Below are 57,671 nucleotides of genomic sequence, written 5' to 3'. Positions count from 1 at the left end.
TATCGATCTGAAAAAGATAGTAGGATGAATACGTTGACTGACTTTGCCTTATGAAGTAATCCATCATGGCAATGAGTGATGAGCCTTGCCGCTCCAGGTAAGAAGGCAGTAACGCCAGGAAATGGTAATCGGAAACAGGTCCAAAAAAATATTCAAAGCACCGCTGCGAATGCTGTTGGTAAAACTTCAAATTTGCTACGGCATGCCGGCTTGCCAAAGCGCCCGTGGTGCCGCTGCTGGTAAAGGTAATTTCAGGTTGCCACGTTCCCGTTTGCAGGGCATGGCTCTTGAAAAAAGAGACCGGCATAAACGGAATGTCGTTCAACGAGCTGACCTTGTATATATCAATTGAAAAGTTCTGGATGAACGAGCGGTACACAGGGTTGTTAACGGCTTGAAAACGAAACACCTCCATAGCAATATCTACAAAGGTTTGATCGTTTACGGTGTATAATGTAGATTCAAAACTTTTAAAAGTATCCAAGCGTTACGTAACTTAACCGGGTTCAAAAATACAGAATGAAAATTACAAAGGGTCTATTGCTGTTTGGTGTTTTAATATTGGGAGTTAGCGCATGCTTTAGCCCGCCGGAATATCCCAATCAACCGAACATTAACCTGGCAGGTCTTGACTTCTATGCTGAACAGGATGCATTGGATTCGCTGGTGCTTTCCATCGACTTCCGCGATGGCGATGGCGACCTGGGGCTTGCTTCTGATGAAATCTCCTACCCGTATCATCCACGCAATTTCTTTTTGATGAACAACGGGCAGCTTATTCCGGTGCCAACCACATCTCCTTATACGAACATTCCTCCCATTATATACCTGAACGAAAATCAGCAAGGTAAACTGGTTACCAATCGCGCGCTGGATGATCCAACCTATGCCGCCAAGATGCCGCCCTATGTTTATCCCTATACCTGTAACACCTATATTTTTGACACGGTTTATGTAGAAAAGGGAGATGAAGCTATCTTTGACAAAACCTATAACATTACCGATACACTGCGCAGCTCAAATCCACAGAACAAAGACTTGTATGCAATCAAAGAAATTTTCTATTCGCAGAAGAATCCAAACTACGATAACATTACCGTAGACTTCATTCTCAGCGATGGGAAGGAACTGGATTGGGAAACGATAACCGGCACACAATGCGGTCCTTCATTTGATGGACGATTTCCGCGCTTATCCAGTAAGACCGGACCGTTGGAAGGAACGCTTCGTTACAGTATGAAATCAGAAGGTATAGCGATTGTGCTCAACTCGCAGTCCTTCAAACTTCGTGTTCAGATCAAAGATCGCGCACTCAACCTCAGCAATATTATCGAAACAGATTATGTAACGCTGGAAGGCATAAAAAGAAAAGGGTGAAGTTACTTTCACCCTTTTTTATTTTATAGTACTGAGATAATATAATCTATCAGCGTCCGTAAAGCGAAGGGAATCTGTCAGGATCGGCTTCGCTCATCATGGCATATACCGTTTCAAATACGTCTTCCGGATTTGGCTTGGTAAAGTAATCACCATCGGAAGCATACGCAGGGCGATGTTCTTTCGCAGTAATGGTAATGGCTTTTGAATCCAGGTATTTATAGGCGTCCTGTTCTTCGAGTACCTGCTGCATCATGAATGACGTAGCTCCTCCGGGAACATCTTCATCTGCAAAAATGAGTCGGTTAGTTTTCTTTACAGACTCAACAATTCTATGGTGAACATCGAAAGGCAATAAGGTTTGCGCATCAATCACTTCACAGTAGATTCCAACCTGCTCAAGGTCTTCTGCAGCTTCCATCACTACGCGGCACATCGATCCGTAGGTAACAATGGTAACATCAGAACCTTCTTTCAGCACTTCGGGTACACCGAGCGGAACATTGAATTCGCCAATGTTATCGGGTATGCGTTCCTTCAGTCTGTAACCATTCAAGCACTCCACAATGATGGCAGGATCATCCGACTTCAACATGGTATTGTAGAAGCCTGCAGCCTGGGTCATGTTACGTGGTGTAATGATATATATACCGCGAAGGCTTTGCAGCATCATGCCCATTTGTGAACCCGCATGCCACACACCTTCCAGACGATGGCCACGCGTGCGAACGACCAATGGAGCTTTCTGTCCACCTTTCGTTCTATACTGTAAACAAGCCAGGTCATCCGATAATGTAGGCAGTGCATAAATGAGGTAATCGAGGTATTGCATTTCTGCAATCGGACGCAAGCCTCGCAACGCAGCACCTATACCCTGACCAATGATGGTACACTCACGAATGCCGGTATCGGTTACACGAAGTTCTCCATGTTTTGCCTGTAAACCTGCAAAACCCTGGTTCACGTCACCGATCTTGCCTACATCTTCACCGAAGGCGAGTACCAGCGGATTGCGTGTGAGCGCTGCATCAAAGCACGCCTGCAATACTTCACGACCATCTACGATGGGCGAGTTATCACTATACTGCGCAGGCACTACTTCTGCTTTCAATGCAGCTTCTGCCGAACCACTGTATAGGTGTGAACTATAGCGATTAAAGTTATCTTCATCAGCAGCACGCAACCATTCAATCAATTCCTGCCTGGGTGCATGGTCTTCCTCACGCAAATACCGAAGCGCCTTCTTCGCAGCCTTCATGGTATCAAGGCGCGTAGCGTTGATCGCTGTATTCAACTCCGTGCGAAGCTTGTTGAGTTCTTCGCCATGTTGGCTTATAGCTTCTGCGCGTTCCAATATATCGGTTACAATGGATTGATCTTTCTTTACATCTTCCATGAACGCTTTCCAGGCGCGATCTTTCGCCTGCTTGGCCGATTGCTTTGCTTCTTTTTCAATCGCATCTATTTCTTCCGGCAGCACCATCACTTCGTTGATGATCCACTCCCGCATCTTGCGAATGCAATCATGCTCCACTTCCCACGCCAGACGTTCTTTTGATTTATAGCGCTCGTGCGAACCAGACGTTGAGTGACCTTGCGGTTGCGTGAGTTCCTCCACATGCAACAGCACTGGCACATGTTCTTCACGGCATATCTTCTCTGCCCTTTGATAGGCTTCCGTCAGTTCCTGGTAGTCCCATCCTTTGGCTGTAATGATCTCAAAACCTTTTTCATGCTTCGTGCGCTGTAGCCCGGCAAGTGCTTTTGATATACTTCCTTTTGTTGTGTGATACTCGGCTGGCACCGATATACCGTAGCCGTCATCCCAGATTGATGTGAGCATGGGCACCTGCAGCACTCCGGCAGCGTTGATTGCTTCGAAGAACATTCCTTCAGATGTCGAAGCATTACCAATTGTACCGAAGGCAATTTCATTCCCGTTGATTGAGAAGTTCGTATACTCTTTCAACGCAGGATTATTCCGGTATAGCTTCGATGCATAGGCTAGTCCCAACAAGCGTGGCATCTGTCCTGCCGTAGGAGAAATATCAGCACTGCTGTTCTTGATCTCGCTTAGGTTTTTGAATTTTCCATCCGCATCAAGCGTGCGTGTTCCAAAGTGGCCTGTCATCAGGCGGCCCGCGGTAGATGGATCTGCATCAAGATCAGTATGCGCATACAGCTGTGCGAAGAATTGCTGCACGGTAAGTTCACCAATGGCAAACATAAAGGTCTGATCGCGGTAATATCCGGAACGGAAGTCACCGTTGCGAAATACTTTTGCCATAGCGATCTGCGCTACTTCTTTACCATCGCCGAAGATTCCGAACTTGGCTTTGCCCATGAACACTTCCTTGCGACCGATGATGCTCGCTTCCCTGCTTTCTACAGCCAGGCGATAATCTGAAAGTATATCTTTCACTTTTGCCTGCGAGAACTTTGTCTTTGCTTCTTTTATTGCGCTCAAAATTTCGGGATTTGATGATACCTGTTGGATTCAAAAATAGGGAATAGTTTTACCTTTCAAAAGCACCAACGTTTGCATAAAAGGATTTAGTCAGGATGCTTTACAAATTTTATTTCGGAATTTTTCATTCACCGGAATTTTACGCGAATCATCCCTTCGTTTGCAGGCATTTATTTCGAATAAAAATGATCTTTCACACTCTCCTTTTTCATACTCAGTGCCACTGTATATTTGCAACCGCTCATTAACAATCTATTTAATAAAGTCTTATGATTATTGGTGTTCCAAAAGAAATCAAGAATAATGAAAATCGTGTAGCACTGACACCTGCAGGAACGCAGGAGCTCGTAAAGCGTGGCCACACTGTGTATGTGCAAAAGACCGCTGGCGTAGGAAGTGGCTTTCACGATGAGGATTATCAAAAGGCAGGTGCAACGTTGATCAACGATGCTGCTGAAATCTTCAGTAAAGCCGAGATGATCATGAAAGTAAAAGAACCTATTGAACAGGAATACAAGCTCATTAAAAAAGATCAGCTTGTTTTTACATACTTCCACTTTGCTTCGTATGAGCCGCTCACAAAAGCGATGATTGCAAGCGGTGCTACTTGCCTGGCGTATGAAACCGTGGAGCGTAATGATGGAAGTCTTCCGTTACTGATACCCATGTCTGAAGTGGCTGGAAGAATGTCTATCCAGGAAGGTGCTAAATATTTAGAGAAACCATTGAAGGGTCGCGGTATATTGCTGGGCGGTGTTCCGGGTGTAAAGCCTGCTAAAGTATTGGTGCTCGGTGGTGGTGTAGTAGGTACCAATGCAGCCAAGATAGCGGCTGGCATGGGTGCCGATGTTACGATTCTTGATCTTAACCTTACTCGCCTCCGCTACCTCGATGACGTGATGCCAAAGAATGTTCACACAATGGTATCTAACGAATACACGATCCGTGAGCTCATTAAAGATTCAGACCTGATCATCGGTGGTGTACTGGTGCCTGGTGCAAAAGCTCCAAAGCTCATTACCCGCGATATGCTGAAGTCTATGCGCCCGGGTACTGTATTGGTGGATGTAGCCGTAGATCAGGGAGGATGTATCGAAACATGTCAGCCTACTACACACGAAGACCCTACTTTTATTATCGATGATGTAGTGCACTATTGCGTAGCGAATATGCCGGGAGCTGTTCCTTATACCTCTACTCTTGCGCTTACCAATGCTACTTTACCGTATGCTATTCGCCTGGCCAGCCAGGGATGGAAGAAAGCATGTCACGAGAGCCTTGAGTTGCGCAACGGCCTGAACGTAATTAATGGCGATGTAGTGTATAAAGCGGTAGCCGATGCTTTCAGCCTGCCTTATACCGATGTAAAGAAATACCTGTAATCAAATACTGGTTATATCCGAAAGCCGCGGGGTACCCATACTCGCGGCTTTTGTCTTTACAACAGGTAACAGCCTGAATATAACTGAATGAAGCAACAAACCTCTTTTGGAGTATCGCGTTACTTATTCTATTTTTAGCGCCAAATAATCCGGAACATACACGGCATGGAAATATTCGTCCACGCGGAAACCTGGCTCGCCTTGTTAACGCTTACGTTTTTTGAAGTTGTACTAGGTATTGATAACATCATCTTTATTTCCATTGTTGCCAATCGCCTGCCCGTAGAGATACGAGCCCGCACCCGCAACCTGGGGCTTATCCTGGCACTGATCGTACGCATCATCCTGCTGCTCGGTATAACCTGGGTTATATCTTTTAAACAACCTTTATTCTTCCTGTCTGATATCATCGGTCACAAGCTGGTAAGTCTCTTTAGTGATCATGACCATCCCTTCAGCGGTCGCGACCTGATATTGATGTTTGGTGGCTTGTTCCTGATTGCCAAAAGTACACGTGAAATCAACCATGAAATGGAAGGCGAAGATGAACTGGAGCAGGAATCAAAAGGTAAAGCGAATGTTACCGGTATTATTATACAGATCATTCTCCTCGACATCATCTTCTCGTTCGACTCTATACTCACTGCGGTGGGATTGACAAACCATGTTTTGATCATGATCGCTGCAGTTATAATCTCGATCGGTATTATGATGATCTTCTCGGGGGCTATCAGCGATTTCATCAATCGTCACCCCTCTATGGAAGTATTGGCCCTCGGGTTCCTCATTCTCATTGGCTTTATGCTCTTCCTCGAAGGATTGGAGTATGCTATACCCAAAGGATATATATACTTTGCCGTGGTATTCTCACTGCTGATTGAAATGGTAAATATCCGGGTGCGCAACAAGCGAAAGAAAGCTAAAGAAGAATTTCATGAATAATGACGAGCAACTTCGTTATCCGACTGGAAGATTTACAGCCAGGGATTCTTATGCACCGGAAGAGGTGAAAGCCAACATCAGCCGCATCGAAGCGGTGCCCGCGAAGATCGAGGCGCTGGTGAGTACACTTACGCCTCAACAGCTCGCAACACCTTATCGCCCCGGAGGCTGGACCGCACTACAGGTAATACACCATATACCAGACAGCCACATGAACGCCTACATCCGCGTAAAGTGGTCGCTGACGGAAGACACTCCCACGATAAAAGCGTATGATGAAACCACATGGGCACTAACTCCGGAGACGCGTGCTGATCCTTCGATCTCTATAGCGCTATTAAAGGCGCTTCACATCAAGTGGGTAACTTTATTGAAAGGCCTTACCAAGGAGGATCTGGAGAAGAAATTCTTTCACCCTGACTCGAAGAAATACATTCGCCTCGATCAGGCCATTGCCAGTTATGCCTGGCATGGAGAACATCACTTGGGGCATCTGAAAATCGTAGCCGGTCAACTATAATATTTTGACGAGTTATAAGCCGCCATTCTTCCTTTTCAATGCGCACCTGGAAACTATATATCCGGCATTGCTGAGAAGAGTGCCGTTGCAACCCTATCACCGCGAGCGTATTGCCACACCCGATCATGATTTCCTCGATCTTGACTGGCTCAGGCAGGGCTCATCACAACTGGTCATTATATCGCACGGACTGGAGGGAAATTCGCACCGTGGTTATATCAAGGGAATGGCTAAAATGTGTATTGCCAATGGTTATGATGTGCTGGCCTGGAATTTCAGAGGGTGCAGCGGAGAGATGAATCATCAGTTACGTTTCTATCACAGTGGTGCTACAGATGATCTGGACTGTGTTGTGCGTCACGCGATCGGCAAAGGGTATCAGCACATCACGTTAATCGGTTTCAGTCTCGGGGGCAATCTCACACTTAAATACCTCGGGGAGCAAAAGCCTCTGTCTGTTATACAAAAAGCTGTAGCCTTTTCGGTACCGCTTAATCTATATACCAGTTGCCGGAAAATATCGCTCTCTTCCAATCGCCTGTATACGGAAAGATTTCTGAAAAGCCTCAAGAAAAAAATCATCACCAAAGCAGCTTCACGAAAAGAGCTTGACATTACGAACATTCAGAACATTACTTCGCTCATCGATTTTGATAATCGCTACACAGCACCACTACATGGTTTTGGGAGCGCTATAGATTACTATACACAATGCAGCTCGCTGCAGTTTTTACCAGCCATCACTGTATCTACCCTTATCATCAATGCACAGAACGATCCGTTCCTCAGCGAAGATTGTTACCCGGTAAAATTACTGGAAGGCCATCCGTATGTACGTTTCGAAAATCCTTTATATGGTGGTCATGTGGGTTTCGCTCAATTCCATAAAAATGGATTATATTGGAGTGAAGAGCGCGCAATGCATTTTATAAACGATTAACTTGCACTGCAGTAAATCTCTTTGGAAGCCCGACAAAAAACACTGCTTTACTACTCTGTATGATTGAACACTACAGCATTACCGCTACACCTGAAAAGATACGCGAAAGGTTCGCTGTGGATGTTCCGGAGTTTTTCAAGCCTCGGTACAATGCTTGTCCTACGCAATTGCTACCGGTAATAACCAATTCTGCACCTGAGGGCGTCTCAACTTTTTATTGGGGCACATCACCGGAGTGGTCGAAGAACAAATCGCTTAGCGAGAAGATCATCAATACACAAGTAGAGTTCATTCACGATAAACCTGCTATAAAAAAGATATTGATGAAAAGCCGGTGTATAGTTCCTGCCGATGGCTTCTATGCATGGAAGCGGGCCGGCAAGAAGACACGTATACCCTACCGTTGTATCTGTACTGACCAGGAGCTATTTTCTTTCGCAGGATTGTGGGAGGAATATGAAGATACAGAGGGCAATGAATTTCATACCTTCACCATTATCACTACACCAGCTACTCCGTTGGTGGCTTCTATTCAGGAACGGATGCCGGTAATTCTTTCGCCTAAACAAGAGAGTATATGGTTAGCAAAAGACAGCACGGAGACTGACCTCATGGAGATTTTGAAAGCATACAGTGCCGATCGCATGAGCCACTATCCCGTGTCGCCTCGCATTAGCGATGTCATGGTAGATGTACCTTCGCTTATACGCCCTGCACCTGCTTCCGATCAGTTCGGAAATTTGACGTTGTTTGACTGAGCCGTTATCAGTTACAGGTTAATCGTTAACTGACGCTTCTAACAGTTAACTGTTAACGAAAAATCAGAATCCATCATCCTTCTTTTCCTCCTCTACCGGATCTTCTTTCGGAGTATCGTCTTTCTTCTTGGACTTCTTTTCCTTTTTCTTACGAGATTTCTCTTCAGTTGGAGCCGTAGCATTGGTTTCGATCTCGTCAGCCGGTTTCTTTTTCTTTTTCAGGAATGAAAACAGACCTTTCTTTTCAGGCTGCTGCTCTTGCTGCGCTGCCGGCTTCTGCTGCTCATCTTCATCTACATAGTCGAAGTCATCTTCCTTAGGCGCAGGTATAGTTTGCGTTGCCGTTGAATCTGCCGGCTCCTCTTTTTTCTTCTTTTTGAATATATTCTTAAAGAAACCAAAGAATCCTTTCTTTGCCTTCTTTGCTTCTTCTGCTTTCTGTGCTTCCTGGCCAAGCTTCGCCAGTCGAACATCCGGCAATACCAGGTAATCGCGCAGATACCACATGTAGTTATCCTGCTCTACATTGAAAGTAATTTCCGTTACAATATAACGTGGTGTTTTTGGAACATATTTGCCGGAGGCAGGATCGTATATAAGGCTGTCAGGATAATCGTATTTCAGCATCCGAACCTCTTTATCCTTCGAAATCATGTAGACACTGTCTTCAGCAGCAGTTGTAGTGTCGCGCTCCACATCTTCGATGTAAATGCTGTCGATCACAGAGCGTGCAGCCAGATCAAGTTCAGCACCTGGCACAACGCCATCCTCTCCATCCATGCCAAAATCTGGTTTCAGGGAATCGGGCACAGCAACGTACACCGGTTTCATCGGCACCGTCTGCATGCTTCGTATCTTCTTCCGGTAAGAGGTGTGCTCAGCAATCAGGTATTTGTTCTTGCTGGCAGTAAATACTTTAGGTGTAGAATCTTCCTGGAAATAGCTGAATTTCTTACGAAGTTCATTCTTATCGTAAATAAAAGCACTCTGGTACGCAGGGCATATCATGCGCTGGGTACAGGCACTTAAAAGTAGGCAAGCACAAATAGATACAAAAAATGCCCTCAGCATGAACAGGGTAATTCAAACAAAAATAAGGATTTTAGGGAGAACTGATTCTCAAAACCCATTTATTATCAAATTTAGGAGGTTATTCATGCGCTAAATAACGCCAGAAGGTGAAATTTAGTCCGCAGGAGAAAGGAAAAATCAGTTTGCAGCCGTAGCTATTCCTAATAGCTATTTTCAAAATGCTACCGTAACTTTACTAACACCACCCCATCAGCCATGGTCTATCACATTTTGAACGGAGATTCGCTTGCAATGACCTTTCCTGAAGCCGGACTCGCAGGAGAAATTGTAGTGATGCGCGAAGGACTTGTGACAGGCGACTTACGCGGTGACGACTTGACGACATTCTTCAAGAACAGAGCCGCTTACCTGCAAACATCACATGAAGATTATAATGCTAAAGTTGTTTCGCAATTAAAGAAGCTGATAACTGCTCCTGAGTCGTCTACATTTAATCTCTGGTTCGGTTACGATCTGTTCTGCCAGGTAAACATGTGGTTTATCATTTCACTGCTCTACGATTTGTCAATCAAAAAAGATGTGTATGTAGTATACCCTACATTTCTGCCAGACGAAAAAATATGGGATGAATATGGTATGGCTACCGGCCCTGACCTGATAAAAAGTTATAACGGCCGCGTACGCTTCAATGACAATGATTTCAAATTAGGCGAAGCACTTTGGAATGCCTATAAAACTAATAACCTCCACCAGTTGGAGAGTTTATGCAGAATAAAATCAGCGTGCTTTCCACACGCAACAGAAACTTGCCAGGCTCACTTTGATCGCTTTGCTGCTGCCGGCGAAAAAAGTATGCTCACCAACATTATCGAAGAAATAATCCACAGCGGCTCCGATGACTTCAACAAAGCTTTCCGTGAATTCCAGAAACAGAAAGGTGTATATGGGTTCGGTGATGTTCAGTTTAAAGAACTGTACGATAGCGTAGTGCGGGGCAACTGACTGTGAGCCGCTGATATAGTTACTTCAGCATTCGTTACACGTTATCAATTAATCGTTATCAGAAAAGTGCCTTCACCCGGTTAACCTGTAACCGATAACGCTCTCAAAACAATTTCAATTGATCTGGTGCCTCATCTTTCTTTTCACGCATCACCACTTCACCAAAATTCGAAAGCGATATACCGAGTAGTCGCACTTTTTTATTAGTCATGTCAACAGCTTCTAATAAGTTCTTTACGGCTGATATAATCGTATCGAGATCATCTATACCTTGCGTGAATGACTGACTCCGTGTAATCACCTTGAAATCGCTATACTTGATTTTTAGTGTTACAGTTCTGCCCTTCAGATGATGGCGTTTCAGCCGCTCACTCACTACTGGTGCAATCTTGACCAGTTCTTCGTACATCTCAGAAAAATCTTCCAGGTCGTACGGAAATGTATCTTCAGCTCCTACCGATTTTGTTTCACGATGCGGTTGTACTGCACGGTCGTCCTGGCCACGAACGATCTTATAGAAAAAGTGACCGGCCTTTCCAAAATGCTTTACGAGTTCATCTTCGGTTAATCTTTTCAAATCAGCACCAGTGTGCAGTCCCATATTTTTCATTTTTGAAGCGGTAACTTTTCCAACGCCAAAAAATTTTTCCACACCTAAATTTTCCATGAAGGATTGAATACGTGACGGCCCAATAAAAGTGAGTCCATCCGGCTTCTGCATATCGGAAGCAATCTTCGCCACAAACTTATTAATAGATACACCTGCCGATGCTGTGAGTTGCAACTCCTCTTTGATGGCAAGCTTGATCAGCGTTGCAATCTCAATGGCAGAGCCAATCGCCTGCTTATCGTGTGTTACATCCAAATACGCTTCGTCTAGGGAAAGCGGTTCAATGAGATCGGTATATCTGTGAAAGATCTCCCGTATCTTCTGAGAAACTTCTTTATATACATCGAACCGCGGTCTTACAAAAATTACTTCCGGGCAAAGTTGTTTTGCCTGTTTGGAAGGCATAGCGGAGCGAACACCGAATTTACGTGCTTCATAACTGGCGGTAGCCACTACACCTCCCCTTCCTTCCGGAGAACCACCTACGGCAATAGGCTTACCACGATACTCCGGATTATCGCGCTGTTCAATAGATGCATAGAAGGCATCCATGTCGATGTGAATGATCTTTCGATACAGTGGCGTGACCTGATTTTCCATGAAACGAAACAGCCGTCACTACAAATATAAGGTGAGCGGGTTGCTTACGTCCATTATATTCACCGCATATAAATTACAAGAACATTCCACCAGAAGCTTCAATGCGCTGTGCGTTGATCCAGCGCGCATCTTCAGTACACAAGAATGCAACCACACCACCAATATCATCCGCCTGGCCCACGCGACCTAAAGCAGTCTGCGATGCGATAAAGCCTTTTACTTCGGGGTGAGATTCAAATGCATTCTTCGTAAAATCTGTTTCGATTGCACCAGGCGCTACCACATTGGCGCGTATTCCTCTTGGCCCAAGTTCTTTTGCCAGGTATCGTGTAAACACTTCGATGGCACCTTTCATAGAAGCATATGCGCTATAGCCAGGCGTTGCAAATCGCGCCAAACCTGTAGACAAATTAATGATACCCCCTTGGTCTGCAAGCTGCGGCAGCAGCTTTTGTGTGAGAAAGTAAACACCCTTAAAGTGTACGTTAAACAACGCATCAAACTGTTCCTCAGTAGTCTTTACGAAGGGTGCTGCCCAATCGATGCCTGCGTTATTAATCAGAAAATCAAAATCCTCACGTCCCCAATGCTCTGTCAATACAGCTGCTAGCTGCTTTGAAAACGTGTCAAATGCGGACACACTGGCTGTATTCAACTGAAGGGCTGCTGCTTTCCGTCCAAGGCTGACAATCTCGTCAACCACGGCTTCCGCTTCTGCCTTTTTGCTGTTATAAGTGAGCACCACATCAATACCTTTTCTGGCAATGCTGATTGCTGCATTTTTTCCCAAGCCTCTGCTACCGCCGGTTACCAACGCTATTTTAAGATTAGTCTGCATAATTGTATTGTTTAATTGACAACACAAAATTCCGACATACAGACCTCAGAAAAATGGTAACAGTTTCCGATTAAATGGTAACTACTTCCGATTCTATAAACTGTTGACGGTATTGACGAGGTGTTTTTCCTTCGAACCGTTTAAAGAACTTCGTGAAATTGGTAGGATCATCGAAGGTGAGCCGATAACTGATCTCGGCTATTGCCATAGGCGTTTCGCGCAGCATACGCCTGGCTTCGGCCATAAGCCGTTCTTCCATAAAATAGCAAGGCGACTTTCCTGTAGTAAGCTTTATGGTGTTACTAAAATGCGTGGGATGAATGAAGAGCCGCGCCGCAAAATCCTTAATGTGATATGACTGTGTAGTTTTGCCCGCCAGTATATCCTGCATGTGTTCTTCCAGAATCTCCAAGTAACGGGCTGTGATCTCATCTTTTCGCGTCAATATCTTTTGTGGCAGCGGCATACAGTAAGATAAAGGTTTGAATCAATTGATTTTGTTAGCTGGAACATTGTCTGAACAGAGCACCTTTCGCAGGATCATGCTGATCTCCTGTGAGCGGTTTACAACCATAAAATGACCTCCCTGCGAAATCGTATAGTCTGCTTGAGAGAAAGGTAACAACCGGTCGGATGTTCCATGTATTAAAATGACGTTTGCCGGTACCGTTTTATTTTTCCAACGAACAATTTGTTCAATCGCCCATTCCAGAAATGCCTCATCCGTCTGGCAGATAATCTTGTTTAACAGTGAGCGCTCCTGTGCTGATGATACACTAAAGAACCACGCTGCTATGCCGGTTAATTTTTTGAACTGACCGCGCGGCATCAGCCTGTTGAAACGGATCAACCCCATGAATCGGTAGTATGCCGGGATGTCAGCTCGTGTTTTGGCGGAGGAAATAAGAACAATTTGCTCAGTTTTTATCAGTTTCCCGATCTCAATGGCAATCATACCTCCGAATGAGACCCCTACCAGTATGGGATTACCAACAGTAATCTGATCCAGCAAACGCTGTGCGTACGTTTCTATAGTCTCCGATTGTGCAGGCTCGACCCACTCTATACAAGTAGTTCTATAACCAGACAAATCAAGAAAATCAAAAACTCTTCTATCTGCACCCAGTCCGCTTAGCAAGTAAAGGTCTTTCATGCCATGCCTTATTTTTTTGATACTGTAGATTCAAATTAAGAAGGTTGTTCTATTATAAAAATGTGCCCGCCAACGGCAACAGACAATAAATAATTTTTTTCTTTTATGGATTGTCACAATTACGGATATTTCCCGCCAGGTGGTCCGGTACTTTATTATCCGATTATAGTATAATTTTGCCGCTCATCCGTTGTTTGTAAGCGTTAAAATTCAAAATACAACATGTAACCATTCTTTATATCAGTATTTATACTGACACCACTCTCAATTCTTCACGGATGCGTGACAAATTCAAATTAAGTATACTTGCCACATAAACGGCTCGCTTTTTCACCTACCTTCATGGAAGAATTTAGTTTACGGGAAGCCTGTTATAAACTGGCTAATAAACTCAACCGGTATCGGACCCCGTTGTTGGGGCTGAACATTGATGTTCAGTTGGCCGATGCGTACTGGGGCAACCGCGAAAGGCTGCTCGGTGCCATTAAGCATGGCTGCCTGTTCCTTTCCAAATCGTTCGATGTGCAAGAGATCTTCATTGAAATTACCAGCAAAGATCAATTCGACAACACAACAACGCTTCTAATAGATATTACCGCTTACGAGCGGGAACATCCCGGAGGCCCCCGTAAGGGAAACGAAAAGAAAATAAGCTTTCCATTCACACTTATAAATGCGCCTTCCGAAAACTCGAAGCGTCCATTTGAATCAAAACGCGTATTAATCGTTGAAGACAGCAGGATTAATGCCCTCGTTTTCCAAAGTTTCCTGGAAGGATGGGGTTGTTGCACAACTATAGTTGAAACCGGCGAAGATACCGTATCGCTGGTATGGAAAGAATCTTTCGACCTTGTGCTGATGGATGATCTCATTCATGGTATGGATGGCAATGCTACCACGGAAAAAATCCGGAAGTTCAACAAACATGTTCCCATCATCAGTTGCCTCACTTCTCCGGTTTTAAAAGAAAATATTGCCGCTGCACTCAATGCGGGAGCAAGCAGTTGTCTGTTGAAACCGGTAAACAGCGCGGAGCTTTTTCGAATTCTTTCAAAATACTTGTATAAAACAACAGCCGCTCCGCTCTACGCTGCCACGCGCACTGATATTCTTCAATAAGCTATAATTTGAATTATAACTTTCGACGCCTGCGACAGGCTGGCTGTAAATAATTACAGCTCGATTCTGCCATCTATAGGGTAGCTCGAAGTATTTATATCATATCCATATATTATACTCCCAGACGGGTCAACGTTTATCCTTATAAATTGACCTATACAATCACTATATATCTTATAACTTGAATTTTGCCCGACTATAAAACAAAGGGGCACACAAATTAATGTGTGCCCCGGACCCAAACCCCACTGTCGAAACTAGCGGAGAAATCTTTAAACTATTAAAGCAACATTCACTATTTATTTGCTTTATCTCTTACTTGACGATGCAAAGTAAATACTATTAAATGACATCCGTTTCCTGTATTAGTGATTAGAACTACGTAAGAAATATCGGTAGATACATGTCTGTATTTTTACGTAGATATATAGCGTATATGGAAGCATTCGCCACTATAGCACAATCTTCGCATTCGAAAGTGTTATGTGGATCATATACCCTTTACACGTACCCTGCATGCGCACTGTATCACCAGCTTCAAGCGAACCAATACCACCCTTTACATTGCACTTCACGGAAATCATTACGCTTCGTTCTCCTGAAAGCCACACAATACCGTTATCTGGTTCAATGGCTTTTACAATTCCTTCTACCTCCAAAAGTTTGTCAAGGTATTGACGATTAGCTTGTGGTGCATCTTTAACAAACGCAGCAATCAACGATGTTACTGAAACAACCTGTGGAGGCTCCTTTACCTTCTTCTTGCTTTTGCGCATAACCACAAAGGCAACTATCAACATGACCAAGCCTGACGAGGAAATAACTGCAACCATACTATATTTTAGATGAAAGCAAAGGAAATGGGATAGCAGCTTTTTCCTATCAGCAATTATACTGTCTGTTCCTGTTTTTTATTACGCATAGATTGATCCGTAAAAATACGTAGCCAACAATCCGTATACTGATGAGAATTGATCCATCCGTATTTTTTGTATAGGTATATACGTATATCCACCGAGTAATAAATATAGTCCGGCGACCTACCTTGGTTCAATTAAAATCAATAGCTATGGCTTTATATAATCATTCTTACCGAAAGATTTTTTTAACCATGATCATCGTAATGCCGGTATGGCTGCTTCCCTTTATAGCACCCGGTCAGACAAAAATTGCACGCCTTGAGATAAACAAGTACGAATCCTATATAATGAAAGACGACACCTTGCTGGTAGATGAATTGATCATGCGCGACTCTTCAAACCTCATTCTTTATAAACTATCACCAAGCAGTTACATTCAGGTAAAAAAACTTACCGTTGGCAAACAATGCTGGATCTTCGGTGGAGGGAGTAATGGTATTAATGGCAAAGATGCGAAAGATTCAGAACCTGCTTATGGCGTATGTATATCCGGGAAAAACGGTCTACCTGGCAAAAACGGAACAGATGGTGAAGCGGGAAAAAACCTAACAATCGAGATTGGTGCCCTGGATGCTTCCAATGTACATCCGATTTTGTTTCGCCTCAACGGTGGCAATGGTGGTGATGGCGGCCGCGGCGGAAGCGGTGGACCTGGAAGCAAGAGCACTTCTTATTGCACCTGCAACGGTGGGGCTGGCGGTAATGGAGGTGATGCAGGAAATGGCGGAAACGGAGGCTCATTGACGTTTATATGTAAGACGTGTCCGACAAATATTTGGCAGTCGGATATTTTGCAATTCAACCTGCACGGTGGCTATAGTGGTTATGGAGGAGAAGGCTCACCCGGCGGAGCACCCGGTATAGGAGCTGATAAAGCTTCTAAACGGGGTATAAATGGCAAGAATGGGAACAAAGGCAGACATGGTACAGAGGGAAGTTTTATCTACAACAATGTATATACAGGAACCCGTTAAGCTAGCAAGTAAAAATCCAAGCAGAGAATCCGAAGCATTTAATATCTGCCATTAAATAGTTCAGCGGATTATTCTCACGTGTTTTCGTAGTCAGGCTTTTCCCTGCTTCTACATACGATATTTATCGCTTTTTCTGATCCATACCTGCTATGGGATTAGAATCCTCCGAGGGTTCCTGATCCATGCACCTGCTTCACCATTGAATCCTATGTCTACGTTGATCTTGTTCTGACATACCTTTATAATATAAAGCGCTTAATGCCTGATGCATGTTAATATTTTCCAGCATGGAGACTTTTATCGCACAAACTATTGGTAAGCTATACATTGAAAACTCCCGGCATGGAGATGAATATGGTCTTTATCTGACCTTTATTTAAAACATGAGCACATAAAAATCTCTTCTATTTTTCCGCATCCGGATTCCTATAGGGTAAGTGCTTTCTACACTTATGTATAACTTACGGCTTTTTACACAGGCGGCAGAGCTTCTGAGTACATCGAAGTAATAAAAAAATTGTCCCGTCCCGGATGCAATCATCCAGAACGGGACATTTTATTTAACAATCTACTTAATTTATTTTCTCATTGAGAAGGGCGTTGATCGTTTCATTGAAGCGCTCGATGTACTGATCGTAATACAATCCAGTGCCCGGGCCTGAAAAACCGGTATATATATTCCGAACTTTGCCATCTCTACCAATTATGATCGTAGTGGGGAAAGCAACCACCCGATTTAACATCGGCAAGGTCTCAGAAGCTTTGTCTTTATCGTTTGTACCTGCAATCACAAAATTATAGGGCACTTTCAGTTTGTCAATCATTTTGCGTACACGACCGCTTGCATACGTAAAGTCATTCTTACGCTCATAAGCAAGTCCTATAATTTCAACACCACGCATCTTGTTTGTTTTATACCATCCTGACATGAAGGTAGTTTCATCCATACAATTCGGACACCATGTACCGAATATCTGCAACACAACCACTTTATCTTTATACCGGGCATCTGGGAACGTTACTTTCTTGCCGTTTACATCCGGGAAAGAGAATGAAATTCCGCTGTAGCCAGGCTTCAGGTAAGTGAGCGATTCTGGATCCGGAAGACTTGCATTCTCGTTTCTTTCAGCGTACCAGAATTCAGTCCAGGTCTGACCTGAATAAAATTCGCCCATCAGTTTATCATCTTGTTGTCGGGTGGCGGTAAATAAATAGGCATGATTGCCATCAAATGTGCTGAGGTAAAGTACACCGTTGCTCACACTGCCTTCCAGGTAGCGATAATCCCCTGTAGGAGTCAAAAAGGTTCCGGTAACATGGTTTCCTTGTTGTTTGAATATACCGATAGCGGTTGACGTATCCGCTTCATGAATAAAGTCTACGCTATATTTGCCCGTATAATCCGGTTCTGATGTATTGTTAAGATCAACTTTTTGAAACCGGTAAGTCTGTCCGTGAACCGCAGTGAAAGGCACACTATAATTCTGTTCGTAGTTCTTGATAAATACACCGGAGAGTGAATCGCCGTGAATACGGGCTTTGATGTTAGCATCGAAAATGTGCAATACAATATCAATTGAATCGCCCTTGATATTTACTTCGTCAAGCAATAGACGTTCTTCTGCGTTCATTATATAAAGATCATAACCACCAGTGTGGTCGTTCACAACGTCAAAATTAAATGGTAACTGCTGGCCTTGTAGTTCAAGCGTAGCACGCCAGATTCCTGTCTTTAATACTTTTTTGGGTGTCACTGCGTAGAGTGTGTTTACCAGCAGACAAACAGTAATGACCGCCAGCGACATGCTAAATCTTTTTTTCATGATCAGGTTAATACGTTAGGAATATCTATTCCACAAAATAAGGTAAAAATATATCCTACTGTTCACGGTATTTATTAACAGAATAGTATACTATGAATACATAGGAAGTAATCCGTAAAATCACGGATATATTGTTTCGAATAAAAATATCAACATGCGAGGCAATGCCGATAATTTAATCTTCCAGGATTTCGATCTCAACGCGCACATTCTCCTGAGCTTTGGCGCTGTGTTTGTCCTGCACAGGACGTTTACCTCCCCAGGCTTTTATTTGCATGCGCTCCTTGCCAATACCATTGCTGACAAGAAAATCGCGAATAATTTTGGCGCGCGCTTCAGAAAGCTCTTTGGCAGAACCAAAGCCGTCATGAGAGTTTGCCAATGAGAAGAAGTTCTTAGCATCACCACCGTATACAATCTTGCCGTAGGCATTACCATTGGTGTGTCCATGTATCTTGATCTTATAGCGTGGATTTTCCTTTAACATATCCAGCAAACTGTTTACTTCATAATGTGATTCCGGCCGCATTACGGCAGCATCCTTAAAGAAATATACATTATACATAATGGCTATGTCGCCTTTCTTGAGGCGCACCAGGCTGAAAGGAACTACTATATTATTACTTGTGTCCTGCGAAATACCATCCTGTGCTAATGGATCATTGAAATCCAGTGTACTTTGTACTTTGCGGTATCCAAACACATCGCATATAAAGGTTACATCGCCTGGCTTGCCATCAGGATTTACGAGAACAGAAGTATTACCTTTATATGTACCAATCTTTCTTGACAAACTTACGTTGATCGCGTCTATATCCCCTGCTACAAGGCTCTCATCATCTTCGCGGTATAGTTTGAAAAAGAAACGCTTGCCTTCACGTTCATCTATACTGTTGGCAACTGCCGTAGCTGTACCTCCTGTTACCTGAGCCTCGGGGGCACGGGAAATGTCGGGGGCTCTTTCGGGGCTATCTGCTACCACTACATGTGTCATTTCCTGATTTGATACCGGATCGATATCACCCCGAACATCGGTATCTTTCGCTGCCTCACCGCGGTAAATCCAAACATCATAGAAAGCGGCATCGGTACGAAGCCTGGCTGCTTCAAGCAACGCCTTATAACGGTCATCTGTACGCAATACATAAACATAGTAGAGATTGCGCGTAGCATTCCATCCGTAGAGGGCCGGGAGATCCAGTGAAGACGCGTATGAAACAAAACGGTTTGCATTGGCATGTACAGAGAATGCACCGATAACTACATAATATTTATCGCTATCGAGTAAAGCAACCTGCTGTGAGTACACTTTACATTGCATCCACACCAACGCAACAGTCAGGGCGAGCTTGTTGAATTTCATATAATTATCCGAAAATTTATGGCACCTCTATATTTTGTCACGTATCAGATAAATCGTTAATCACTACTTTAGCGATGAATATTTCTTACCACCTCTTTCCGATTCCAGGTCTTTCCGTTTTCCACCATTTCAACAATTACCTGGTGTTCCTTGTAGACGCGGAATAACTGATATGCCTCCCATTCAGTAATGTTTCGCTCCACAACCACGCGCGGTTCAATTTTTTGTCTGTTCATCTTTTACAGCCCCGGTTAGTGTCATGTTTTTCAAACGTCTCTATCAACGATTTGCCGTGCATATAATCTCACTGACGATTCTTACATACCGGAAAACAAAACTAGGCTTAAGTAATCGCCTTCTCTCTCAGGATTTTTATGGAAAAATGCCAGATTTTATACGGAATTATACTTCCGTATTTATACTTAGATTACTGACAAACAAAAACAGGAAGCCCGTGTCGACACCAGCTTCCTGTTCTTATACTCTATATTTATTACTCGATCGAAAAACTGATCGTTTTAGAAGATTCATTTCCGAGTATATCAATCGCTTGCACAACAACCGAATAGTTACCCGCCAAAAATCCTTTTACCGGTTTAGTGTATAGTTGCTTCGGTGCACCATTAATGGAGTAATAGATGGTTTGTGTACCTACACTTTTATCTTTTGCTGCCAGGTAAAGTTGCATTTCTTTCGGATAGATGGTATACGACATATCTTTTACAACCTTTGAACCTATCCTTTCTACGCTGAACACATCCACAATCTCAGGCGGTGTGTTATCTACAAACAGTGTTTGCCCTGCTTCGGCAACATTGTTCACTTGGTCAATTGCGTTGATCTTCATATCTCGTACGCCCTCTCCTTCTACCGAGAAAGCTCCACTATATTCAGATGGGGCTGCGTTTCCAATCTTATAGGTCAGTTGCTTCAGACCCGATTCACTAACACCTTGATCTACTGCCGAGATCGCCACTTTACTGATTGTGCGAATGAAAAGCGTATCATTTCTCAACAACTTAGGCCCGTTCACATGGTATGCAATCTTAGGACCCGCTGCATCTACAAAGTAATTCAACAAATGATCCTTACTCATATTCTCCACACGATCATCCGCAGCATATATAAGCTTGTGAGGTCCATCTTTCTGTGCAGTGCTCAATGGCGCAGTATAATTGCTTTTCTGAGCGCCATCGATCGAAAAGTAGATAGCATTTACACCTGCCTTGTTATCTGAAGCCGTTAAAGCAATGGCCGATCGGGTGGAAACATATTGACTACCCGCTGTCGATTTAAAATAATCCTTGTCAATTGAGAACTCCACCGTTGGTGCGGCTGCATCAATAGAGAACTTATACGTTTTGGCAGCTTCTTTATTTCGTACACGATCGAATGCCTGATAGGTCAATGAGTTTTCACTGTCCTTGAGTGTGTTGAGTGGTAAAGCTGTCTGATACAGCTCTTTTGCATCTCCATTAAAACCGTACTGAATAGTAGACACACCACTGCTTTCGTCTTCACTCACCAACTTTATTTTGGTTTTAGGAGATAAGACATTATCCACATGGGGGCCAATCAGTTCGAGAGCAGACCTCGGTGCTGTTGAATCGATGTAAAACTCGAGGAGATTTCGGGTAACATCGGCATCCTCTGCATTACCCACGTGATCGATTGCATAGTATTTCAAAGTTACCTTCCTGTCGCCCGGCAATGTAAACGGACCGTTGTATTGTATAAAACCAGAACCTGTACTATAATATACAGCTTCTACACCTGATACGGCATCAATAGCCGTGAGCTGTACAGTAGCATCTCCGCTAAAAAACATACGACTGCCTGCTGCAAATTTACCACTGGCACGTATTGTTGCTGATGTAGTCGGTGCAATTCCATCGGCCATTACAGGCCATAATACTTCACGTTTGGGTAAGATTGTCTGACCGACAGAGTCAGTAGCCCAACGACTGCGTACCCAGTTAATGCCTTCGGTATCAAAATGATATTCACGAATATGGTCAACGTCCTGCTCTTTTAATACAACCCCTTTGGATGGATCCGGAGTAGAGGAAAGAATTACATACACTGGAAGTTTTTTGTTCCAGTATAATGTGCCGGCGGAATCGTAATACGTTTTAGGTTCTGATCTCACCTGCGCGTAACTAGCCTGCAGATACGCCAGCAGTAAAAAAATAGTAAAGTATATTCTCATAATGTACCGTGTTTGGTGGTGTCAAAACTACTTCGATCAATTGAATCGGCTTGTATGAATTTATGTTCAGAAGGCAGTACTTAATATACGGAATGAGCTATCCGTAAATTTGCTTATAATGTAGTCTGTACTGCAAGGGCTGGTGTTCGGTTGGCGTCAAACCATTAAAAGGGAAACCAACGGAGCTAGATATAGCTAATAACGATATAAAGAAACATCAGAAAGAATACCCCGACACCGCACAGAAATGTAATCACTTCTTTGTCGCCTCTGTTAAATTTGCCGTTCGCCTGCATATATAAAAGTGTTTATAGTAATAAACTCTTCAGATTATCCCCTTATAAAAGATGGCAAATCGAAACATACCACCTTTAGGATCAATCCATTATACTTGAGGGCAAAATTACAAGGCAGAAGAATTCCATTCATCCGTAACATTACGGAAGCGATACTCCGTATTTACTCAATCCACCAACATTTTGAAGAAAACAAAAGGCTTACTTACTAAAAATCCAGCAGCCAAGCATCAGGTATGTACCAAAAACATTAAAATTTTACTTACATCGAGCAAACTTTACCAGTTCTCCCGCTGGCATAAATTTTTCCTACATAATATCATCCAATCAATCAATCGTTTACAAAATATATACGCTGCATTGCCCATGCAATAATCACATAAAATCAAAGCGTAACTTACTTCACTACTCCGTATTTCTACGGATATATAGCTACGTTCGATACGGAACTCTGTCGCTATGCATTGCACTACATTTGTGGCATTCTTTTTCCAGGTCTAAACTTTTTAATCAAAGCAGCACATGTTCAGATCTTTACTTTTTTATTTTCTGTTTTCAGTAACGGTCATCTCAGTTCTTTTTACATCGCGTACAACCTCTGCGCAATGTGTTGGTCTTCCTACTGTGTCTTCTCTGGGAAGTAACAAATTCCCTGCGGGTTTCTGTTCACCCGTTAGTGCACGGGTAACTTATAATGTAGGCTTCCTTAGCCCTGTACCTGCTGGTTCGGTTGATATATACATTGATTGGGGGGATGGGACGACCTCAACAATCCCTCAAGCACAGGGACAAACTTCTTATAGCGCAGATGTGACACATACGTTCCCCGTGAACAGTGACTGCGAATTTGTGGTGGTCATGACCATTAAGTATAAAGGATCGCTTTGTCCTATTACACGTCAGGTGCAGCGTATTGCTTCCTGGAGAACGGACGATTTCAACGGCGGTAAAGTTCAATTGATCTCACCGGTGACGGGGACAACGGAACACCAGGTGTGTGCCGGTGTTGATCTCTCCGTTGTATTCCAGGATCTGACCAACTGGAACTGTAATCCCAACTATATACATCCTCCGGGACCTGATCCGGTAGAAAGCCCCAACATTGCCAATCGCTGGCAGCAGATTGTTTATAACACTGGGGCGGGATCGAAGATTCCCAACCTGAGCGTAAACAGCATACCAGTTACCGGGGCAGGCGGTGCGGATATACTCACCAACTATCAGGATACGCGTGGCGTATATTATATGAATACACCCACGGTAGTTGCCGGCAACCGAAGACCTTCCTTACAAATAACAGCACCGGGCGGATTTGGTGCAGGCTATCCGCAAGTAGGCGATGTATTTCAAATTACACTTCGCTATTGGAACTTCTGTAATCCATATTCCAATGATCCGGCTAATCCGCTTGTACCAGTAAATGGCGATCTCGTTAATGGCGATAATCCTCCTGTAGAACGAACAGCTACGATACGTGTTGTAAGCGCACCACCACCTCCAACGGCTTCTGCCGACCAGACGGTTTGCTATAACACAACACCAAGTTCATTCTCTGTATCGGGAGTACCCCCAGGGTACATTGTGAACTGGTATAAGAATAACGCAGGAGCAACCGATTCGCCAGGTGCATTGGTCAGTTCAGGAACCTCTACATCTCTGTCGATCAAATCACATCCTGATTGGGTAGACAATAAAACTCCTGGAGTATATAAAATCTGGGCAAGCTATCAACCCAATGCTGCAAACGGTTTGAATTGCGAGAGTCCAAAAGTAATGTTAAAACGAACCATTCGAGAAGACATTACACTTCCCGATCCTACCAGCACTATACCTACAGAAGTTTGTAATGGTACTGCCGGCAGTCCCACAACAGTAACGGTAACCATGCCGCCCACCTCACCGGAAAAAGTTGGTGGAGCAACACAGTATACATGGCTGGGATCATCTGGAGTAAGTGTTCTTTCGAGTACACCTACTTCGGCAACTTTCAATTTCAACGTAAGCTTTGCTGCCGGTCAGCTCTATGTAGATCGCACCATTGCTGTACGAAAACAATATGCTACCTCTCCTACCTGCTTTAAGGAAAAATCATATACAATACGAGTATATAATCCTTCTGTCGGAGGAACACTATCATCGGCACCGGATGTTTGCCAGACATCGCCCATCGGGAACATTTCTCTTTTCGGAAATATCGGTGCTGTTACCCGCTGGGAAGTATCCTTTAACGGTGGCGCCTATAGCACTGATGCATCGCTGGGTACCGGCACCACTATATCTCCGGGGGTTCGTGCGCCTGGTATATATAAATTCCGAGCAGTAGTAGATAATGGTCCGTGTAACGAAGCCTATAGTTCTGAAGAACAAGTTGAAGTATCGCCAAACCCGGGGCTACCCGCCAATGCAGGAGCAGATCAGTATGTCTGTATACTCACGGGAGCTACACTCGACTCTCAGCCTCTGGGCGCAAGTGATCCTTCACCTGGCGTCGGTACATGGTCTTATATTTCCAGTGTGCCTACAGGTTTACCGGCTCCTGTGTTTTCGCCCAATGTAAACGACCGCAATGCTTATATTACAATTCCTGCCACCAATGCAGGGGCCTATACATTGCGCTGGACGGTTACGAGCGGAACCTGTTCCAGTTATGATGACGTTGTGGTTGACTTTGGTACGAATCCTACTGATCCAAATGCAGGAAATGACAAACAAGTCTGCGGAACAACCACATCGCTTGAAGGCAATACACCTTCTATCGGAACAGGTAACTGGAGCGTTGTAAGCGGACCAGGAGGATGCAGCGGCAGTGGTTGTCCGATTACTATTAGTAAAACCGGCAACCCTACTTCCTCCATTTCCTTAACAGGCCCTCCTTATACTTATGGCGCCTACACACTCCGCTGGACTATTACAAGTGGTGGAGCAGCGTGTTTCCAGAAAAGTGATGATGTGGTGATCACTTTTGATGAACCTGCATTAATCAACAGTGCTCCGGACGTAAGCAGCGTTTGTCTCGATCCAAAAAATTTAGCTCCTATAAGCTTAAGTGGCACCGTAAATGGTGGTGCTGTAAGCGGTCTATGGCAAAATGTATCGGGCAACGGCACAGTATCAGCCAGCAATACATCGGGTAGCAATCCGATTACGGTAACGGCTACATATACACCCGTGATGGAAGATTATGATCAGGGTACTGATATACGGATAAAACTGATTGCCACGCCTGCTGCAACCAGTTCGTGTTCTTCGGTAGAGCAGGAAGCTATTATACACATCGATCGCAAACCGATAGCCAACGCCGGCTCCGATATACCTGATATTTGTGACAGTTTCGTAAAATTAAACGCCGATGCACCGGCGTATGGTGCCACGGGTAAATGGACAACCAGTGCTGCAGGAGTAACGTTCGATGACGACACCAATCCACAGACAACAGTAAGGGGATTGACAACAGCCCCCGGCAGTGTTGTTGTAACGTGGACATTAACCAGTGCCAGCGGCAATTGCGTTTCTGCCCCATCATCTATTACCCTTACGCGATCATCACTGCCAAACGCTACATCTATTACAGCAACAGAATGCGAAGAGCAACCTGCAGGTGCCCCGGTCGTTACGAATATATTATTGACAGATTATGAAAATCGTATAACCACGCTCAGTGCTGCCAATCGTGAGATTACCTGGTATAGAGACAGTGCTCCGCCTACCGGAACGTTGATTGCCGATCCAACTGTAGAACAAACGGGAGTTACAACCGGCCAGGTATATGTAGCACGCATTCGCGATACATCCGGAAGCTGTACGAATGATGCTACAGTTACCATTAATGTGCGCGCATTGCCAACAGCGAAAGATGCTACGGTAGCACTCTGCGAGGATTCGCCTGGAAGCAATACCGTTTCAGGAGTAGACCTCAGCGATGCAGAATATGTGAACGATGTAACCGGCAGTGCCAGCAACGTAAGTGTATCTTGGTTCCCTTCACTCTTTGATGCACAGAACAATACGTATGAAATTACATCGCCTGTAAATGTTACCGGCATCGCCAAATACTATGCGCGGGTACGATTCAGCGATACACCTTCCTGCGAAGACTATGCTGAACTTACTCTGACCGTTAAATCGATCCCCACCAGCAACGAGATCTTCGGCCGCGAATCGGTTTGCCAGGGGAACACATCTGTCGAGATATACCAGGTAACGCCGGTAAACGGTGCCAAGTATATCTGGAAGATTCCAAACGACCCGGCCACTCAATATAAAGTATTCGGTGGAGGTACTTCGAGCGACTTCTTTGTGCTGTTGCAATTCCCGAACCTGCTTTCTGATACGATTAGTGTACAGGTAGAACTAAATGGCTGCTCAGGCACAGTTATTAAAAAGCCTATCGCAGTATCACCTACTCCAATTAAACCAACCATTAATGGCGATTCTATTGTCTGCGAAAATGATGAAGGTATAACATACAATGTATCGCCTAACAACTATCCGTCATCATCCTATAACTGGGAAATACATAAAGCCTCAGACAATTCGTTGGGCGGAGCTTTTATCTCCAATGGACAGGCCACCAATCAGGTACTGGTAAACTTTCTCGAAGAAGATATCATCATCAACGTGCAGGAGAGTAATTCCATCTGCGTAAGCGAGATGAGCACCTATCGGGTGCAGGTAAACAAACGCCCCATTATGCTCGATGGTGATACGGAGATATGCAGCGATTATCCTACTGGTGTAAAATTCGAAGTTGATCCTTCGAGCCCGGTACCTATCAACTCCTTTAATATTACCAATACGAGCTATGCTGCCGAGATCGTACCGATTGTTGGTCCTTCAAAAGGTGATAATGTATCTGCCGATACGATACGAAACGATCAGTTCCAGAATCTTAAAGCTGTGCCGCTGCCTGTGAATTATACTGTAGTGCCGGTAAATATCGATGCTAACGGAAAAGAATGTCCTGGCGATGCGCAGATCATTACGCTTACCATCAAACCAGAGCCACAACTTCACCCCGCACTCGATAAGGAACTCTGCAGTGGTGTAAGCACAGGCATTATATTAACCTCTGCATCCAATACATTCCCGGCTGATAAATTTATTATCGAGTCAATCACGGTTCCATCGAGCGTAAAAGCACTGACAACTATTCAAACACCCAATGATACTACACAGTATAATTCGGATGCCATTAGCAATCATCAATGGGAGAACACGGCCGGTGCCGACAGTACAGTGATTTATACTATACGACCGTTCAGCACTTTGTTGGGATGCAGCGGCGCACCGAGACAAATACATGTTACTATTCATCCAAAAACGATTGTGGATAGCATTGCTGACAAGATCAGTTGTAATAACGATCTGCTATCAGTAGCACTTACATCAGCCAACAATCCGGATGCTACTTTCAGCTGGTCTGTTAAATCATCCGATTCGTATATTTCAACCGGTGCTTCCAGCGGGCAAGGTGACATTCAAAATCTGGTATTACTAAACTCCAAATCAGTAAATGGCAAAGTTACCTTTCAGGTAACGGGACAAAACTCTGCAACAGAAGGAAGCTGTGTCGGGCCTGCACAAGAATTTACCGTAACGGTGAAGCCTTCTCCGCAAGCCGATGATATAGCAAAAACTGTTTGCTCTGATACTCCGGGAGGAACAACCTATACAGCCAACCTGAAAGCATTGGAATCTTCCGTTACACCAAAAGCTTCAGATCCTGATACAAAGATCACCTGGTACAGCAGCCAGACCCTGACTGCAGCGGACGAAATCCCTGCATCGAAACTCAGTGCGTATGTTATGCAAGATCAGGTTGCCGTATATGCGGTGGTAGAATATATACCTACCAGTTGTCGTAAAACTGCAACTGTAGTATACACGATCAATCCAGGGGTATCATTCACAGCTACACCGGTTGACTTATTGTGTAATGGTCAGGGCAATGGAGAAATCAAAGTTTCTGTTACCAATGGAACTCCCTCCTATGCTTTCAAGATCGACAATGGCCTGTTTGTTAACTCATCATCTGATCCCTATATATTTACTTCGCTCTCCGGAGGAAAGTATACTGTAACCGTACAGGATTCGAAAGGATGTACAGCATCACAAGACGTCTCAGTCTTTGAACCTACGGCACTGATCCCAGACATTCAACTTGCCAAAGCCATCAGTTGCTATCAGACTCGCGATGGTGCTATTCGTGCTACTGTGAGCGGTGGAACACCTCCGTACATTGAATATAGAATTGTACAAAGCAATGCGCTGGATGACAACAATGATGGTCTTTTTGAAAACCTTGGCATAGGAAGCTATAATATCCGCATCAAAGATTCCAACGGATGTTTTGTCACCACCGATATGCTAACGCTCGATCAACCAAACCCGGTAGAGATCAACACCATAAAAGTTGCAGCCGATGACGCAGGCTACAATCTTACCTGCAAAGACGCCACCGATGGAGAAGTATACGTTACCTTCTCAGGCGGTACCAACAGCAGCACCGGTTATTCTGTTACTATGACAAACGTAGCCGATGCCACGAATACAGCCAGCCTCACGGGTGCCAGCAACGTTACTTTCACAGGATTGGGCAAGGGAACATACTCAATCGTTGTGAAAGACACGATGGGATGTGTATCGCGCCCTTCATCCGCAACCATTCTCAACCCGCCAGCGCTTAACGGTGGATCAATTGGTGTTGATCAGTCTGTATGCCTCGGTGCTGATGCGCAGAAGATCAGCGAGCTCTCGCCTCCCTTTGGTGGCGTGGAAAATTACCAATATCAATGGCAGCAATCCCTCACAGGCAATGACAACGACTGGATCGACATTCAATCCGGTGGCACACTCAACGAATACGACCCGGGTGTATTAAATCAAACTACATACTTCCGCAGGCTGGTGTGGAGTGTATCGACACGCACAGGCAAGCATTGTGAAGTAAAAGGCACCGATCCGCGTGAGCGTGTAACCGTAACTGTGAACCAGCCACCACGCGTGCAGGTATCAGGTCCTTCGAATATGTGTTACGGCAAAACCGGCAGCATAACGCTGAGCGTTGTTTCGGGCGCCATACCTATACTCTATAGTTATACCGATGGAACAAACAGTGTGATCGATGAGGAAGGCGGTAATACCAACGTGATTGTAGTACCTCCTATTCAACAGAATATGGTGTACCAGTTCAGCAACATTACTGATGCCAATGGTTGCAAAGCTTCCAATACACCGGAAGAATTACAAGTAAGCATCAACATGGTAAATGTGAGCACTGACTTCTCGGTCGTAGGACCAGATGCACAATGTCCTGGAAAAGATTTTGAATTTAAATGGAACGTAGAACCTGATGTGAAGTACGAATGGGTATGGTCGCGCGACAGCTCTACAGTATATAATGAGAACGATCTTTCTGCCGGTGATCACACTATCCAACACGGATTTGCTGCGGGTTCACCCAATAACTCAACGGTATACAATGTGAAGCTAAAAGCGTCCAGCTTCCTGTGTACGCCTGATCCTACTTCGCATGAGATCACGATCTATCCGCTTATTGCACTCAACGTGCTCCCAGGCGATACAACCATTTGCAGTGGTGAAAGTGTAACATTTGAAGATCAATCATTGGGTATAGATAAAGGTACATGGTATTATCATGTACTTGACTCAACAAACAGGCAAGGAGAAACCGCGGCTCCTGCTCCGGAAGTGACCTATACATTTACCAACAATACAACTCGAAACCCGATCATCTATGAAGTGGTATATGATGCTGCCAACAACGAAGGCTGCACCGGCGAATACAAAAAGCAGGTTGTGGTATACCGTGGCGTAACGGCCGGGTTAACTGCCGGAAATGTACCGGAGTTTGCAGGTGGAGTAGCAGATGTAACCTTTACAAATACTTCTGATCCCATCGATACAAGTGCCTTTGAATATGTATGGGATTTTGGTGACATTAAAGCCACGCCTTCTACAGCCAATGGCACGGGGCCTTATACAGTAGAATATCATTCTGCCGGGAAGAAGAACATTACGCTGCAGGTAACCAATATAGCTTCACGGGATGCAGGCAACACCTGCTCCGATTCAAAAATGCTGACTATAAATATACAACTGCCAGCCGTGCACGCAGCTTTCTCGGTAACACCACTCGCAGCGTGTTTCCCGGTAAACCTGGAAGTGACCAACCTTTCACCGGGTGCTGATACATTCCTGTGGGAACTGTACAATAACAACGTACTCATTGACAGCTCATCGGTTCGCAATCCGGTATTCCGGGTGTCGGAACCTGGCTCTTACGACATACACCTGAAAGCTGAATTTGCATCGAGCGGACAATCAGACTCCACAACCGTACGTGGTATTCAAGTGTTCGATGTACCGACAGCCAGCTTTGAGCTGCGTCCTTCCACGGTTTATATACCGGATACTGAAGCAGAAGCCTTCAACTTCTCTACGCATGCCAATGAGTATACTTGGGACTTTGGCGATGGCACCACCGCCAACGATGTTAATCCGAAACATGTATATACCCAGGAAGGACAGTATACTATTACACTGGTAGCTGGTTATGACAACGGTGAGAAGGATATAAACGGTGACGGCATACCCGATGGTAACCTTGTATGTTATGATACTGCACAACATACCATCCTCGCTGTGCAAGGAGGCTCATTAAAAGTACCGAATGCCTTTACTCCGAATACCAGCGCTTCCACACATGGCAATGGTGTGCCGGGCAGCGGAACCTTTAACGATGTGTTTATGCCAATTGTAAAAGGAACTGAAGAATACACCATGCAAATATTTGATCGCTGGGGTAACCTGGTTTTTGAAACACAAGACAAGAATAAAGGGTGGGACGGTTACGACCACAATGGAAGGCTGATGCCGGCAGGAGTATATGTATATAAACTTACGATCCGCCTCACCAACGGGCAGCGCACAACAAAGCTCGGAGATGTTACCCTGATCCGATAAAAAAGATAAACACTATGAAAAAGATATTCTCCATTATCATATTATTTCTCTTCGGATTCTGTGCCTTCGCACAGGATCCGCAGTTCTCGCAGTACTACCAGGCACCGCTATATCTTAATCCCGGTTTTGCAGGTATAACACCGCAGCAACGCCTGGTAATAAACCACAGAATACAGTGGCCAAGCCTGCCACAGGCTTTCTCTACTTATGCAGCTTCGTACGATATCTTTGTGAATGAGCTGCGCAGTGGTTTTGGTATTTTGTTCACAACCGATAAAATGGGATCGGCTGGCTGGCGCACTACCACGGCCAGTCTGCAGTATTCTTATAAAGTAAAGCTCACCAGCAAACTCATCTTCTCGCCCGGTATATCCTTCGGTTATGGATCAAACGGGCTTGACCGCACCAAGCTTTCCATGGGTGACGGACTGGAGTATAATGGCACAACGCTTGATCCGGCCATCAGCAAACTAGGGAATCAAAATTATCTCGACTTTGGCTCTGGATTTTTGCTCTATACAAAAAAGCTTTGGCTTGGAGCATCTTTTATGCACATGAATCAACCCAATCTTTCAGTGCTGGGGGATGTGGGTCGTCTGCCCATGAAAACTTCTATTCATGGTGGTATACGGCTTAACATGAGTGGCTATCGCGCTACGAACCGTGCATCGTATCTAACACCTTCTTTCATTTACCAGATGCAAGGACCAACATTCTCTCAGCTCGATCTGGGTATTAATTATCATATTGATCCTATATCGATTGGCTTTTCATACAGAGGCAAACCTTTTCAAAAGAGCTCCATCAATACAATTCAGCAGGATGCTTTCATCATTTTCCTGGGGCTATATTTCAAAAATCTAAGCGTAGGCTATAGCTACGACTTCACTATCTCCAAGCTACAGACCGCAGCCGGTGGAGCACATGAGATCTCGCTTATCTATGAATTTTCTTCCAAAAGCTCTGATAAGAAAAGCAAGAAGAAATACAAACTGATCCCCTGCCCTTCCTTCAACAGCAAGGAAGGATTCTGGAATTAGTAAATATATACCTCTGGCCCAGACTCTCTGTGAACATGATCACCAGAATATACTCTATCGGTAAACGTTATCAACGAGCAATCAGTCTATATGTCTGTTATAGTCTGGTGAGCATGATAATGGCTATGGGTTGCTTTGCACAATTGCCGACTATCAAGGTGATCAGTAAAACTTCAGGAAGCATGGAACAGGTTATTACGCTTACCGGTAGTGGGTTTGGCTCGGACGCAACACAGCTTGTTGTTATGTTTGGTGCGGTGAGAGCTGATGTAATTTCTGTAACCGACCAGGTGTTGACGGTTAGCATTCCTGCAGGAACAACATACGATGAGATTGCTGTAACCAACCTGGCATCCAATCTCACCGGATATACCGATGACCAATTTTTGTTAAGCTTCCACGGTGACACCAAACAGCCACTCGATGCAAGCAAGCTGATGGGACAATATGATTTCCCCACCAGTACAACAACTGCCGATGGGCTTTATGATATCTGCACATGCGATTTTGACGGTGACCGTAAAAACGATCTGGCAGTAACCAATGATAATTCAGCATTTCTGAATATATACCGCAACACTGGCACAACACCCGGTACGGTTGCATTCAATAACAAAATTGCGCTTAATATATCAACCAGAACGGTCCATGCAGCTTGTGGCGATCTGAATGGCGATGGCAGGCCCGATCTGGCTGTAACAGAAAAAGGATCAACTGATAAGGTATTCTTCCTGCGAAATAACAGTTCAGGTGCGGGAAGTTTTTCGTTTACCACCCAGTCGTTACAATTGGCAGGCAAAACGCCACAGCATGTAAAGATTGCCGACCTTGATCTTGATGGAAAGCCGGAGCTCATTATCAGTTCGCAAGCATCCAACAACGTAATTGTGTTGCCAAATAAAAGCACAAAAGCCGCTATACTTTTCGATACGCCCATGATCATATCCTTTGCCGGAGCATTACATATGGATGCACTGGCTGTGGAAGACTTGAATGGGGACCGATTTCCAGAGATCATCGTAAGTCAGTATCAAACGGCTTCCGATATATATGTAGTTTCCAACAGTAGTATACCCGGCGCAATCTCATTCAGTAATACCACTACTATCAATGCCGGTGCTATAATCAATCATATTCTGGCAGCCGACTTTGACAATGATGGCAAAAAAGATATAGCATATTCCCGCGGGGGAAAACCCGGTGCTGTATCTATTTTGTTGAATCAATCCAGCGGTTCACAAATTGCCTTTAGCAGCGCACAAACTATTGCTACCGATGATGATGCCTGGGGATTATCGACTGGTGACCTGAATGGCGATGGCAACGTTGATCTCGTAGCGGCCTCTGCCACAAAAAAGTCAATAACTGTACTGACCAATTACAGCACTACAGGAAATTTATCCTTTCAATCATTCTCCAAATCTACCACCTATATCAATCGTCATATTGTAATCACCGATGTGGATAGCGATGGTAAACCGGATATTGCCTTTACCAGCATTGATGATAATAAACTAAATATACCTGCATCAAAAGTCTCCGTATTTCGGAACCGAAGTTGCATGATTCCGGATGTAACACCAGCTGGGCCGCTCAATGTTTGCGCGGGTAACGCGGTAAATCTGGTAGCAACACAAGGAGGTGGCATAAACTACGCCTGGACAAACCAGACTACGGCTGCCGTTACGTATGGCACCAACACTTTCACTCCTACCGTTAGCGGAAATTACAATGTAACAGCGCTGGCTGAAAATGGTAGTTGTTCACCAGTATCCAACACCGTAGCTGTAACCATTGGCAGTGGTACTGCAACCAGTACGCAGCCTGCGAACAATGGCCCGGTATGCCTCAATCAAAAGTTAATATTGTCGCTGGGGAACGACCTCGGCTCAGGATTCAGCTATCAATGGAAAAATGCGCAGGGAAATGTAGTGGGTACAGGCGCTTCCATTACAATTAGTCCTGTCAAGCTCTCCGATGCAGGCACCTATAGTGTAGAAGTATATGCAGGCGATCTTACTACAGGCTGCCTGGCCCGTACCGATTTCACCACGGTATCTGTAACCGACATTCCCGATTTTTCGGTGACACGTTCTACAGGAGAAGTAATCTGCGCCAATGATCTTTCCACACTTTCCGTATACCCCGATGTATCCGGATTTACCTATCAATGGTATGAACGAACCGCCGGCATCATCCCTTCTCAAACAGGTAAGAAACTTACGCGAGGAACCAGCGGAGAATACTACTATCAGGCAACATCTTCCAATACCGCATGTCCGGTGGCGACATCATCGTCAGCTACGCTCAATGTTGTGAGTCCACCGACTGTAGTATTTGATGCACCTGCTACAGCTTGTCAGGGCCAAGAGATAACATTCAAAAATTCAACGCAGGTCGCAGCCGAGGCGGAAGTATTGTATCTGTGGGATTTTGGCGATGGCCAAACATCAACTGATAATGTCGGCATCCATACATATGCTTCTGCGGGAACATTTACAGTCAAGTTAACGGTATCATATAAAGGACAAACCTGCCAGGGTTCAGCAACAAAGTCTATACAGATCAGTGCTGCCATACCGCCCGTCATCACCAGCAACACTGAAGCTTTCGATTACTGTGATGGCAAAGACCTCACGTTGCAATTGACTACCGCCTATAATTCCTATCATTGGAACACAGGATCGTCAGACCCAACGCTCACTGTCACGCAAGCCGGTACATATTTCGTTGAAGTAACCGATCCTTCTGGGTGTCTGTTGAAAACAACGCAGATTGTTACGGCAATTCCGGCTCCTATTGTAACTGCAACGGTAACACCAGACGCTATTAACGAAGGCGAAACCGCTCAGCTCGAAGCGAGCGGTCTTGTAAATTATACCTGGGAGCCTGCAACGGGATTATCTGATCCAACCATACCCGATCCTACTGCGAGCCCTGCAACATCTACAGTATATACGGTGGAAGGCAAAGACAGCAATGGATGCATCGGTAAAGCAACGGTACAAGTCGTGGTCAAGGGGGCCATTATTTCCAATAAACTGAAGCCCAGCCTATTCTTTTCTCCCAACGGAGACAACAGCAATCCTTACTGGATTGTAGAAAATATACTCGACTATCCGCAGTGCGGCATCACTATATTTGACGAAAAGGGAGTACAAGTGTATAAAGCACAGCCTTACCTGAACGACTGGGATGGAACGTTCAATGGGAAACCATTGCAGGACGGTGTGTATTTCTTCATTATTCGTTGCGATGGCCAGGAAGCCAAACCACGCACGGGAAGCATTACATTACTCCGATAGCAGTACCGGTAAAGATCCAGTAATAGCAAGCTATACTATACTCTACTTCCACAGGCTATTGTCATTCATCCAGCCATTTTTCAGCGTCTTCCGCCGAGCGAAAGTTTTGTTTTGGAAACAGCGTAGCCTTTGCCACCGCATTAAGCTGCATCTCGGCGATATCATCCCTCAAAACTTCCGCTACCTTTTTTACACCATGCTTTAACACCATGGCCTGAGCTTGTTCATGTAGTTTCACTACATCCTTTGGATGTGTCTTCATTTCTGAGGCATCCGTAAGCAAAGTAAATCCACTCTTAAGTTTTGAAAGTGTTGCCTTCCAGTCAGCAAGATAATTAGGAACCTGTTCGGGACTTCGCCAGAAGCCGATGATCTTCAGATAAGCGCGATTCTTTTCGGTAGAGGCAAATAACGTATAGTATTTGGTCTCACTGATCTTGATTCGTGACATGGTAAACTGAGGTGATAGGGTTTGGATTGTGTATTTTTTTCCTCCAATCTATCGCAAATTACCGATCAATTCAAATACTACCTATTAACTCAATATTGAAGTGCCATGACATACTCGCACAATGTGTGATTGTACTGGTTGAGTTCGGTATAAAGTTCTGTTACCGCAGATGAGTATTGTTGATGTTTTTTCATCTCCTCGAATGCCTTCATCAACGCCGTGCACTTCAGGTTCTTCACAATAGGTGACAGCTTATGAATTTCAGCGCGGATACCTTCTATATTTTTTTCATCAACATATTTGGCAAGGTTCGCACCGAAAAGTTTGAAATCACTCAACACGATTTTCTGTATTTCACGGATTTCGCTACTATCATAATTCAACGCTTCTTCATAAAAGCGGAAGGAAAGAAACTCTTCTTCTTTGCGTTTTTGAGGGCTTACCTTTATAATCTTCTTCACCAGAGCATCGAATTGAAAAGGCTTGGTGAGAATATCCTGGATGTTATTTTGGGCAACACGCTCTTTCAATTCTTCAGAAAGCGACTCCGCTGTAAAAGCAATAACGGGTGTATGGATGTTACGTCCTCCTACCTGACTGCGTATGGCTTTCGTCACCTCGTATCCATCACGTCCCGGCATTTGAATGTCCATCAAAATGACATCAAATATTTTGTTGGCAGTATGAAACAATGCCATGTCACCATCCGGAGCCATCGTGCATTCTACACCATGATCTTTCATATAGGCAGCAATCAGCATTCGGTTAGACTCTACGTCTTCCACGTAGAGCACACGATACCCGCGGAACGAAGCAAGTAACGAAATATCGTTCTTTTCCTTATGTCGTACCACTGGCATGGTGTCCATACAAACTGTAAATGGAAGCGTCACGGAGAATACGGACCCCTCTCCTACTATACTGGTCACGGTAATATCTCCTCCAAGCAGTTCCACCAGGCTGCTTACAATGGAAAGCCCAAGTCCAGTTCCTCCAAACTGGCGGGATATATACTTTTCCGACTGATGGAATGGTTTAAAAATAAGCGGCAGCTTCTCCTCTGATATACCGATACCTGAATCGCTGACTTCAAACGACAATTTGCATTGATTTCCCTGTCTTGCCGCAAGCGATACCTTTACTTTAACGAAACCCCGCTGGGTAAATTTTAACGCGTTGTTTACCAGGTTATTCAGCACCTGGTTGAGACGCATTGAATCACCAATCAGCATCGGAGGTATTACGGCATCGGCGGTTACTTTGAAATCAAGTCCCTTCTCATGCGCAATGGGCTGATATGCTGACTGAAATTGTTGAAGTAGTTCAAGTGTGTTGAAGGCTATCTCCTCACGCTCTATTTTTCCCGCCTGGATCTTATTAAAGTCGAGTATGTCGTTTACCAGGTACATGAGGTTGTCGCTGGAATTCTTCAACGTTTTAATGATCTCGTGCTGGTCTTCTCTTGGATTTTTATTCAAGAGTAAATTAGAAAGACCGATAACAGAATTGAGCGGTGTGCGAATCTCATGACTCATTACAGAAAGAAAGTCTTCTTTTATGGCAGACGCTGCTTCGGCCATGTGCTTTGCTTCGATGATTTCTTCTTCGCGTTTCTTGTTTAGCGTGATGTCGTAACTAAAAGAAAAATAACCTTCAAAGACTCCGTCATTAATCAATGGCGTAATATGTTTCAGCCACCACACCAGTTCACCTGATTTGGTTCGATAGCAAACTTCACCGCGCCAGTCATTACCCTCTTTGAGCTGGTTCCAGATACCATCAAAAAACTCAGGCCCCTGCGAACCTGATATATTCGCCTGCAATTCGCGATGACCGAGTCCTACAACTTCGGCACGGCTATATCCCATCACTTTCTCGAACATCTGATTTACATCCGTGATAATACCCTTTGCATCCGAAGAGATAATGATTGCAATTTGATTAAGTGCGTCTGTCTTGATCCTAAGCTGTCGATAAGTATGCTTCAGCTTATCCTGAGAATCGATAAGCTTTTTATTTATACTTTCGAGTAACCCTGATCGCTTGCGAAGTTCTTTTAGTAAAGTTTGCAAGCGCTTGTTCAATGATTTATAAGCACGTAACGAATTCGTAAGCCGGGCATTGGACTGACTGAGTTTTAGCTCATATGCAATTTCATATCCGATGTCGCGGGAGAGCGACCGCACCGAGGTTACTTTACCATCACGATCATATACAGCTTTAAAACTCATCTGGCACCATACATATTCATCCGAGTTCTTTCGCTGTACTCTTACTTTTACATTGGATGTCTTTCCGGGATATCGGATGGCATCTTTAAATCCGAGAATGAGTTGTCTTCGGTCCATTGGATGAATACACGGATCAACCAATCTATTGCCAACAACTTCTTCCGGTAAATATCCCAGCACCGTTGTAATCGCTGGCGAAACGTATTCCATGACGCCATCCAGATTATACAATCCCAGTATTTCGTGTCCAACTTCCGCAAGCAATTGATATTTCTCCTTACTTAACCGAAGTTCTTCTGCTATATGTTTAGATTCTGTTATATCGCGTGCCACGCCGAATATTTCAACAGGCTCGCCATTCGAATTTCGGAATACATCACCCTTCAATCGCGCCCAGCGAATGTCACCGTTGGGGCCATAGAACCGATGCTCCACATGATACGGTTCCCCATTTTGAATGCAGGTACTTGCACACTCGCGCACTTTATCTCGATCATCCGGATGAACATATTGCATAAATGTTTCACCCGTAATGCCACTGCTCACTGGCAAACCATATATCTTATACGTAGTCTCAGACCAGAGTAACGAGTTGGTGGTAATATCCCAACGCCAGCTTCCTATATTAGAAAAGTTGAGCGACAACCGGAATAGTTTTTCCATGTCGCGTGATGATTGCTCGGCAGCCAGGCGTTCCGTTACTTCAATCAACACATACATTCTACACGATGTACCCACCAGCGCGATGTTATCGGCCTGCACCTCAAACGATCTTACTTTGTGATCTTTATCGTAAAAATGACCGATGAATTGATGATATGTATTTTCATCTGCAACACGCTTTTCTTTCAGCTCACGAATCAGCGCTTTTGTTTCAGGAGTAGCGTGCGAAGTAACCCGTGGTATTTGTTCTTCACTGTAAGTATCCAGATCAGCATAGCCGAATATATCCAATAATGTTTTGTTGGCGTATATGATTCTGTCGTCTTTCGCAATACAAACTCCAAGCAACGTGCTCTCTATGAGAGTGCGATATTTATCCTCGCTTTCACGGCGCAGAAGTTTTTCGCGCATAAGAAGTTGATTTTTACGCTCTACTTCCTTACGCTTCTTCAATGACAACCGCTGGCGGCTGAGTATCAACAAAAGAATACAGATCGATCCGGCAAGACCGATTACAAGTGAGTTTCTTCTATACACCTCCAGCTTATTCTGATGAGCCATCAAAGAAAGCTCCATCTCTTTCCGCTCCATTTCATGATTGTGTCGCAGGCTTTCGATAGAACTGCGTGCATCAGCACTTAGCAGGCTATCATTCAAAGCTATATACCGAGACTGGTATAGATAGGCCTGATTAAATTCACTGACAGCCTCATATGCTTTTGACAGGCGCAGGTAACTGTCAGCGATATCATTTTTGATATTGGATTCACGCGCATACCGCAAGGCTTTTTTGGCTGCCTCCAGCGCTTCGCTAAACTTATGCTGGGCTATATATATTTCACTTAATCCACTATAAATCGGGGAATATCGCGACACAGATCCGCAGCTCGTCACGATTTGAAGTGCCTGTTGTTCCCACTGGAGTGCTTCCGACAAGTTGCCTCTTTTAAAATATATACCTCCAATAGCTAAAAACGTATTTCCTAATGCTGGCTTGTCATCGGTCTCACGCTCGATCGCCATCGCCTTTGTGTAATATTCGAGCGCCAGAGAATCCTTATTGGCTTCCTCATAAATATAGGCGATGTTACCCCATGCACGTGACATTCCGGTTTTAAATCCTATTTTTTGCCAAGCCTCAAGCGCTTTGTGGAAATGCCTCAGAGCTTGTTCATTATCTTTTTGATCGAGGAAAATAACACCAATGTTATTATAGCACGCTGCAATACGTCTTGTGTTTTGCAGAGTTTCATAGATATGCAGCGCTTTGTAGAAAAAGTCAACGGCCTTCGTGGGATTTCCACTCCGACCGTTGTATACACCTAAAAAGATATAGGCTTTGGCTTCGCCTTTTGGAAATCCGATCTGCTGAGACAACGTGATCATTTCCTGGGCTATCGCTGGCATTTTCTCGTTGTCGAGATAACTCTGCTCATCGCAAAGTTCTGCCAGCGTATTAACACGATTGGTATCTTGTGGAAGAGTTTTTAGAACCTCATATAAACTATCAACAACCGCTTGTTGCGCCTGGCTGGTGTACGTAACAGCCAGGAGCATAAATAACAGCAAACCAAGACACAATCCTTTCCTCATAAAAGTACTTCCAGGTGCTATTTTTATAGTACAATCAAAAAGCTCTTTGCTCACAGTACAATCATCGGAAAATTTCTTTCCGGATCAGAAACGTATTTTCTGCTCTGCGATTTTGGCAACAAGCTCTGTGGTATTTTTGAGATCGAATTTTCCAAGCACATTGGCGCGATGGGTTTCGATTGTACGAGGACTGACTTCCATTCGAGCCGCTATTTCCTTACTCGAACATCCCTCAATCAGATATTTAACCACTTCTTTCTCTTTGGTAGTAAGGAATGGAAGACCTCTGTATGATTTTTTATAAAGACTGCTAACTAACAGGTTGGATATTTCGAGCGAATAAAATTTTTCACCTTGCATTACTTTGTGCAAACCGAGGATAAGCTCTTCAGATTCAACATCCTTGTGAATATAGCCGTCTATACCCGCTTCCATGGCATTTACTATGTAAAATTCTTCTTTATGTGAGCTCAGGATAACAACTTTGATACCAGGCTTCTTATCTTTAATAAATTTTGCAACATCCAGGCCGCTCTCCTTATCCAGCGAAATATCGATCAGCACCAGATTAGCCTGTATGTCACCGATTTGTGACTTCACGGAGCTGAAATTTTTAAATTCCCCCACTATACTGAACCGAGGATCTTTTTTGAGAATGGATACCAGACCAATTCTAAACAAGGCATGATCGTCAATTACAATTAGCTTTATCATATTGTTTTTTAATAAGTTCTTCTCCCACTATTCAACGACTGCTTCTCCAAATCGTTAAATTCATCAACAGCATGTTATGTATGATTTCATCAACAGAAGAATACCGCGGGCTAACGTATAGCAGCTGCTTGGCTACTCAACAAATATGTGTGTCTATACTTTCATTTATACTGCATTATGGGATGACAAAAAGGTGTACTTGTCTAACACATATTCCTGTATTCCTTTGGAAAGAGGACATTTAGGTACCCACCAATTTGTTTACAAACCACTTAAATTGCCTAAAAACGAGTTCTTTTTTGTCTACCGATTCGTCCACATCAAAAAAAAGAGATATATGGGGTATCCAATGCCGGACAACAGCCACGTAAATTCAGTCCTTATTAACCTATACAGACTATAAAAAAAGCTCCAGGCATAAACGACCTGAAGCTTTTGAAACTTGTAAGCGTAATGTAAGAAATTACACGTTCTTATATATTTTATTGTCTGCGCTTCAATTGAAAAGCGCGGGTAACGTTGAATCCCAAATGTATATCACCTTTAAAAAACTTTCCGTCTGTTTCAGTAATGAACGAGCGCTCAACCATGCCGCGTGTGTTCGTTAACACGATTTGAAAAACGTGTCCACCAGTTTCAATATCAATAGCAAATCCCAGTGCATCGCGGTATGCTGTGTTACCGGCAGGATTTACACGATAATAATATTCAGCATTAACTGAAACACTGCGCGTGAATTTTATACGTCCACCGATTCCAATAGCCACCTGATTATTATCACCTTCATCCAATGCTACGTAATTCTTGTGCACATAGGTTGGCATCAGCTGCAGTGACAGGTTCTGTGTAAATTTTCTGGCAATGAGCAATTGAGCTGTATAGGCCAATCGATCAGTACGTTCAAAACCATCTGGCACCTCTGTCTCACGCGGGGATGCTTTGTAGGTTGTGCTTCCAAAGGCTGTGATTGTAACCGGAACACCTTCTTTCGATTGTTTCAGGAATTTATACTTCAAGTAACCATCAACAGTCTTATCGGTAGAACTGCGGCCAATACCAATATCAAGATCATCCGTCAGACCATATTGAAGCCCGAGGCGCACGTAAGCATCATCAAGTCCAAACAGTTCGTAAAGCCCCTGATTCAAGCGACCAAAACGGTGTGCAAAAATAAATTCAAGCGTACCCTTTCCTACGGTTTCAACTGTATGGCCATTTACAAGGCGTGTTCCTTTAAAAGTCTGTGCTACATATGCCGGCTCTTTCTCTGAACTTTGCTCCAGCTCTTTTAGTAAATCCTCCTGAGCAAATGCTGTTGCTGTCGTCAGCAACGCAAACAGAGCAGGCATCGCTCCTTTAAAAATAAATCGCATGTTTGCTTATTGGGGTTTATAGGTAAAATTTAGTGTGACTTCGACCTGCTCTGCAATGTTTTGCCACATCAGTTTAGGTATATCTACTTTATAATCTACCAACTTCACAATAAACACTGACTTCATTATCAAGTTGTCACCTGATTTCTCTATGGTTCCGGGAATCTCTACATCGCGGGTAACACCATGTATGGTGAGTTTACCTTTTGCCGTTACATTTTGTGAAGCCGCATTAGCGGGGTCGTACCCTGACACTTTACCCTGAAAAGTAGACTTGGGATATTTCTCAGTCTCCATATACTTTTCGTTGAAGTGCTCCTGCATGAGCGATTTCTTGAATTGAAATTCATTTACCGGCACAATGAACGCTATATCGCCTGTGTTTGAATAAAATACGCTGGTCGCCTTTTGATTATCAGCTTTTATATCTTCTATCGTTGCGTGCGAAAAGAACGTAATGCTACTTTTACTTGCAGTATACTTTTGTGCATAAGTGCCGGCAACCGAACAGGCTACCAAAAGCACAATGAAGGAAATTACTCTCATGATTGTGTTTCGTTAATTATTACTTATATCGAATCAGTGTTCCATTAGTTATTCACTGCGCCATCGGTTACCCAGCAGGAGATCAGGTTAATCTGTTCTTGTGTAATTGATCTTCCATCGGGAGGCATTGACCGGCTCGCGGTTCGTGCCTTGATTTCGCTTGCGTTTTTTTGCACATTCGCGAAACTGCTGAAGTTAGGGCTTTGACCACCGCTTACGTGACAGCCTGAAACCGCACAGTTCGCATCAATGATCGCCTTGATATTGCCTGTCCAGCTTATACCTGTATTACCATGCGCTACGGTGGCATTAACCGTAAGTGAACATCCTTCAGAATCTTTCACAGTGATGCGATAGATACCTTCGCCTAATTCGCTGAAAACAGAATCTGTACTGAAACTACCAGAACCTATTTTGAATTGAAATGGTGAATGAGAACCTGTTGCATTTACCATAATCTTTCCATTGTTTGAAAGACATTCCGAGTCTGCTGTAGAGTGATAGGTAGCGGCCAGATCAGAGTTTTGTATCGCCAAAGTAACTTCTGTTTGCGTATCGCACCCCTTTGAATCCTGTAATGTAATGGTAAAAGTACCACCACCCAATCCTGAAAATGCTCCGGATGACTGAAATGTACCGCCATTGATGCTATATTGATAAGGTGTTTCTCCTCCGGAGGCTGTTACGGTTATAGCGCCATCAAAACTTTCGCAGCTTGTTGGATTAGTCTTCGATTCTACTGAAAGAACAACAGGATTTGCACCACAATCAACTGCTGCTACCTCTACGTGATTTGTACATCTTCCCAAAACGAAAACCAACACCACCGCACAAAAAAAATTTAACTTACGAATCATCTTTATTTATTGAGTTGATACTTTAGCGTAAAGAAGGATCCTGCACTAACAAGATTTACTTTGCCTTGTCCTACGCCAGATATAGGTGCTTTGAGGAAAGGCTCAACCTGGAAATAGAAGCGTTCATTGATCTTATACTGCAGACCAATAGAAAGATTAAGCATACTAAACCAGTTGCGATTTTTATTCTTATAATTTTCTGAATAGAGATACGCATCATTATTGTTACTCATAGTATACACATAACTTTCTTTGAGCATGACGTACGATGAAGTTCCAACTGTAACAAATACATTCAGGCGCGATGCAGGCACCAGGTAATAGGTAATATTGATTGGAATATCGAGTACACGACAATCTCCATCGAGATATTCGGCATACCATGTGTTACCTTGATTTGTATACGTTATACCAGGATCAGATATACCATATAGTTTCTTTGACCAGATCGCTCCAATACTAAATCCCCAATGCTTCGAAGGAGAATATTCACCGAGCAATCCAACATTAATACCGGGTTTACCAGGCTTGGTATAGCCAATAGCACTAAAGTCTGGCGACAATACCAGTTTGGTAAACCAGATTCCCTTTCGCTTCGCTTTTTCTTTGTGCTCTTCCTTTGTTACGGATGCTGTGCTATCGGCTCTGTCTTTATTAACAGTGAGCGTATCGTCTTTTACCTGGGCACTGTCTGTTTTATTCATAGATGCCTCCTGTAACGAAGCTGCAGCTCCATCCTTCTTATCCACAGCATTCGCATTGCTGTTATTTTTCACAGCTGCGGAATCACTCCTGTTTTTTGACTGGATTCCAATATCAGTATATATAGCCGGGCTGATCGATTGATTCTGTCTGTCGGCCTTGCCATCTGTTGGAATTACACTATTGTTCTGATTTATGGCATTGCCGTTATCCTGCGGAAGCACTGCCGCAGGTTTACTGTTTCGATTGTCAGATGATATACGATTTATAGCTGCGGTAGCCGCATTCTCATCGCGTTGTTCAAGCTTCATGCTGTCTATTCGCCAGTCATTGCCTGTCTTGTTGCTATCGTTAAAAGCAGTGGCCTGCCTATTCTCAGCAGCAGTATTAGTCGTCTCTTCAGTTGCTTTGTTTTCCGTATTTGCATTTCTATCCAAAGCCGCGGGCTGACCTATTAAATCCGGTTTATGCTCAGCTGCATTGACTGCATCATCCTTTAAGCCTAAGGCAGCTATATCTTGTTTTGTCGCTATGTCATTGGTCTGTACACGCTTTTCTTCTGATGGTGATGATGTATTACTGGTAGCAATGGTTTGGATTTTATCCACCGCTATATTTTGGCGGGAGGCGGGGAGTTTCTTTTGCTTATCGGTTGATAACATTGAAGCTTCTTCTACACGCCTGTCTTTTTTGTCTTTTGAGACAAAACCAATCGTATCAGCGTCATGAGAAGACAAACTATCGCCATGACCTGATACCTTTTCAACCTTCACACCCCCGGTATTTTTACGAGCTCTGGCTGGTTTGCCGTCAACATAGGTTGCAGAATTACTTTGCAAAGCCTTATCGCCCGATGCTACTGTTGCTCCATTATTGATTGCTGCATTTCCTTTACCGCCACGTTCAGTCGACTTAATTTCTTTATACTGTTCTTTTTGAACATCCCGATTAACACTTGTTGCAGATTCTCCGCTATGTTTGTTTTCAACTGAAGACTTCGAGCTGAGGGCAGTCTCTTTATCACTATCTGCCGGCAACGTATTTTCTGCTGCCGCATCCGTAGCAGCCCGTTGAACTATAGAGGGATGATTGATAGTTGCATCGGAAGAGTCCTCTGTAACCGCTCGCCCGGCTGCAGAAGCATCATCATTACCCAGTAAATTCTCTAGATTATCATCATCGGAAGCGATTGATCGAGTACCTTCCGCTGTTTTTGCAATGCTTGCTGTTGATGAAGTCTTGTACTGATATACACCCCACCACGAAGCCGTGAGAAGCAAAAGTATTAAGGGAATATAAACTGCTATTCGCTTATACCAAGAGATCCTGTCATCGCGATCGAGGCGCTTCGATAATTTTTCCCAGTCTTGTGGATCAAACTCCGGCTGTCCATGCTGCGCTGCTTCACGGAAGAGCTTGTCCAGTTCATCATCAGAAATATTGCGCATAACTGTTGATGTTTATTTTTCGTAACTGGTTTTTGAGATGCTCTCTCGCTTTAAAGAGGTTGGACTTTGAGGTGCCTACGACTATGCCTAATTGTTCTGCTATTTCTTCGTGTGTAAAGCCATCAATTACATACAAGTTAAAGACTGCGCGATAGGCATCCGGTAATTTTTGTACCATGGCGATCAGATCTTCGTAAGCCACTTGTTCATTGCCAGTGGTGCCTGTTGAAATATTTTGTACGGAAACATCTTCTATATCCTGGTGGTGGTAGTGCTTGTTGTGCTTCCGGTAGTGATCAATGGCGGTATTGATCATGATTTTTCGCAACCATGATTTTGCAGAAGCCTGTTCATCGTGCTGATGTACATGTGTAAAAAACTTCATAAAGCCGTCATTCAGAATCTCCCGGGCTTCTTCCTTTGTTTTGGAATAGCGCAGACAAACACTCATAGCATACCCATAGAAGTGCTCATAAAGAGCCTTCTGTGCTTCACGGTCGCCTTTTCTGCAACCATGCAGCAAAGCCTTTATCTGCTTTGTGTCTTCCAAGGTATTTTTAGAATCTTTCACGAGACGCGGGGTCATTCAAAAGGGTTGCCTTCACGAAAAATAAATCCTTCCAGGGGGGCAATGGCAGCTCCATGCTGATCGTATCTGAACGAAATACCCCCCGAGTATTTTGCAAAATAATAATCTGACAACAGGTAATTCCGGGTTTAGATTCAACGAATCATTTTTATCATAAAATTGAGATCATTAACACCTATGTTGCGCCGGAAGGAAGTAGACAAAAAGGTATTCACTTTATAAAGGGGAGTATAACTAAAATATATACACCCCAAGATGGGTTTTCTGAGGTAAGGAAAACTGATTATTTCTTGATATTTTTCACAACGGTGCGGGCGCTCAAGGCGCTGATCTGTACTATAAACTACATATAATCCGGCAGGCAAATGACAATATTGAAGGCCTGTTCGCCGGCTTCCAGCACCTGACCGTAAGCACCTGTCCTGCTGTGGTCATAAACTGCACACTGGTTCCTTTCCAGGCTCTCCGATAAACCGCTTCATCATGATATATCTACTTAACGATTGTAAACTCCACCCGTCTGTTTAGTTTTTTAGTTTCTTCGGAGGCATTGCTGGCAATTGGTTTTGTTCCTCCATAACCTTTACCGGTAATGCGATTCGCGGCTATACCTTTACTTACCAGGTAATTCTTGATCGTTTCTACACGTTTCTCGGAGAGCTCTTTGTTCAGGGCCGGGTTCCCAACATTATCCGTATGGCCTGCAAGCTCAATATGAATGACCGGATTATCCATCATCAATTTCACCAGGCGTTCCATCTCGGGATAACTTTCAGGCATCAGGTCGGCTTTGCTTTGTATAAAAAATACGTTATTGAGTGTAATCGTCTTCCCTACTTCCAACGGCGTCAGGTAGAGGTCGCGTTGTATTTCCTGGTATGGCTTCTCTTCGCTCAGGTCGATATTATTACTTTCAGACAAAAACTGCTCTTTTTCAGCCAGAAATCCATACGCCTTGCTATAAGGCAACACAATTTTATAGCTTCCGTCCTGCGGGTTGGATTGTGCTGCGCCTATGTCTTTTCCGTTACTCAGTTCATGATAGGTAATGGTGGCACCGATCGGCTGGTTCGTTGCTTTGTTAAAAACCTTCCCTTGTACAATTACTACCGGATCAGGCTGAGCTTCTTTCACCATGCTGATACTATAAATGTCGGCACCGCCCAGGCTCTGATCGTTCGATACGATATAAGCTATATCTCCGGAAGCCGGCACACTATAATAGGCATCCCAGTTAATCGTATTTACGGATGGGCCGAGATTCAACGGCTCTGACCAGTTCTTCCAGGTATCATCCAGTCGTTTGGTAACAAATATATCATTGCTGCCATAACCCGGCTTTCCATTAGTAGAATAATATAGCGTTTTGCCATCGGCCGCAATGGTGGGGGTAATATCTTTACCATACGTATTGATCACGGAGCCCATGTTTTCCGGTACCGACCATGTTCCGTCTTCCTGCTGAAACGAAACATACAAATCTGTGCCTCCATACGTGATATCGCGCTCTATGGAGGAGATGATTACCTGGCGATCGGGCGAGAGTGCAAAAGACACTTCAGTTGAATAGTTATAATAATTCTCAATTTTTATCTGCTCGGGTATACTCCAACCACTCGGCGTGCGATGCGTCATCGATAAACCTTCGTATTTGTTCAGCTTCCCCCGCTCTGTTTTATACATACCGTTCACCAGTAATGAGTTATTGTCTGGTGTGGCGTTGATAACAAAGTCTGCTTCGCGCGTATTGACGGGCTTGCCTATATTTTTACGCGGAGCCCAGGTGCCGTCTTCCTTACGGGTTGCATACCAGATATCTGAATTTGCAGCTACTTCAATATTAGCCGGATCATCTTCTACTGCGTAATATAGCGTTTTGCCATCGGCACTAATCACCGGCATAATATCATCGTCTTTGGTGTTTACGGCTGCGCCTAAATTCTTCTTGGTATATTTTGCAGCAGCAGCATTAGGAACCAGGTTAATTTTAAACGACTGCTTCACTACAAGTTGATCCACCTGTATCGTTCCTCGTCCATAAAGTCCATAGCCGATAAAGCCACCCCAAAAGCGCACGTTAGGCAGTGTGAACATTAGCTTCTTGTTGAAATAGAAATTGGTTACAGCACCCTTCTTCTCAATGCCGAGTGTATTACCAGCGGATAACGGATTGGCAATGGGAGCTTCTTCCTGGTAGTATACATATTCTGTATTCTCGGTGCTGTTCTCGCAAAAGATTAATCGACCATCCGGAGCAATAAGATAGTAATACCAGCGATTGTTTTTTGTCTTGCGCGTATCGGCCAGATATATACCATACGTGGCGCTGTCTCCGCTTACTCTGCGGATAAAACTTTCGATGTAGAAATCCTTTTCAGGATCTACCGGGTAATCATGGCTTACAAAGACATTATCTCCGTTCTTGCTGCGAAGCTGCAATGAGCCTCCCTGGATAGCGAGCTCGTGTGCATCATCTTTTTCAAGTCCCCACAAGGCAGCATTGTTGTTAAAGTTTTCATGTACCAGTTCAGGCTGAGCCACCACATATATACAGCTATACAAGGCTGCCAGGGTAAAGAGGGTTCGAAGTAGCATGGGTATTCTATTGAATGCTAATAATACAAAAATCCGGTAAATGCCGAATTATAGCAACAGCAATTCAGCCTGCTGTTTTTTGGTGAGCCCGGAAACAACAAGCTGGTATGAATCATCGATCCATTGACGGATAAATTTATCTGGAACAGAACCGTCCATGATCACGGTGATCCAATGCTTTTTATTCATGTGATAGCCCGGCTGCACAGCCGTATACTGTTCGCGCAGCGCTGCCCCCTGTTCCGGGTCTACTTTCAGATTTATACTTTCAAACAATTCGATATCGGCGAGGGTAAACATCTTACCCATCACTTTATATACCAGGGTGGTTTCCCCGAAGGGAAATTCTTCGGTAACACCTTTCTTCGCGATACAATAATTTCGATACTGCTCTATATTCACTACAACCGTGGTTTGATCACCAGCTTGAAAATGAGGAACAATACTCCCGCCAGAAAGATGATGATGGAGATTCTGTTCACACCGTGCATCATGCGAATGTTGATATTATTCGGCCTTGACGGATCTTTCTTCCTGAAAAAATAATTCCCTACTTCTCCGAGGCTGAAAAATTCTTTCCACGCGCTCTTCTTCGGTTGGCGTTGTGGTGTTGTATCTTTCTTTATTTCTTCCATGATAATTTCATTTTTTGTTTAGTGTTCGCTGGCAGGCTCCAGCTCAATCCAGTCGCCATGCTCACGAATCAGGTTTACCAGTTCATCCACAGCTTGTGCTGTAGGTACATTTTTACGAACTACTTCTTTTCCTTTATACAAAGTAATCCTTCCAGGCCCGGAGCCTACATAACCATAATCGGCATCGGCCATTTCTCCGGGGCCATTCACAATACATCCCATAATACCGATCTTTACTCCTTTCAGGTGGCTGGTGCGTAAACGTATTCTGGCAGTTGTCTCCTGCAGATCGAACAATGTGCGCCCGCAGGAAGGACACGATATATACTCTGTTTTCGAAATACGCGTGCGTGTGGCCTGCAAAATATTGAAGGCCGTTTCATTGATCGTTTTATCAGGTCCGCAATTTACTGTAGATATAAATATACCATCGCCCAACCCGTCTACCAGCAGTCCTCCACAATCAGTAGCTGCATAGAGCTGAAGTTGTTCAACGGAAAGATCAGCATAACGTCTTCCGATAATTACCGGAACATCACATCCCTGGTTGATCAACTCTACAAACAATCTGCGCTGCTCCGCCATGCCATGTTTGTTATCGGTATCGATAAACAATATAGCGGTACGATCAGCTTTTAATTTTGCAATCAACGCGTCATTCACATCCTGCAGCGTAGCATAGATAAAGTTCGCCTTATCCGATTGTGCTACACCTTCAACGTATTGTTCTGCCTGAATGAACGGATAAGTTCTGTCTTTACTGCGTTGTGTTAACCACGTTGCATGGTTGTAAATAAGCCCCAATGTGCCGGGTATTTCGAAATCGATGGTACGATCGCCCAGGTAAATATAGTCGCAGGCCATATCGGTAATGTTCCACTTATCAAGCGGAACGGAATACTGATATCCGAGTGCAAAGAGTGATGCTGCCGTGATCTTTTCCTTCGCAGAAAAATCAGCCACCACACGCGGCACCAGGTGTTCAGCACCACCGATGTTAAGTACTTCACGCGTTACACGGCGGTTGTATTCAAACGGAGTGATCGGGTAATGATTAATTGCAGGAATCGAAGCATGACCACTCCGGTTGTCGTATCGCCTGGCCAACGTGTAGGCTACAGGCACTTCGGCTTCCGGCTCTTCCGTGAGTGACACCCGAATGGTATCGCCCAGTCCGTCTTCCAGCAAGGTGCCGATCCCCACTGAAGATTTTATACGACCGTCTTCGCCTTCGCCCGCTTCGGTTACACCAAGGTGGAGCGGATAAGGCTTTAGTCCTTCTTCATCCAGTTTTTGTACGAGCAGACGATACGCCTGCACCATTACCTGCGGGTTGCTGGACTTCATCGACAACACAATGTTGTAAAAGTTTTCATCTTCGCAGATGCGAAGAAACTCGAGTGCCGATTCTACCATACCCACCGGGCTATCGCCATAGCGGCTCATGATGCGATCGCTAAGTGAACCATGATTGGTGCCGATGCGCATGGCTGTACCGTACTCTTTGCATATCCTGATGAGTGGAAGAAATTTATCGCGAATGCGTTGCAGTTCTGCCTGGTATGTAGCTTCTGTGTATTCGATCGTTTCAAAGCGTTTCTTGTCGGCATAGTTGCCGGGATTGATGCGTACCTTTTCAACGAGCCGTGCTGCCAGCTCTGCAGCGTTAGGCGTAAAATGTATATCAGCTACCAGCGGCACGGTATATCCGCGTGCGCGCAGTTCTTTTTTAATCGCCTCCAGGTTCTGCGCCTCTTTCATGCTGGGTGCTGTAATGCGCACATACTCACAGCCGGCCTCTACCATGCGGATGGTTTGTTCTACCGATCCAGGCGTATCCATCGTATCGATAGTGGTCATCGATTGTATGCGAATGGGGTTGTCGCCTCCCATGGGCAAGTCACCGATCTTAACCTCCACCGTTTTTCTACGGCTGTATTGAACAAGGCTGTTACAGTACTGTTTTACGGATGCTATTGACTGATTCACAAAAGATATTTTGTTGTAAAATTAATGCTTACACGTTGATTTTATGAGCATGGTTAACCAAATAAAAATGCCCCTGTTATGATAATTCAGTCCGGGCATCAAATGTTCTCGACATCATAAGAAAATATAATGTAATTGCTGCTGGTAAATGGTATTGCTTTTCAGTAAGTTCGGTCTACTTTTAAAACCCCCTCCATTATGAAAACACTGGTACGCATGTTTCCGGCCTACGGGCTGCGCGCATGGTCTATTACCATAACAATCCTTTCCGAAAAAATTCTCCGAACGATCTTTGACAAGTGGAAGCACCCGGTACTGATGCCTGTCACTGTACAGGATGTATGAACATGTTGATTGTTCTTTCACTGTTCGTAGTTGCGTTGCTTTAATTTGATCAATCCTCCAGGCTTCAAAATTTCCTACCCTTCCAGTTGTGATTGATATCATGCTGCTTGCCGGCACCTCATGCCGGTAAAGTTCCGTTTGCTTTTATCCTTTATTCTACAAATCCTCCTGTATGAACAAATTGTCTGCACTGCTGGCTTTTGTGCCATGCCGTTTGCTTTCGATTAAAAAGCATGCCCCAATCAGAATCTCTTCTATCCTCTGCAATGATTCTTCTGTTGTGAACAAATTCTATCGGATACCACATTCACAACATTTACCTGGAGCAGAGCTCTCTCCATTACTAAAAGTATATATCCGGCAGTGCTGATTAAGCAACGAATAGAAACCCCATGTATACTATCACCCAGGGCGATGGTATGCTACCATCAACAACAATAGCCTCTATACCCGAGAAACAAAAATAAACCCTCTTTGTATGAAAAAAATTCTATTCACACTGGCAGCCTTCGGGCTCTGGTGTATGCTCTCGGTCTTTGCGCATGCGCAAAATTGTACACCGGTAACCAAGATTACATCCACGCTATATAACGGCTTTATTGTTGGCGAAGAAAACTCCATGGCACTCCGTGCTGAATATGGCAGCATCTATCTTAACGGAGTTTTCTCAATCACAGCGGGTATACTTCCTCCGGGGTTAACACTCACAGGTAACAAAATTACAGGCGTACCTACAACTGCTGGCAGCTATACATTTACCGTAGGTGCATCGTCTGCACCTGAATGTCCTGTATTTCAAAGAACCTTTACCCTCGTAGTGCGCTGGAATTTACCTTGCGATGATTTTGAAATAACTGTCGCCAATTTTAGCTCTCCTCCAACATCTATAAGCGAAGATGGTACTATATATTTCCGAACACTTCACTTTGATTCAGTTGGATATACCGCCATAAGCTTACCTCCGGGATTTTCCTTCAATCATTCTTCCGGGTCGTACCAGGCAACGGTTCATGGCACCCCTCAGTCTGCGGGGATTCAAACCATTATACTGGAAGCCTCCACCAACAATGGCTGCCGCGATACCATTCGTTATTCGTGGAAAACCTATTGTTCAGACATAATGATAGATTCAATCAGGCCGGCAAAACCGAAGCTTTCCTATGGTATTATTGGCAGTAATTATAATCAAAGCTTTCATGCAGGCTATGCTTCCAGAAATGTATATATAGCACTAGCTGAAGGATCGTTGCCACCGGGACTCACACTACAAAATGATCGCATCACCGGCATCCCAACAACACCTGGTATTTATAACTTTAAGTTGAGTGCCATCTCATTCAGAGCGCAATGTGAATTATTGCGACAATCCTATTATATTGAAGTAATTCAGCCCAATACCCTCTGCAAAACGTATGATGCCATTACTCCCACCCCAGCTGATGTTAGTTCTCATACATATTACGCCAACGAGTACTTTGCTATTACTCTTTCTGCCAGTAGTGGTGGTGTTGTAGATGATAGTGCAAAATTCAAAATTGTAAGCGGTTATTTACGTTCTGGAATCACATTGAATGGAAATGTCATCAGTGGTATTTCTGATTTAGGTGACGCAAATCTTAACTTTACAATAGGTGCGTTCTCTCGTGACGGGTGCCCGTATTTTACTCAGGAATACAATCTTCACTTTCTCTGGAAAAATCCATGCGATGTTTTTGACGTAGCGCTTATAAATGGAGAATCAGGACTTGGAGTCGTTGGCGAAGAAATGTGGTTCGAAATGGGAACCAACCGTGACTGGGACTCTGTGAAAGTATGGCCAGTAAGTTTACCGGCAGGATTTAGAATGGATACAACTTATTCATCCGATGATCATATAACTATATACGGGCACCCAGTGAATACCGGTGATAATGTGTTTATAGTGGCAGGAAGCGCGGCTGGTGGATGTAGAGATACGCTCGTATTTGTGCACAACATCAAATGTCCTTACCCACAAATGATGGTACCTTCTCCGCAAGAGCTCAGTTATATTCCCGTGAATGAACCTTACGGCCAATTTATAGGTCAGGAGTCCCCGTATGTTATCAGTATAAATTATGAAAATTTCAGGGTAGAATTGGCAGGAGGAACCTTACCACCCGGCCTGACATTAACCGATACTTCGTGGGTATCAGGATATATACATGGCACCCCCACTACTCCGGGATCCTATACCTTTACTGTAGCTGTAAATATAGAAAACTGTACGATACAGGAAGAAACCTATACACTGGCAGTAATCGAACATAAACCTTTCAAACCACTTACACTCTATGCAGAGTGCTCGGACGATCCTTGGTATAAACGCTGGCGTATTCATAATCCCAACAATTTTAATATCCCAGTCACCTGGAAACCCCTCTATTATTATAATGGTACACCAATATCTCTTGTAGCCGCTGCTGCCGGTGACACCTATTTCATTTCTTATGTAATCAACGTACCGCAACCCTCGCTGCCTGGCACCATACAACTGAGTTGGAACGATGGTGACGGAACACCTAAAAGCATAACAAAATCTGCGAGCATGCAATTGTGTGATCCTCCAAGCTGTGCGTTTGCTTCCGATGTAGTGTCGGTCCACCAAGGACTTCAAAAGAACGGATATAACGTAAATGAAAACGACAGTCAACCTTACTGGGCACTTAACAAACCAGATGCAAACGATCAACCTTCCATTGGTATACAGCACTACTCGCTTGGATTTAACGGCTTTATCGTATTACGTATGAGCAGTGTGATCAATGATGAACCCGGTAATGACCTTATTGTATATGAATACTCGGAGGGTAATCCAACCTTTGCACAAAATCCTGAGCGGGCGGAAGTATTTATTTCAAGAGACGGAATAGCCTGGGTATCGCTTGGATTAACTTCACCTTCACCATGTCAGGGAACATTGGATCATTCTTTCGATATCACGGGAAAATTACCATCGTTCCAATATGTAAAAATTGTAGACAAGACTGATCGTAATGCACGTATTCTTAGTGGAGCTTGTGTTCCCACCACCGCATTTGCATTTGACGGTTTGTCCGACGGCTTCGACCTCGATGCTGTAACCTGCGCACAAGGTTCAACCTTCGCGCGGCAGGAAGCTCCGGAAACAACCACGGGCAGCGCTTATATACTGTATCCAAATCCAGCAAAAGACTGGCTCACGGTCGACTTCTCCAACGACAACCTGGCGGATAATAAACAAGTTGAAATCAGCATACGCGACCTGAGCGGCCGTGATCTCTATAAACAAATCCATACACTCGAAGGCGGCACCACCCGTTGTGAAGTAACTTCATTCAAATCCGGTATGTATATACTGCACGCCCGCGGAGTCAATGGTGCTTCCGGGTATTATAAGTTTATGAAAGATTAGGAGATTGGAAATTATAAGATTGAAAGATTGAAAGATTAAGGGTGTCTCTGAAATATTCTGAGTATATATAATTCAGGGATACCCTTTTCCTGTTATCTGTTAACCGTTACATGTGAATAGTTACCCGTTAACTGATAACGATCAGTGCGGTCAGGTGTTTCCGCCTGGCTGACTATAGCGTTAGGTAAAATCTAAACATACTAAAATATAGGCTACTAATAACGATTAACCTGTAACGATTAACTTCTAACAAAACCCCCACGATGTATGAAAAAATCTCTATGCACTTACATAGTCTTAGGGCTATGGATTCTCATGCGTTTACCGGCTTTGGCCCAACCTGGCGATCCGGATTGTACCGTTGTGTATGATTCGATCTTACCGACTCACTTCGCCACGGGCTATGAAGTGGGTGAAGGCTTTTATGAACCATTAACGGCTGTTGATGACAATGGCATTCATCACGATGATGCCTTGTTTAATCTGGAGTACGGTGATTTTCCTCCCGGCCTTTCGCTGGAAGGCAACATATTGTCTGGGATATTTACTACCGTTGGTAATTATACCTTTGCCATCGGTGTAAACGGTGGCCCTGAGTGCCCCACACTTGTACGTGAATATACTCTGGCTGTAACGAATGCTGTTTCTTGTGATGACTTTCATATCGCTGTCATCTACGGAGAATCCGGACATCACAATGTAGGTGAAGAGGAATACTACGGTATTTGTTCCACAGGAATAGAAAATGCCCAAACCTATAATGTATTACATTTACCCAGGGGATACTCCATTCAAAATTATACACCCGGCAATGCGTGCATTGAAGTGTGGGGCTCAGCCCTTGAAACCGGGCCACAAAGTATAATTATTGAAGGCATTTCACCAACCGGCTGCCGCGATACACTTATCCTTACGAATGATTATCATTGTGCTACAATAGAACGGATCGCTCCTTTTATACCCGCTCTGCCACCCAGCCTCATCAACCAGTATTACTCGCAACGATTTTATATTGAGTACACTCCCTTTTCGCTGGGGCTGCCATTCCACTTTAAAATATCGGCTGGTGAACTCCCTCCCGGATTAACATTGCTGGATAGTGGTTATATGGATGCCCACTTGCGCGGTATACCCACTACGCCCGGAGAATATACTTTTACACTACAGGCCATTCTCGGAGATAGCTGCGTTACGGTTGAGCAAGTGTATACATTGCTGATCGAAGAAACGCACGACTGCAGCGGCTTTAGTATAGGTATTGTTTACGCTGAGAATACCTACGGATATGTTGGTATACCAGAGTTTTATGATATCTGTAATACCGCCGATGCTGAACCTGTACAATTTGAACCTGCCGGTTTGTTACCAGGGTATACATTAACCGCCAATAGCCCGGGTTGTACAACTCTGGCCGGAACCGTTACAGAAGCAGGTACATTCAGCATGAAAATAGTTGGAAAAACTCCCTTGGGATGTGTCGATACGCTGATCATCGCCAATACCTGGACGTGTATTGATGGCGGTGGGTTCGATCCGCAGGAACTTCCTTCCTATACAGTAGGGCAACCTGTACGGAAAGGTTTTCTTTCATCTACGCATACTCAGTTCGGAGTACCGATGACGTATGAAGTTACTTCAGGCACACTTCCCCCCGGATTGACATTGGATGCTGACAGCGTGGGCTATACCGATTATGATGTTTACCTCTCCGGCCAGCCTACCACACCGGGCACTTATACCTTTACCATACGCGGATACCTCGGAACAAATTGTGCCGGCTCTTCGCAAACCTATACCGTACAAATTGTAAATCCTGCTGCACCCAGATCGCTTGTGCTTACACCGCTCTGTGCGGATAGTATCGCTGTACGCA

39 protein-coding genes (1 of these 39 running past the window's edge) are annotated in these 57,671 nt (G+C 44.2%); 15 read left to right on the top strand and 24 right to left on the bottom strand.

Annotated features, from left to right (window positions below; all coding sequences use genetic code 11):
* Positions 1 to 484: the start of a LuxE/PaaK family acyltransferase gene (locus V7Q33_RS13395; protein WP_331980759.1), read on the bottom strand. The gene continues 512 nt to the left of window position 1, outside the view; the window shows 484 of its 996 coding nt (coding positions 1-484); its start codon is at positions 482 to 484; the stop codon falls past the left edge of the window.
* Between the two features lie 35 nt (positions 485 to 519).
* On the opposite strand from V7Q33_RS13395, the gene V7Q33_RS13390 reads away from it, so the two are divergent.
* Entirely contained in the window at positions 520 to 1,377 is an 858-nt protein-coding gene (locus V7Q33_RS13390; protein ID WP_331980761.1) for a hypothetical protein, read from the top strand.
* 49 nt (positions 1,378 to 1,426) lie between these two features.
* On the opposite strand, the gene V7Q33_RS13385 is transcribed toward V7Q33_RS13390, so the two are convergent.
* Entirely contained in the window at positions 1,427 to 3,844 is a 2,418-nt protein-coding gene (locus V7Q33_RS13385) for an alpha-ketoacid dehydrogenase subunit alpha/beta (protein WP_333820157.1), read from the bottom strand.
* A gap of 269 nt (positions 3,845 to 4,113) precedes the next feature.
* Here V7Q33_RS13385 and ald point away from each other — a divergent pair, with 269 nt between their 5' ends.
* From ald to V7Q33_RS13360, 5 genes are all read left to right on the top strand, one after another.
* Positions 4,114 to 5,226 (top strand): alanine dehydrogenase, encoded by a 1,113-nt coding sequence (ald, locus tag V7Q33_RS13380; protein WP_333820156.1) that lies wholly within the window; start codon positions 4,114 to 4,116, stop codon positions 5,224 to 5,226.
* 165 nt (positions 5,227 to 5,391) lie between these two features.
* The gene (locus V7Q33_RS13375) at positions 5,392 to 6,168 is read left to right on the top strand and encodes a TerC family protein (protein ID WP_331980767.1); all 777 of its coding nucleotides are present in this window, start codon (positions 5,392 to 5,394) and stop codon (positions 6,166 to 6,168) included.
* Complete coding sequence (locus V7Q33_RS13370; RefSeq protein WP_331980769.1) at positions 6,161 to 6,688, top strand: YfiT family bacillithiol transferase; 528 nt, start codon at positions 6,161 to 6,163, stop codon at positions 6,686 to 6,688. Before V7Q33_RS13375 ends, V7Q33_RS13370 begins: the two co-directional genes overlap by 8 nt.
* A 4-nt stretch (positions 6,689 to 6,692) precedes the next feature.
* Positions 6,693 to 7,628 carry a YheT family hydrolase gene (locus V7Q33_RS13365; protein WP_333820155.1) on the top strand — a complete coding sequence of 312 codons (936 nt, stop codon included), beginning with the start codon at positions 6,693 to 6,695 and terminating at the stop codon, positions 7,626 to 7,628.
* A gap of 59 nt (positions 7,629 to 7,687) precedes the next feature.
* The gene (locus V7Q33_RS13360) at positions 7,688 to 8,386 is read left to right on the top strand and encodes an SOS response-associated peptidase (RefSeq protein ID WP_331980773.1); all 699 of its coding nucleotides are present in this window, start codon (positions 7,688 to 7,690) and stop codon (positions 8,384 to 8,386) included.
* 63 nt (positions 8,387 to 8,449) lie between these two features.
* Here the strand turns inward: V7Q33_RS13360 and V7Q33_RS13355 are convergent, their stop codons facing one another.
* Positions 8,450 to 9,394 (bottom strand): hypothetical protein, encoded by a 945-nt coding sequence (locus V7Q33_RS13355; protein ID WP_331980775.1) that lies wholly within the window; start codon positions 9,392 to 9,394, stop codon positions 8,450 to 8,452.
* A gap of 279 nt (positions 9,395 to 9,673) precedes the next feature.
* Here V7Q33_RS13355 and V7Q33_RS13350 point away from each other — a divergent pair, with 279 nt between their 5' ends.
* Positions 9,674 to 10,420 carry a DUF1835 domain-containing protein gene (locus V7Q33_RS13350; protein ID WP_331980777.1) on the top strand — a complete coding sequence of 249 codons (747 nt, stop codon included), beginning with the start codon at positions 9,674 to 9,676 and terminating at the stop codon, positions 10,418 to 10,420.
* 103 nt (positions 10,421 to 10,523) lie between these two features.
* Here V7Q33_RS13350 and dinB read toward each other — a convergent pair whose 3' ends face one another.
* From dinB to V7Q33_RS13330, 4 genes are all read right to left on the bottom strand, one after another.
* Positions 10,524 to 11,630, bottom strand: a complete 1,107-nt coding sequence (dinB, locus tag V7Q33_RS13345; RefSeq protein ID WP_331980779.1) for a DNA polymerase IV — start codon at positions 11,628 to 11,630, stop codon at positions 10,524 to 10,526.
* Positions 11,631 to 11,703: 73 nt separating this feature from the next.
* Positions 11,704 to 12,468 carry an SDR family NAD(P)-dependent oxidoreductase gene (locus V7Q33_RS13340; RefSeq protein ID WP_333820154.1) on the bottom strand — a complete coding sequence of 255 codons (765 nt, stop codon included), beginning with the start codon at positions 12,466 to 12,468 and terminating at the stop codon, positions 11,704 to 11,706.
* Between the two features lie 70 nt (positions 12,469 to 12,538).
* Positions 12,539 to 12,934, bottom strand: a complete 396-nt coding sequence (locus V7Q33_RS13335) for a helix-turn-helix domain-containing protein (protein WP_331980783.1) — start codon at positions 12,932 to 12,934, stop codon at positions 12,539 to 12,541.
* 21 nt (positions 12,935 to 12,955) lie between these two features.
* Positions 12,956 to 13,621 carry an alpha/beta fold hydrolase gene (locus tag V7Q33_RS13330; protein WP_331980785.1) on the bottom strand — a complete coding sequence of 222 codons (666 nt, stop codon included), beginning with the start codon at positions 13,619 to 13,621 and terminating at the stop codon, positions 12,956 to 12,958.
* A 342-nt stretch (positions 13,622 to 13,963) separates the two neighbouring features.
* Here V7Q33_RS13330 and V7Q33_RS13325 point away from each other — a divergent pair, with 342 nt between their 5' ends.
* Positions 13,964 to 14,740: a response regulator gene (locus tag V7Q33_RS13325; RefSeq protein ID WP_331980787.1), complete on the top strand. Its 777-nt coding sequence runs from the start codon at positions 13,964 to 13,966 to the stop codon at positions 14,738 to 14,740.
* Positions 14,741 to 15,192: 452 nt separating this feature from the next.
* Here V7Q33_RS13325 and V7Q33_RS13320 read toward each other — a convergent pair whose 3' ends face one another.
* Positions 15,193 to 15,573: an OB-fold protein gene (locus tag V7Q33_RS13320; RefSeq protein WP_333820153.1), complete on the bottom strand. Its 381-nt coding sequence runs from the start codon at positions 15,571 to 15,573 to the stop codon at positions 15,193 to 15,195.
* Between the two features lie 278 nt (positions 15,574 to 15,851).
* Between V7Q33_RS13320 and V7Q33_RS13315 the strand changes: the two genes are divergently transcribed.
* Entirely contained in the window at positions 15,852 to 16,634 is a 783-nt protein-coding gene (locus V7Q33_RS13315; RefSeq protein ID WP_333820151.1) for a hypothetical protein, read from the top strand.
* 572 nt (positions 16,635 to 17,206) lie between these two features.
* Here V7Q33_RS13315 and V7Q33_RS13310 read toward each other — a convergent pair.
* The 4 genes from V7Q33_RS13310 to V7Q33_RS13295 form a co-directional block, all read right to left on the bottom strand.
* The gene (locus V7Q33_RS13310) at positions 17,207 to 18,457 is read right to left on the bottom strand and encodes a TlpA disulfide reductase family protein (RefSeq protein ID WP_333820150.1); all 1,251 of its coding nucleotides are present in this window, start codon (positions 18,455 to 18,457) and stop codon (positions 17,207 to 17,209) included.
* Between the two features lie 175 nt (positions 18,458 to 18,632).
* The gene (locus tag V7Q33_RS13305; RefSeq protein ID WP_333820149.1) at positions 18,633 to 19,820 is read right to left on the bottom strand and encodes an OmpA family protein; all 1,188 of its coding nucleotides are present in this window, start codon (positions 19,818 to 19,820) and stop codon (positions 18,633 to 18,635) included.
* Between the two features lie 68 nt (positions 19,821 to 19,888).
* Complete coding sequence (locus tag V7Q33_RS13300; protein WP_331980797.1) at positions 19,889 to 20,056, bottom strand: hypothetical protein; 168 nt, start codon at positions 20,054 to 20,056, stop codon at positions 19,889 to 19,891.
* 257 nt (positions 20,057 to 20,313) lie between these two features.
* Complete coding sequence (locus V7Q33_RS13295; protein ID WP_333820148.1) at positions 20,314 to 22,029, bottom strand: OmpL47-type beta-barrel domain-containing protein; 1,716 nt, start codon at positions 22,027 to 22,029, stop codon at positions 20,314 to 20,316.
* 1,154 nt (positions 22,030 to 23,183) lie between these two features.
* On the opposite strand from V7Q33_RS13295, the gene V7Q33_RS13290 reads away from it, so the two are divergent.
* The 3 genes from V7Q33_RS13290 to V7Q33_RS13280 are packed head-to-tail and all read left to right on the top strand — an operon-like array spanning position 23,184 to position 35,655.
* A complete protein-coding gene (locus V7Q33_RS13290; protein ID WP_333820147.1) occupies positions 23,184 to 31,310 on the top strand; it encodes a PKD domain-containing protein in 8,127 nt (2,708 codons plus the stop codon).
* A gap of 14 nt (positions 31,311 to 31,324) precedes the next feature.
* Positions 31,325 to 32,350, top strand: a complete 1,026-nt coding sequence (locus tag V7Q33_RS13285; RefSeq protein ID WP_331980803.1) for a PorP/SprF family type IX secretion system membrane protein — start codon at positions 31,325 to 31,327, stop codon at positions 32,348 to 32,350.
* 35 nt (positions 32,351 to 32,385) lie between these two features.
* Positions 32,386 to 35,655: an FG-GAP-like repeat-containing protein gene (locus tag V7Q33_RS13280; protein ID WP_333820146.1), complete on the top strand. Its 3,270-nt coding sequence runs from the start codon at positions 32,386 to 32,388 to the stop codon at positions 35,653 to 35,655.
* A 61-nt stretch (positions 35,656 to 35,716) separates the two neighbouring features.
* On the opposite strand, the gene V7Q33_RS13275 is transcribed toward V7Q33_RS13280, so the two are convergent.
* The 12 genes from V7Q33_RS13275 to ispG all read right to left on the bottom strand — a co-directional run bounded on the left by V7Q33_RS13275 (position 35,717) and on the right by ispG (position 52,041).
* A complete protein-coding gene (locus tag V7Q33_RS13275) occupies positions 35,717 to 36,106 on the bottom strand; it encodes a hypothetical protein (protein WP_333820145.1) in 390 nt (129 codons plus the stop codon).
* Between the two features lie 89 nt (positions 36,107 to 36,195).
* The gene (locus V7Q33_RS13270; RefSeq protein WP_333820144.1) at positions 36,196 to 40,593 is read right to left on the bottom strand and encodes a PAS domain S-box protein; all 4,398 of its coding nucleotides are present in this window, start codon (positions 40,591 to 40,593) and stop codon (positions 36,196 to 36,198) included.
* A gap of 84 nt (positions 40,594 to 40,677) precedes the next feature.
* A complete protein-coding gene (locus V7Q33_RS13265; RefSeq protein ID WP_331980809.1) occupies positions 40,678 to 41,307 on the bottom strand; it encodes a response regulator transcription factor in 630 nt (209 codons plus the stop codon).
* Between the two features lie 482 nt (positions 41,308 to 41,789).
* Entirely contained in the window at positions 41,790 to 42,680 is an 891-nt protein-coding gene (locus V7Q33_RS13260; RefSeq protein WP_333820143.1) for a DUF5777 family beta-barrel protein, read from the bottom strand.
* A gap of 6 nt (positions 42,681 to 42,686) precedes the next feature.
* The gene (locus V7Q33_RS13255; RefSeq protein ID WP_333820142.1) at positions 42,687 to 43,226 is read right to left on the bottom strand and encodes a YceI family protein; all 540 of its coding nucleotides are present in this window, start codon (positions 43,224 to 43,226) and stop codon (positions 42,687 to 42,689) included.
* Positions 43,227 to 43,270: 44 nt separating this feature from the next.
* On the bottom strand, positions 43,271 to 44,035 hold the full coding sequence (locus V7Q33_RS13250; RefSeq protein ID WP_333820141.1) for a SprB repeat-containing protein: 765 nt from the start codon (positions 44,033 to 44,035) through the stop codon (positions 43,271 to 43,273).
* A gap of 50 nt (positions 44,036 to 44,085) precedes the next feature.
* Entirely contained in the window at positions 44,086 to 46,233 is a 2,148-nt protein-coding gene (locus V7Q33_RS13245) for a porin family protein (protein WP_333820140.1), read from the bottom strand.
* Positions 46,217 to 46,819 (bottom strand): RNA polymerase sigma factor, encoded by a 603-nt coding sequence (locus V7Q33_RS13240; protein WP_331980819.1) that lies wholly within the window; start codon positions 46,817 to 46,819, stop codon positions 46,217 to 46,219. The genes V7Q33_RS13245 and V7Q33_RS13240 overlap by 17 nt, the downstream gene beginning before the upstream one ends.
* Before the next feature lie 495 nt (positions 46,820 to 47,314).
* Complete coding sequence (locus tag V7Q33_RS13235; RefSeq protein WP_333820139.1) at positions 47,315 to 49,417, bottom strand: OmpA family protein; 2,103 nt, start codon at positions 49,415 to 49,417, stop codon at positions 47,315 to 47,317.
* Between the two features lie 48 nt (positions 49,418 to 49,465).
* Entirely contained in the window at positions 49,466 to 49,819 is a 354-nt protein-coding gene (locus V7Q33_RS13230) for an MmcQ/YjbR family DNA-binding protein (protein WP_333820138.1), read from the bottom strand.
* Complete coding sequence (locus V7Q33_RS13225; RefSeq protein ID WP_333820137.1) at positions 49,819 to 50,052, bottom strand: DUF6728 family protein; 234 nt, start codon at positions 50,050 to 50,052, stop codon at positions 49,819 to 49,821. Before V7Q33_RS13225 ends, V7Q33_RS13230 begins: the two co-directional genes overlap by 1 nt.
* Before the next feature lie 18 nt (positions 50,053 to 50,070).
* Positions 50,071 to 52,041 (bottom strand): (E)-4-hydroxy-3-methylbut-2-enyl-diphosphate synthase, encoded by a 1,971-nt coding sequence (gene ispG, locus V7Q33_RS13220; protein WP_333820136.1) that lies wholly within the window; start codon positions 52,039 to 52,041, stop codon positions 50,071 to 50,073.
* A 198-nt stretch (positions 52,042 to 52,239) separates the two neighbouring features.
* Here ispG and V7Q33_RS13215 point away from each other — a divergent pair, with 198 nt between their 5' ends.
* The 3 genes from V7Q33_RS13215 to V7Q33_RS13205 all read left to right on the top strand — a co-directional run.
* Positions 52,240 to 52,386: a hypothetical protein gene (locus V7Q33_RS13215; RefSeq protein ID WP_331980829.1), complete on the top strand. Its 147-nt coding sequence runs from the start codon at positions 52,240 to 52,242 to the stop codon at positions 52,384 to 52,386.
* 478 nt (positions 52,387 to 52,864) lie between these two features.
* Positions 52,865 to 55,798 (top strand): putative Ig domain-containing protein, encoded by a 2,934-nt coding sequence (locus V7Q33_RS13210; protein ID WP_333820135.1) that lies wholly within the window; start codon positions 52,865 to 52,867, stop codon positions 55,796 to 55,798.
* Positions 55,799 to 56,065: 267 nt separating this feature from the next.
* The coding region (locus V7Q33_RS13205) for an Ig domain-containing protein (RefSeq protein ID WP_333820134.1) at positions 56,066 to 57,671 on the top strand (1,606 nt) is incomplete at its 3' end.

The organism is Ohtaekwangia sp., from assembly GCF_036786105.1.
Lineage (GTDB): Bacteria > Bacteroidota > Bacteroidia > Cytophagales > Cyclobacteriaceae > Ohtaekwangia.
This window is presented reverse-complemented; position numbering and strand designations above follow the sequence as displayed.

What these genes read in the sequence shown, in the direction of transcription:
- V7Q33_RS13390 (WP_331980761.1), top strand. Translation starts at nt 520, where the DNA reads ATGAAAATTACAAAGGGTCTATTGCTGTTTGGTGTTTTAATATTGGGA.
- ald (WP_333820156.1), top strand. Translation starts at nt 4,114, where the DNA reads ATGATTATTGGTGTTCCAAAAGAAATCAAGAATAATGAAAATCGTGTA.
- V7Q33_RS13375 (WP_331980767.1), top strand. Translation starts at nt 5,392, where the DNA reads ATGGAAATATTCGTCCACGCGGAAACCTGGCTCGCCTTGTTAACGCTT.
- V7Q33_RS13370 (WP_331980769.1), top strand. Translation starts at nt 6,161, where the DNA reads ATGAATAATGACGAGCAACTTCGTTATCCGACTGGAAGATTTACAGCC.
- V7Q33_RS13360 (WP_331980773.1), top strand. Translation starts at nt 7,688, where the DNA reads ATGATTGAACACTACAGCATTACCGCTACACCTGAAAAGATACGCGAA.
- V7Q33_RS13355 (WP_331980775.1), bottom strand. Translation starts at nt 9,394, where the DNA reads ATGATATGCCCTGCGTACCAGAGTGCTTTTATTTACGATAAGAATGAA.
- V7Q33_RS13350 (WP_331980777.1), top strand. Translation starts at nt 9,674, where the DNA reads ATGGTCTATCACATTTTGAACGGAGATTCGCTTGCAATGACCTTTCCT.
- dinB (WP_331980779.1), bottom strand. Translation starts at nt 11,630, where the DNA reads ATGGAAAATCAGGTCACGCCACTGTATCGAAAGATCATTCACATCGAC.
- V7Q33_RS13340 (WP_333820154.1), bottom strand. Translation starts at nt 12,468, where the DNA reads ATGCAGACTAATCTTAAAATAGCGTTGGTAACCGGCGGTAGCAGAGGC.
- V7Q33_RS13335 (WP_331980783.1), bottom strand. Translation starts at nt 12,934, where the DNA reads ATGCCGCTGCCACAAAAGATATTGACGCGAAAAGATGAGATCACAGCC.
- V7Q33_RS13330 (WP_331980785.1), bottom strand. Translation starts at nt 13,621, where the DNA reads ATGAAAGACCTTTACTTGCTAAGCGGACTGGGTGCAGATAGAAGAGTT.
- V7Q33_RS13325 (WP_331980787.1), top strand. Translation starts at nt 13,964, where the DNA reads ATGGAAGAATTTAGTTTACGGGAAGCCTGTTATAAACTGGCTAATAAA.
- V7Q33_RS13320 (WP_333820153.1), bottom strand. Translation starts at nt 15,573, where the DNA reads ATGGTTGCAGTTATTTCCTCGTCAGGCTTGGTCATGTTGATAGTTGCC.
- V7Q33_RS13315 (WP_333820151.1), top strand. Translation starts at nt 15,852, where the DNA reads ATGATCATCGTAATGCCGGTATGGCTGCTTCCCTTTATAGCACCCGGT.
- V7Q33_RS13310 (WP_333820150.1), bottom strand. Translation starts at nt 18,457, where the DNA reads ATGAAAAAAAGATTTAGCATGTCGCTGGCGGTCATTACTGTTTGTCTG.
- V7Q33_RS13305 (WP_333820149.1), bottom strand. Translation starts at nt 19,820, where the DNA reads ATGAAATTCAACAAGCTCGCCCTGACTGTTGCGTTGGTGTGGATGCAA.
- V7Q33_RS13300 (WP_331980797.1), bottom strand. Translation starts at nt 20,056, where the DNA reads ATGAACAGACAAAAAATTGAACCGCGCGTGGTTGTGGAGCGAAACATT.
- V7Q33_RS13295 (WP_333820148.1), bottom strand. Translation starts at nt 22,029, where the DNA reads ATGAGAATATACTTTACTATTTTTTTACTGCTGGCGTATCTGCAGGCT.
- V7Q33_RS13290 (WP_333820147.1), top strand. Translation starts at nt 23,184, where the DNA reads ATGACCATTAAGTATAAAGGATCGCTTTGTCCTATTACACGTCAGGTG.
- V7Q33_RS13285 (WP_331980803.1), top strand. Translation starts at nt 31,325, where the DNA reads ATGAAAAAGATATTCTCCATTATCATATTATTTCTCTTCGGATTCTGT.
- V7Q33_RS13280 (WP_333820146.1), top strand. Translation starts at nt 32,386, where the DNA reads ATGATCACCAGAATATACTCTATCGGTAAACGTTATCAACGAGCAATC.
- V7Q33_RS13275 (WP_333820145.1), bottom strand. Translation starts at nt 36,106, where the DNA reads ATGTCACGAATCAAGATCAGTGAGACCAAATACTATACGTTATTTGCC.
- V7Q33_RS13270 (WP_333820144.1), bottom strand. Translation starts at nt 40,593, where the DNA reads ATGAGGAAAGGATTGTGTCTTGGTTTGCTGTTATTTATGCTCCTGGCT.
- V7Q33_RS13265 (WP_331980809.1), bottom strand. Translation starts at nt 41,307, where the DNA reads ATGATAAAGCTAATTGTAATTGACGATCATGCCTTGTTTAGAATTGGT.
- V7Q33_RS13260 (WP_333820143.1), bottom strand. Translation starts at nt 42,680, where the DNA reads ATGCGATTTATTTTTAAAGGAGCGATGCCTGCTCTGTTTGCGTTGCTG.
- V7Q33_RS13255 (WP_333820142.1), bottom strand. Translation starts at nt 43,226, where the DNA reads ATGAGAGTAATTTCCTTCATTGTGCTTTTGGTAGCCTGTTCGGTTGCC.
- V7Q33_RS13245 (WP_333820140.1), bottom strand. Translation starts at nt 46,233, where the DNA reads ATGCGCAATATTTCTGATGATGAACTGGACAAGCTCTTCCGTGAAGCA.
- V7Q33_RS13240 (WP_331980819.1), bottom strand. Translation starts at nt 46,819, where the DNA reads ATGACCCCGCGTCTCGTGAAAGATTCTAAAAATACCTTGGAAGACACA.
- V7Q33_RS13235 (WP_333820139.1), bottom strand. Translation starts at nt 49,417, where the DNA reads ATGCTACTTCGAACCCTCTTTACCCTGGCAGCCTTGTATAGCTGTATA.
- V7Q33_RS13225 (WP_333820137.1), bottom strand. Translation starts at nt 50,052, where the DNA reads ATGGAAGAAATAAAGAAAGATACAACACCACAACGCCAACCGAAGAAG.
- V7Q33_RS13215 (WP_331980829.1), top strand. Translation starts at nt 52,240, where the DNA reads ATGAAAACACTGGTACGCATGTTTCCGGCCTACGGGCTGCGCGCATGG.
- V7Q33_RS13210 (WP_333820135.1), top strand. Translation starts at nt 52,865, where the DNA reads ATGAAAAAAATTCTATTCACACTGGCAGCCTTCGGGCTCTGGTGTATG.